The sequence below is a fragment of the Bradyrhizobium sp. JR4.1 genome (genome assembly GCF_040548605.1).
GTDB classification, from domain to species: domain Bacteria; phylum Pseudomonadota; class Alphaproteobacteria; order Rhizobiales; family Xanthobacteraceae; genus Bradyrhizobium; species Bradyrhizobium canariense.
The window spans coordinates 226,631-267,771 of the sequence record NZ_JBEPRY010000008.1; the positions used below are offsets into that span (position 1 = coordinate 226,631).

At 63.2% G+C, this 41,141-nt stretch carries 36 protein-coding genes, 1 tRNA gene and 1 pseudogene; 10 read left to right on the forward strand and 28 right to left on the reverse strand.

The window, feature by feature from the left end; all coding sequences use genetic code 11:
• Positions 1 to 140 precede the first annotated feature (140 nt).
• Positions 141 to 1,298 (forward strand): MFS transporter, encoded by a 1,158-nt coding sequence (locus ABIB90_RS18980; RefSeq protein WP_354163966.1) that lies wholly within the window; start codon positions 141 to 143, stop codon positions 1,296 to 1,298.
• A 31-nt stretch (positions 1,299 to 1,329) separates the two neighbouring features.
• Positions 1,330 to 1,521: a hypothetical protein gene (locus ABIB90_RS18985; protein WP_354163964.1), complete on the forward strand. Its 192-nt coding sequence runs from the start codon at positions 1,330 to 1,332 to the stop codon at positions 1,519 to 1,521.
• 5 nt (positions 1,522 to 1,526) lie between these two features.
• On the opposite strand, the gene ABIB90_RS18990 is transcribed toward ABIB90_RS18985, so the two are convergent.
• The gene (locus ABIB90_RS18990) at positions 1,527 to 2,357 is read right to left on the reverse strand and encodes an N-acyl homoserine lactonase family protein (protein WP_354163962.1); all 831 of its coding nucleotides are present in this window, start codon (positions 2,355 to 2,357) and stop codon (positions 1,527 to 1,529) included.
• A 78-nt stretch (positions 2,358 to 2,435) separates the two neighbouring features.
• On the reverse strand, positions 2,436 to 3,383 hold the full coding sequence (dmeF, locus tag ABIB90_RS18995) for a CDF family Co(II)/Ni(II) efflux transporter DmeF (RefSeq protein ID WP_354163960.1): 948 nt from the start codon (positions 3,381 to 3,383) through the stop codon (positions 2,436 to 2,438).
• A 195-nt stretch (positions 3,384 to 3,578) separates the two neighbouring features.
• On the opposite strand from dmeF, the gene ABIB90_RS19000 reads away from it, so the two are divergent.
• The gene (locus ABIB90_RS19000) at positions 3,579 to 4,397 is read left to right on the forward strand and encodes a chromate resistance protein ChrB domain-containing protein (RefSeq protein ID WP_354163958.1); all 819 of its coding nucleotides are present in this window, start codon (positions 3,579 to 3,581) and stop codon (positions 4,395 to 4,397) included.
• Entirely contained in the window at positions 4,397 to 5,782 is a 1,386-nt protein-coding gene (gene chrA, locus ABIB90_RS19005) for a chromate efflux transporter (protein ID WP_007603408.1), read from the forward strand. Before ABIB90_RS19000 ends, chrA begins: the two co-directional genes overlap by 1 nt.
• Before the next feature lie 107 nt (positions 5,783 to 5,889).
• Here the strand turns inward: chrA and ABIB90_RS19010 are convergent, their stop codons facing one another.
• The 14 genes from ABIB90_RS19010 to rpoZ all read right to left on the reverse strand — a co-directional run bounded on the left by ABIB90_RS19010 (position 5,890) and on the right by rpoZ (position 21,520).
• Positions 5,890 to 6,240, reverse strand: coding sequence for a hypothetical protein (locus ABIB90_RS19010; RefSeq protein WP_007603407.1), 351 nt, complete (start codon positions 6,238 to 6,240; stop codon positions 5,890 to 5,892).
• Positions 6,241 to 7,312: 1,072 nt separating this feature from the next.
• Positions 7,313 to 8,857, reverse strand: a complete 1,545-nt coding sequence (locus ABIB90_RS19015; RefSeq protein ID WP_354163955.1) for a GMC family oxidoreductase — start codon at positions 8,855 to 8,857, stop codon at positions 7,313 to 7,315.
• Positions 8,858 to 8,861: 4 nt separating this feature from the next.
• On the reverse strand, positions 8,862 to 10,412 hold the full coding sequence (locus tag ABIB90_RS19020) for an ABC transporter substrate-binding protein (RefSeq protein WP_354163953.1): 1,551 nt from the start codon (positions 10,410 to 10,412) through the stop codon (positions 8,862 to 8,864).
• A gap of 291 nt (positions 10,413 to 10,703) precedes the next feature.
• Positions 10,704 to 12,962, reverse strand: a complete 2,259-nt coding sequence (parC, locus tag ABIB90_RS19025) for a DNA topoisomerase IV subunit A (RefSeq protein ID WP_354163951.1) — start codon at positions 12,960 to 12,962, stop codon at positions 10,704 to 10,706.
• Between the two features lie 61 nt (positions 12,963 to 13,023).
• A complete protein-coding gene (locus ABIB90_RS19030) occupies positions 13,024 to 13,308 on the reverse strand; it encodes a hypothetical protein (RefSeq protein ID WP_219684707.1) in 285 nt (94 codons plus the stop codon).
• A gap of 99 nt (positions 13,309 to 13,407) precedes the next feature.
• Positions 13,408 to 14,160, reverse strand: a complete 753-nt coding sequence (recO, locus tag ABIB90_RS19035; RefSeq protein ID WP_354163948.1) for a DNA repair protein RecO — start codon at positions 14,158 to 14,160, stop codon at positions 13,408 to 13,410.
• Positions 14,161 to 14,239: 79 nt separating this feature from the next.
• A complete protein-coding gene (locus tag ABIB90_RS19040; protein ID WP_007603399.1) occupies positions 14,240 to 14,620 on the reverse strand; it encodes a hypothetical protein in 381 nt (126 codons plus the stop codon).
• A gap of 21 nt (positions 14,621 to 14,641) precedes the next feature.
• Complete coding sequence (gene era / locus ABIB90_RS19045) at positions 14,642 to 15,568, reverse strand: GTPase Era (protein WP_354163946.1); 927 nt, start codon at positions 15,566 to 15,568, stop codon at positions 14,642 to 14,644.
• Positions 15,558 to 16,409, reverse strand: a complete 852-nt coding sequence (gene rnc, locus ABIB90_RS19050) for a ribonuclease III (protein ID WP_354164308.1) — start codon at positions 16,407 to 16,409, stop codon at positions 15,558 to 15,560. Before rnc ends, era begins: the two co-directional genes overlap by 11 nt.
• On the reverse strand, positions 16,406 to 17,170 hold the full coding sequence (gene lepB / locus ABIB90_RS19055) for a signal peptidase I (RefSeq protein WP_007603395.1): 765 nt from the start codon (positions 17,168 to 17,170) through the stop codon (positions 16,406 to 16,408). The genes rnc and lepB overlap by 4 nt, the downstream gene beginning before the upstream one ends.
• Before the next feature lie 248 nt (positions 17,171 to 17,418).
• Positions 17,419 to 17,838, reverse strand: a complete 420-nt coding sequence (gene acpS / locus ABIB90_RS19060; protein ID WP_007603394.1) for a holo-ACP synthase — start codon at positions 17,836 to 17,838, stop codon at positions 17,419 to 17,421.
• Positions 17,835 to 18,587, reverse strand: coding sequence for a pyridoxine 5'-phosphate synthase (locus ABIB90_RS19065; RefSeq protein WP_007603393.1), 753 nt, complete (start codon positions 18,585 to 18,587; stop codon positions 17,835 to 17,837). Before ABIB90_RS19065 ends, acpS begins: the two co-directional genes overlap by 4 nt.
• 45 nt (positions 18,588 to 18,632) lie before the next feature.
• Positions 18,633 to 20,918, reverse strand: coding sequence for a RelA/SpoT family protein (locus tag ABIB90_RS19070; RefSeq protein WP_219684710.1), 2,286 nt, complete (start codon positions 20,916 to 20,918; stop codon positions 18,633 to 18,635).
• A gap of 209 nt (positions 20,919 to 21,127) precedes the next feature.
• Positions 21,128 to 21,520, reverse strand: coding sequence for a DNA-directed RNA polymerase subunit omega (gene rpoZ / locus ABIB90_RS19075; protein WP_007603391.1), 393 nt, complete (start codon positions 21,518 to 21,520; stop codon positions 21,128 to 21,130).
• Between the two features lie 329 nt (positions 21,521 to 21,849).
• Here rpoZ and ABIB90_RS19080 point away from each other — a divergent pair, with 329 nt between their 5' ends.
• Both ABIB90_RS19080 and ABIB90_RS19085 read left to right on the forward strand, forming a co-directional pair.
• Positions 21,850 to 22,497, forward strand: a complete 648-nt coding sequence (locus ABIB90_RS19080; RefSeq protein WP_007603390.1) for a LabA-like NYN domain-containing protein — start codon at positions 21,850 to 21,852, stop codon at positions 22,495 to 22,497.
• Positions 22,478 to 23,152, forward strand: a complete 675-nt coding sequence (locus ABIB90_RS19085) for a uracil-DNA glycosylase (RefSeq protein WP_007603389.1) — start codon at positions 22,478 to 22,480, stop codon at positions 23,150 to 23,152. Before ABIB90_RS19080 ends, ABIB90_RS19085 begins: the two co-directional genes overlap by 20 nt.
• On the opposite strand, the gene ABIB90_RS19090 is transcribed toward ABIB90_RS19085, so the two are convergent.
• From ABIB90_RS19090 to dapA, 4 genes are read right to left on the reverse strand one after another with little or no spacing between them, the layout of a single operon-like run.
• Complete coding sequence (locus ABIB90_RS19090; RefSeq protein WP_354163941.1) at positions 23,149 to 23,742, reverse strand: peroxiredoxin; 594 nt, start codon at positions 23,740 to 23,742, stop codon at positions 23,149 to 23,151. The genes ABIB90_RS19085 and ABIB90_RS19090 overlap by 4 nt on opposite strands.
• A gap of 4 nt (positions 23,743 to 23,746) precedes the next feature.
• Positions 23,747 to 24,220 carry an SsrA-binding protein SmpB gene (gene smpB, locus ABIB90_RS19095; protein ID WP_027567292.1) on the reverse strand — a complete coding sequence of 158 codons (474 nt, stop codon included), beginning with the start codon at positions 24,218 to 24,220 and terminating at the stop codon, positions 23,747 to 23,749.
• A gap of 59 nt (positions 24,221 to 24,279) precedes the next feature.
• Entirely contained in the window at positions 24,280 to 24,723 is a 444-nt protein-coding gene (mscL, locus tag ABIB90_RS19100) for a large conductance mechanosensitive channel protein MscL (protein WP_354163939.1), read from the reverse strand.
• A gap of 25 nt (positions 24,724 to 24,748) precedes the next feature.
• Positions 24,749 to 25,639: a 4-hydroxy-tetrahydrodipicolinate synthase gene (gene dapA, locus ABIB90_RS19105; protein ID WP_007603384.1), complete on the reverse strand. Its 891-nt coding sequence runs from the start codon at positions 25,637 to 25,639 to the stop codon at positions 24,749 to 24,751.
• A gap of 294 nt (positions 25,640 to 25,933) precedes the next feature.
• On the opposite strand from dapA, the gene ABIB90_RS19110 reads away from it, so the two are divergent.
• The gene (locus ABIB90_RS19110) at positions 25,934 to 28,327 is read left to right on the forward strand and encodes a transglycosylase SLT domain-containing protein (protein ID WP_354201183.1); all 2,394 of its coding nucleotides are present in this window, start codon (positions 25,934 to 25,936) and stop codon (positions 28,325 to 28,327) included.
• A 79-nt stretch (positions 28,328 to 28,406) separates the two neighbouring features.
• A complete protein-coding gene (locus ABIB90_RS19115; protein WP_035994781.1) occupies positions 28,407 to 29,216 on the forward strand; it encodes a YkgJ family cysteine cluster protein in 810 nt (269 codons plus the stop codon).
• A gap of 138 nt (positions 29,217 to 29,354) precedes the next feature.
• On the opposite strand, the gene ABIB90_RS19120 is transcribed toward ABIB90_RS19115, so the two are convergent.
• From ABIB90_RS19120 to ABIB90_RS19140, 5 genes and pseudogenes are all read right to left on the reverse strand, one after another.
• Complete coding sequence (locus ABIB90_RS19120) at positions 29,355 to 31,034, reverse strand: arylsulfatase (protein WP_502916989.1); 1,680 nt, start codon at positions 31,032 to 31,034, stop codon at positions 29,355 to 29,357.
• A 29-nt stretch (positions 31,035 to 31,063) separates the two neighbouring features.
• On the reverse strand, positions 31,064 to 32,050 hold the full coding sequence (locus ABIB90_RS19125; RefSeq protein WP_007603374.1) for a formylglycine-generating enzyme family protein: 987 nt from the start codon (positions 32,048 to 32,050) through the stop codon (positions 31,064 to 31,066).
• A gap of 43 nt (positions 32,051 to 32,093) precedes the next feature.
• Positions 32,094 to 33,074 carry an HAD family hydrolase gene (locus ABIB90_RS19130; protein ID WP_502916988.1) on the reverse strand — a complete coding sequence of 327 codons (981 nt, stop codon included), beginning with the start codon at positions 33,072 to 33,074 and terminating at the stop codon, positions 32,094 to 32,096.
• Between the two features lie 396 nt (positions 33,075 to 33,470).
• Entirely contained in the window at positions 33,471 to 34,586 is a 1,116-nt protein-coding gene (locus ABIB90_RS19135) for a SphA family protein (protein ID WP_502916984.1), read from the reverse strand.
• Positions 34,587 to 34,858: 272 nt separating this feature from the next.
• Positions 34,859 to 35,407, reverse strand: a pseudogene (locus ABIB90_RS19140) (porin); the annotation flags it as partial.
• A gap of 46 nt (positions 35,408 to 35,453) precedes the next feature.
• On the opposite strand from ABIB90_RS19140, the gene ABIB90_RS19145 reads away from it, so the two are divergent.
• Complete coding sequence (locus ABIB90_RS19145; RefSeq protein ID WP_354163934.1) at positions 35,454 to 35,645, forward strand: hypothetical protein; 192 nt, start codon at positions 35,454 to 35,456, stop codon at positions 35,643 to 35,645.
• A gap of 707 nt (positions 35,646 to 36,352) precedes the next feature.
• Here ABIB90_RS19145 and ABIB90_RS19150 read toward each other — a convergent pair.
• The 3 genes from ABIB90_RS19150 to ABIB90_RS19160 all read right to left on the reverse strand — a co-directional run bounded on the left by ABIB90_RS19150 (position 36,353) and on the right by ABIB90_RS19160 (position 40,427).
• On the reverse strand, positions 36,353 to 36,904 hold the full coding sequence (locus tag ABIB90_RS19150; RefSeq protein ID WP_007603365.1) for a recombinase family protein: 552 nt from the start codon (positions 36,902 to 36,904) through the stop codon (positions 36,353 to 36,355).
• Between the two features lie 232 nt (positions 36,905 to 37,136).
• A complete protein-coding gene (locus ABIB90_RS19155; RefSeq protein WP_007603364.1) occupies positions 37,137 to 38,702 on the reverse strand; it encodes a porin in 1,566 nt (521 codons plus the stop codon).
• Between the two features lie 474 nt (positions 38,703 to 39,176).
• Entirely contained in the window at positions 39,177 to 40,427 is a 1,251-nt protein-coding gene (locus ABIB90_RS19160; protein WP_354201181.1) for an O-linked N-acetylglucosamine transferase, SPINDLY family protein, read from the reverse strand.
• A 517-nt stretch (positions 40,428 to 40,944) separates the two neighbouring features.
• Here ABIB90_RS19160 and ABIB90_RS19165 point away from each other — a divergent pair.
• A tRNA-Ser gene (locus tag ABIB90_RS19165) sits at positions 40,945 to 41,037 on the forward strand.
• Positions 41,038 to 41,141: the final 104 nt, after the last annotated feature.

Here is a 41,141-nt window from a genome sequence, read left to right on the forward strand (position 1 = left end):
GGAGCTTGCGGCGCCAAGGCTCCCGCTCGCGGCCAAGGCTCCCACCCGCGGCAGGTCGCATATGTCGCGGACGCTGTTGACGTCCTCCCGCCTCGGGCGCAAATGCGAATGATGACACGGCCGATTAGAAATACGGGGATATGAGCCAGCGCCAGCTTCCGATCATCCTGGCGCTCGGTACCACGCAGACCCTGGCCTGGGCCTCGAGCTACTATCTGCCGGCGCTGCTTGCCGATCCCATGGCGCGCGATCTCGGCATCTCCCCCAACTGGGTCTTTGGCGCGTTCTCGGCCTCGCTGGTGATCTCTGCGCTGCTCGGGCCACGCATCGGGCGACAGATCGATCTGGTCGGCGGCCGGCAGGTCCTCTCGGTGTCGAACCTGACGATCGCCGCCGGTCTCGTTCTGCTCGGCCTCTCGCAATCAGTGGCGGTGATGGCGATGGCCTGGGTCGTGCTCGGCATCGGCATGGCGATGGGGCTCTACGACGCCGCCTTCGCCGCGCTCGGCCGCATCTACGGCACCGAGGCGCGCAGGCCGATCACCGGCATCACGCTGATGGCGGGCTTTGCATCGACCGTCGGCTGGCCGCTCACCGCCTGGGGCCTCGCCCATATCGGCTGGCGCGAGACGTGCTTTGCCTGGGCCGCTGCCAATATCCTGATCGGCCTGCCCCTGAATTTCTTCGTGCTGCCGACGATCAAGGGCGCGAGGCAGGCCGCAGCGACAGCGGCGAAGCCGCATTTGCCGCTCGACCGCACCATGATCCTGCTCGCGTTCGTCTTCGCCGCGGTCTGGACCGTCACCGGCGCGATGGCCGCGCATTTCCCGCGCATCCTGGAGACCACAGGCGCGACGCCGGTCGAGGCGATCGCGGCCGGTGCGCTGATCGGCCCGGCGCAAGTGGCCGCGCGGATTCTGGAGGCGGGATTCCTCAGCCGCTTTCATCCGCTGTGGTCGACGCGGCTCGCCTGCCTCACCCACCCGATCGGCGCGGTGGTCGTGGCGATCTTCGGCGGTGCTGCGGCGAGTGCGTTTGCGCTGTTCCACGGCTCCGGCAACGGCATCCTGACCATCGCGCGCGGCACGCTGCCGCTGTCGATCTTCGGCCCCAAGGATTTCGGCTATCGACTCGGCATCATCGGCGCGCCGGCACGGATGGCGCAGGCCGTGGCGCCGCTGGCCTTCGGCCTGCTCATCGACGTCATGGGGGCGAAGGTGCTGATCGTCTCCTCTGCGCTCAGCCTCTCGGCGCTGGCCGCGCTGTTCATGATCCGCGCACAACCGCGGCCGGATTGACCCGGCGGGAGCTTTCGCGCACAAGCGGAGCATGACCGAAGACACCCGCCCGCCCCGCACATTCAAAGGCCTCCTGCGCTGGGCAACCACGCCGCCGCAGGCCTGGGGTGTCTATCTCCTCGCCATCATCCTGGTCTGGCTGATCTCCTTCTACGCCGGCTCGCTGAAGCCGAAGAAGACGCCAGACGCGAGCCCGCCCGCCGTGACTGCACCGAAAGGCTAGCCGCGTCAGTCGTAAAACTCCGGCGACATCTTCTGGCTGTCGCGCTGGGACTTGTCGTGGTTGATCCAGAGCTGCGCCTTCTCCTTGCCGAGCGTGTCGGCGATCTTCTGCATCGAGGCCGTGCTCTGGTCCTTGTTGGCGTTCATGCTGGGCACACGGCGGTTGTCCCAATTGTCTTTGAAGTGCACCGCATCGCCCGACAGCACCACTGCGCCGGTCTTCGGCAGCTTCACCAGCAGCGATTGGTGTCCAGGCGTATGGCCGGGCGTCGACAGGATGGTCACGCTGCCGTCGCCGAACACGTCCCTGTCGCCCGCAAGCAGTTCGACCGGATGTGACGGCTTGAATCGCGGCTCGTTGTTGGCGCCGGGCCAGTCATACTCGGCCTTCTGCACGTAGAGCGTGGCCTGCGGGAATAGCTCGACATTGCCGGTGTGGTCGGGATGCGTGTGCGAGACCGCCATGATCTTGACGTCACCGGGCTTGAGGCCGAGCTGTTCGAGCTGGGCGGCAAGCGTCTTCGGCCGGCGCCAGGTCACGGCCTTGGGATCGGCGGGCGCAAGGCCGTTCGGCATCGCGGCGACTGCATCGGCGATGCCGGTGTCCCACAGGAACCAGCCCTTGGCGTGCTTGATGAGATAGCAGCTGTCGACGAAGTCCATCGTCTTGCCCTCGTTGAGGCCGGGCGTCCACCGCGAGATGTCGCCGGCGGTGCCCTCGCCGCAATTGAGGACGTAGAGCTTTTCGACACCGGTCTTGTCGGACTGCGCCAGCGCCACATGGCCGGACAGAACGAGTGCAGCGGCGGCGAGAGCGAGCTTGATCTTTGGCGTCATTCGTTCCTCCCTTGCAGCCATTGTCGGCTGTGACCGAGGGTCAACCCCGGCCAGTTCGCAGAATTCCCGCAGAGCGCTTCAGTGCGGGCAGGTCTCGACCTCGACCGTGACGTGGCTCAGCCCCTTCAACCCGGCGAGCCGCTTCTTGTAGACCGCCGGCTGCTTCGGCTTGTCCGAGACCACTGACACCAGCACGGCGCAATGGCCGGGACCGACCTGCCACAGATGCAAATCGGTAACGCGATCATCGCCGATCTCCATGCGCGCCCGGATCACACGCTCGAGCTTCTCGTCGGCGCGCACGTCGAGCAGCACCGCGCCCGATGTCTTGATCAGGCCGAACGCCCAGCTTGCGATAACGGCACTGCCGATCAGGCCGACCGCCGGATCGGCCCAGGCCCATCCCGAATACATGGCGACCACGAGCGCGGCGATCGCCAGGACCGAGGTTGCTGCGTCCGCCATGACGTGGACATAGGCGGCGCGGAGATTGTTGTCGTGATGATGGTGGTGATGATGATCATGGTCATCGTGATCATCATGCGCATGGCCGTGATGGTGGTGACCATGGCTGTCGCGGAGCAGCCAGGCACTGGCGAGATTGACGCACAGACCGAGGGCGGCGACCGCGATGGCCTCGCCATAGACGATCGACACCGGCGTGAACAGCCGCAGCACGCTCTCATAGGCGATCTCGACCGCGATCAGGCCGAGGATGATCGCGCTGGCGAAGGCGGCAAGATCGCCGAATTTGCCGGTGCCGAAGCTGAAGTGCGAGCTCCCCAGATGTCGTCGCGCAAAGCGATACGCGAACGCGGCAATCCCCAGCGCCGCCGCATGCGTGCCCATGTGCCAGCCGTCGGCGAGCAGTGCCATCGACCCGAACAGCGAGCCGGCGACGATCTCGCCGACCATCATGACCAGCGTCAGGACGACGACGAGCCAGGTGCGCCGCTCGTTCTCGTCGTGCTTGTCGCCCAGAAAGGCGTGGTCATGGGTCCATTGTTCGATGGAATGGGAATGCATCGCAAAGTCTCCGAAAGGTCCGGGCCGTTGACCCCTAATATAGGCCTGCGAGTCTTCTGGGCAAAATCGCCGGAATGAGCCGATTGACAGGTAGGTGCCGTTTCGGTGTAATGAAGGCCATGGGGATTTGAGCGATCTCCCCACGAGGCGACATGCCCAAGTATCGCGTCCCGTTTCTTCTTACGAGGGCGCATCATGTCTTCCTACACGACGATATCATCTGAAAAAATGGCACGGCTGATCGGCACGGCGAATGCCCCTGTCCTGATCGACGTGCGCACCGACGAGGATTTTGCCGCCGACCGGCGGCTGATCCCCGGCTCGATCAAGCTCAGCCACGACAATGTTCCCGACTGGGGCGCCAACTTCGCCGGCCGTTCCGCGATCGTCTCGTGCCTGCGCGGCGAAAAGCTCGCGCAGGGCACGGCGGCCTGGCTCAGGCAGCTCGGCGTGCAAGCCGAGACGCTGGAGGGCGGCTTCGAAGGCTGGAAGGCGGCAAAACTGCCGCTGGTCGACACCCGCAAGCTGCCGCCGCGCGACGCCAAGGGGCGAACCGTCTGGGTCACGCGGGCGCGGCCCAAGGTCGACCGCATTGCCTGCCCCTGGCTGATCCGCCGCTTCGTCGACCCTACGGCCGTGTTCCTGTTCGTGGCGCCTTCGGAAGTGGCGGCCGTCGGGCAACGCTTCAACGCAGCCCCCTTTGACATCGAGAACGTGTTTTGGAGCCACCGTGGCGAGCTCTGCACCTTCGACGTGATGATCGAGGAGTTCGGGATTGCCGCGCCGGCGCTGCTCCGGCTGGCAACGCTGGTGCGCGGCGCCGACACCGGGCGGCCCGACCTTGCGCCGGAGGCGCCCGGCCTGCTCGCAGCTTCGCTCGGGCTGTCGCGGATGTATGATGACGACCTCGAACAGCTCGAAGCCGGCATGCTGCTCTACGACGCCTTCTATCGCTGGTGCCGTGACGCTACGTCTGAGACCCACAACTGGCCGACCAACAAGGCGAAGGCTTGATGGATACGCGTACGATCGAAGCAGGAGCTGATGCCGGTCACGGCGTCAGCTTCAGTGAAGCGTTTCGCGTCTGGCTCCGTGTCGCCTGCCTGAGTTTTGGCGGGCCCGCGGGCCAGATCGCGGTCATGCACCGCATCCTGGTCGAGGAGAAGAACTGGATCTCGGAAGCCCGTTTCCTCCACGCGCTCAATTACTGCATGCTGCTGCCGGGCCCGGAAGCGCAGCAGCTCGCGACCTATGTCGGCTGGCTGATGCATCGCACCGCCGGCGGGCTGATGGCTGGCGGTCTGTTCATTCTGCCCGGCATCATCGCCATCATGGGCCTGAGCTACGTCTACGCCGCCTACGGCAATGTCAGCTTCGTGGAGGCGCTGTTCTTCGGCTTGAAAGCCGCCGTGCTCGCCATCGTCGTCGAGGCCGTGGTGCGGGTCGGCAAGCGCGCATTGAAGAACCGCATCATGATCGCGCTCGCCGCGATCGCCTTCGTCGCGATTTTCTTCTTCGCGATCCCCTTCCCGGTCATCATCATCGCCGCCGGCATCATCGGATATATCGGCGCCAAACAGGGCCGTCCGGAATTCGCGCCGGCCGGTCACGGCTCTGCCGGCAGCAGCGCCGTGATCGACAGCATGCTCGGCGACGCTGTGCCCGAACATGTACGCCCCAACACCGCGCGCGCGATTCGCGTCGGCGCGCTCTGGCTTGCGCTCTGGCTGGTGCCGGTGATCGCGCTGTTGCTCGCTGTTGGACAAGACAATGTCTTCAGTCACATCGCGCTGTTCTTCTCGAAGATGGCGCTGGTCACCTTCGGCGGCGCCTACGCAGTGCTGGCCTATGTCGCCCAGCAGGCGGTCGAGCATTATCACTGGCTCAAGCCGCACGAGATGCTCGACGGTCTCGGCATGGCCGAGACCACGCCGGGCCCGCTGATCATGGTGCTTCAGTTCGTGGGCTTCATGGCCGCCTACCGCGACGCCAGCGGCCTGTCGCCGATGCTCGCGGCCACGCTCGGCGGATTGCTCGCGACCTGGGTCACCTTCACGCCCTGCTTCCTCTGGATTTTCGTAGGCGCCCCTTACGTCGAACGGCTGCGCGGCAACAAGGGCCTCGGCGGTGCGCTCAGTGCCATCACCGCTGCCGTCGTCGGCGTGATCCTCAACCTCTCGATCTGGTTCGCGCTGCACACGCTGTTCCGCGACACCGTGCCGGTGCACACCTTCCCGTTTGCCTTCGACATGCCGGTCCTGACCAGCGTCGATATCCCTGCGCTCGTGCTGTCGATCGCGGCCGCAACCGCGATCTTCCGATTCAAGCTGGGGATGTTGACGGTGCTGGCCGGCAGCTGCGCGGCTGGTGTGGCGCTGCGGCTGGCGGGGGTGATTTAGGACGCGGAGTCATTGGTTCGTCGCGTCCGGTTTGCCAATGGAAGGCGTCACTAAGCCGTCAGAGTTGCATGGCGGCTGCTATCGACCACAAGCCGGCATCGCTGCCGCTAACTCCGTGGCCCCGGCTGCGGTGGCGACGGTTTCGTTTCCGGCTGCTGCGATGACGTAGCGGGGGGTTGCTGCTGCTGAGCATTGACCGGCTGCTGATCGCCGCCACCATGCGGGACACACGTCCCAACGTTGCTCAGCAGTCGTTTAGCTTCGACATCGCGAGCTTTCTTGTAGTCCCTGCGCCGGTCGATCCTTGCCGCAGCCATGCGATCCCACGCCTCGAAGGCATCAGCGTAGTGCTGTCGCATTTGCTCTTCAGCGGCGAGACAATCACTGAACTTGTCGAACACAAGATCGGTGTTGACGGGCGAGACGCCGCTTACCAAAACCACCAGCATCCATTTCATAGCTTCTGCCTGCGTTCGCCCCGCTCACGGGAACGACGAGGCCTTGGCAAAGTTCCCAGTGGCTTTGCAAGGCCGCCGGCTGATCCATCGAGGTGGGCAGATGGATCTAGCTACAAACTTCAACAGTTTCGTTGACCGAGCCGAACGACTTCCGCTCTGCCCTCAAACGCTAGCGTCTCTTGGCACACGCCTTGGGCGAAAGCCGTCACCCTCGCCCCCGCATGCCCGTCGGGCAAAACAGCCGACCACTTACGCCACTCTCCCTGTCAAGCCCACCTCGCAAAATATTCCACTTTACCGAAATTCGGATTTGACGTACAAGCGACACACCCTGGCCCGAGACAAGGGGCGGATCGCGATCGTCACGAACCGCGGGCTGGGCAGCGATGGACGCGACGGCGTCGGGCGCGAGCGGCATTGCAGGGCGGCTTCGGCTGTGAGCAATGGCTTTCGTGCCTACGACACGATGCCGAAAGCGTCTTCGCATGGATACGGGTGTGAGCACACGCCAGCACTCGAAGCGACATGCGAGGACGTGCGCGGACGAACAAGTCGTGTGGTCCTGACGCCCGGGGTCTGTGCGTCAAGTCCTGCGGTGATGTGGCGGCCCGACCGGGCACGTGCATCAGTCATCTGCAGGGCGACGGGGGCAATAGTGCATCGCTCCCCGGGGAGAGCACGAAGGACACGTTAAAACCATCGCGCAGGGAAGGCCGGGCGATCCGGCGAACCTGTGGTCCACCCCGTGTGCATTTCTATCGCGCACGGACCTGCGGGTGCCAGCCGGCGCCCGGCCTTCCCTGCGCCCTTGTCTTGAAGGTGGCGCGAAACGGACAAGAAACCTCGGGCACAACATGCCGCGAGACGGCGATGGCGTGTCTGCTGATTGAAATGTGAATTGGAGAGCGACGGCCTCGCCGCTTGCCCCGTCATTGCGAGCGGAGCGAAGCAATCCAGATTGTCTCCCCGGAAAGATTCTGGATGCTTCGCTTCGCTCGCAATGACGAGGAGAGAGCCGACCACCACACCATCACCGTCCTCTGAGGAGGTGGGTGGGTTTGTCATTGTCGCTCTACCGCATCATCATCCGTGCAATCGCTTCCCCAATCACCACCGTCGTGAAGTGGGTGTTGGCCCGGCAATCCGACGGCATGATCGAGGCGTCGGCGACGCGCAGGCCCGCGATACCCTTCACCGTGCCGTCAGGGTTGACCACGCCGTCGGCGTCGTTGACACCAGTCATGCGGCAGCTGCCGGCGGCGTGCTGGATGTCGCCGGTCTCACGGCGCAGCAGCGCGTCGAGCTCGTGATCCGGCAAGGCCGCGGCTTGCTGCAGCGTCAGATCGGTGTCGGCGAGCCGGATCCAATCGGTGATGCCTGATAGCGCCGGCTGGGCGGTGATCACGGCTAGCCGCTTCACCGCATCCATCATGCGCAGCATGTCGCGGGGATCGGCCAGCATGTTCTCCTCGACGACAGGATCGATCGCGGGGTCGGTCGAGGCCAGCTTGAGCGTGCCACGCGAATACGCGTTGAACAGCCCGGCGCCGATGGCCCCCGGCACGCCGATGCCGCGATGATTGAAAGCGATCATGATCATGTCGCGCTTGCCTCCGTCGGCGAGGCCCGACGAATAGGTCACGCAGCAATTGGTGTGGCGGGTGTCGGGATCTGTGGGCCGCAGATTTTCGTGGAGCTGGATCGTGGCGCGAAACAGCGGGTGGTCGAAGAAGTGCCGACCGACCGGCAGGTCGCGCTCGACCGCGATCCCCATCGCCTTCAGCTCATCCGCAGGTCCAATGCCCGAGCGCAGCAGGATTGCCGGACTGTGGATGGCGCCGGCGCACAGCACGATCTGGCGCGCGCTGATCTCGCTGGTGCCCTGCCCCTCGATGTGAACGCGAAGGCCGGTCGCCCGGCCGTCGCTGATCAGCACGCGGTCGACCAGCGCATGCCCGCGAATTTCCAGATTGGCGCGGCCCCGCGCGGGCTCCAGATAACCCTCGTTAGTCGTGATGCGGCGGCTGTCGCGGCTGTTGATGGGATAGCAGGCGACGCCCTCGCCGTCCGGGCCGTTGACGTCGGCGCACCAGGGATGGCCGCTCGCCAGCGCCGCATCGCGCAAGCCGCGATCGATCGGTCCCCATTTGTCCGGCGGCGCGCGATAGACCGGCAGCGGTCCGCCGCGTCCGTGGCCGGCGGCGTCGCCGAATTCCAGATCATCCTCGATCACCGAGAACAACGGCATCACGTCCTTCGCCGACCAGCCGGTGCAGCCATTGGCGGCCCATTCGTCGAACGCAGCGGCGACGCCGCGGATGGCGATCTGGCCGTTCATCATCGACGAGCCGCCGAGCCCCTTGCCGCGCCAGTAGAAGCGCGGCTCCTGGCCGGCCACACGGCGCGTCAGAAGATCCGGCCATTGCCATTTCTCCTGGTACTCGCGCTTGTGGATGATCGGGATGGGATTTGGCGTCATCACTTCCCAGGGCGCCTCGTCGGCGCGCCAGTCCAGACCCGCCTCGAGCAGCAGGACGCGCCGCGCGGGATCTTCCGAGAGCCGTGCCGCACCAGCAGCGCCGGCGGAGCCGCCGCCGACAACAATGACATCGTACATCGCGCTACTTCTCAACGTTCCAGAACACCGGGATGGCCGACGGTATCAGACCGCGCAAGGTCGCGCGAGAGGCGGCCGGCTGGGCGAACTGGCCCCACGGTATTGCGGGTGCCTGATCGTACATGACGGTCTGGATCTCGCCTGCGATCTTCTTGCGATCCTCCTCGGCGGGCGCCTTGGCAAAGGCTTCCATCAGCGGCGTGATGCGCGCATCGCATTGCCATCCCGTGAAGTCGGCGCAGTTGAAGGCGACCATGACGTTGGTCAAGGGCGAGCCGAGGTCGAAGCCGCCGGCGTGAACGCCATAGACGCTCCAGCCCTCCTTCTTGGCGCGGCGCGCCAGCACGCTCGCCCAGTCCATCACCTGGAGATCGACGGTGAAACCGGCCTGCTTCAGCCGCTCGGCCAGCACCTGCGCCGAGACGCGCGGGGCTTCGAGATCGTTGGCCTCCATCACGACAACAGGCTCGCCGGCGTATTTCGTCGCCTTCAGCGCGGCCTTCGCTGCTTCGATCGACGGCTTGGCGGCGGCTTCCGTGCCGGCCTTACTGTCATAGGTGGTGCCGCAAGTGAAGTATGTCGCGCAAGGAGCGGCGTATTTGGCGTCCAGGCCGAGTGCGTCCAGCACCTCGCGCTGATCGACCAGCTTCCACAGCACGCGCCTGATGGCGGGATCGTCGAACGGCTTTGATGCGGCGTTGAGGCGATAGGCGCCCGCGAACATATTGCCGCCAGTGAAATTGACCAGTTTGACCCGTGAGTTCTTCTCCATGGTCGGCAGCAGATCGAACGGCGCGTATTGCATGAAATCGACCTCGCCGGCCTGCAGCGCGGAGGCTGCGGTCGCACCATCCGGAATGACGCGGATCTCGAGCGTGTCGATGTTGACGCGCTTGCCGCCGGCGAGGAAGTCGGCAGGCTCGGGACGCGGCACGTAGTCGGCGAATTTCTTCAGGACCATGCGATCGCCGGTGCGGTGATCTGCCTTGCTGTAGACGAACGGGCCGGAGCCGACGATCTCGGTGATGCGCTGGTCGCCCGGCGTTTTGGCAATGCGCTCGGGCATCATGAAGGCGACCGGACTGACGGGATTGCCGAGCGCGTCGATCACGAGACCCGACGGCTCCTTCAGCGTCAGCACGAAGGTTTTTGCGTCGGTGGGCTCGAGCGAGGCCGTGATTGCGAAGATGCGGCGGCCGAGCGCACTGCGGGTGCCCCAGCGGCGCAGCGAAGCGACGCAATCGGCGGCCGTGACCGGCTGGCCGTCATGCCATTTCAGGCCATCACGCAGCGTGAAGCTGTAGGTCAGGCCATCGGCAGAGACCTTCCAGTCCTGCACCATCTGCGGCTTGATTTCGCCCTTGGAATCCTTCGCGAACAGCGTGTCGAACACCATGTAGCCGAACGTGCGCGTAATGTAGGCTGTGGAGAAATGCGGATCGAGCGTGACGATCTCCGCCTCGAGCACCGCGACGAGATTGCCTGCGGCATGCGCGGGCGGCGCGGTCAGCGCCAAGGCGAACAGCGCCGGAATGAAAGCCCTCAGTTTGGACATGGAATGGATTTGCCTTTTGACGGAGACGTTTTTGTCGCCAGACAAAAAGCAATGTTCATGCCCGGGGGGCCGAAACACGTATGCGCTCACGGCTATCTGCCGCGCGTTTGCGCGCCACACCCTCGCTGTCATCGCCCGGCTTGACCGGGCGACCAGTATTCCAGAGAAAGCTATGATTGAGCCGAGAGGTCGCGGCGTACTGGATGCCCCGCCGGAGCCTGTCATCGGGCTCGCCGAAGGCGAGACCCGGTGGCGGGGCATGACACTGTCGATATGGCGACGGCCCGCGGCCTACCCGATCACCCTGCCGAACTTGTTCGACTTCGGGAATCCCTTCGGCGCGAGGCGGCCAGCGTCACCGCGGTTGCCTTTCCACTCGGCGAGCTCCTTCATGGTCGCGGAGAATTCGCGGCCTGCGGAGTCTTTCCAGGTCAGGCCCGCCTTGGCGTCGAACACGGCGACGTCGGAAAGACCGCCGTCCTTGTATTTCTGCAGGCGCGCACCGCGGCCACGCGGCATCTCCTGCACCTGGTCGAGCGGGAAAAGCAGCATCTTGCGGTTCTCGCCGATGACGGCGACGGTATCGCCGAGCACCTCGGTAACCGTGCGCGCCTCGTTCGGCATGTCGACGTTGAGGACCTGCTTGCCCTTCTTGGTGGTGCCGACGCAATCGTCCTCGTTGACGACGAAGCCCTGGCCCTCGTGGCTCGCGACCAGGAATTTGCGTCCGCCCTTGTTGACGAACAGTGTGACCGGCGCGGCCTCCGGCTCGAGATCGATGAACTGGCGGATCGGCTCGCCGTGACCGCGGCCGCCCGGAAGTTTTGCGACATCGAGCGAGTAGAATTTTCCATTGGTGGCGAACAGCAGCAGCTTCGAGGTCGTTTCCGCGAAGAACGCGAACCCGAGCTTGTCGTCCTGCTTGAAGGCAAGCCCCGAGAGATCCTCGACATGGCCCTTCAAGGTGCGGATCCAGCCCTTGTCCGAGACGACGACGGTCACCGGCTCGCGCTCGACCAAGGCCTCCTCGATGGCGGCGAGATCGTGCTCGGGCGCATCGGCAAAAGTGGTGCGGCGCTTGCCGAGCGGCGTCTTCGGCCCGAACATGTCGCGGACCTTGGCGACCTGCTCACTGACCTTCTTCCACTGCTCGGGCTCGGACGCCAGCAGTCCCTCGATCCCCTTCAGCTCCTTGCGCAGATCCTTGTCCTCGGTGCGGATCTCCATCTCCTCGAGCTTGCGCAGGCTGCGCAGCCGCATGTTGAGGATGGCTTCGGCCTGGACGTCGGTGAGCTTGAACGCCTGGATCAGCGCCGGCTTCGGCTCGTCTTCGTTGCGGATGATCCTGATCACCTCGTCGATGTTCAGATACGCAATCAGCAGGCCGCCAAGAATCTCCAGCCGGCGCTCGATCTCGGCCTTGCGATGGTTGGTGCGGCGGATCAGCACGTCGCGCAGATGGTCAAGCCATTCGCGCAGGCACTCAGCGAGCCCCACCACCTTGGGGACGCGGCCCTTGATCAGCACGTTCAGGTTCAGCGGAATCTTGTTTTCGAGCTCGGTCAGCCGGAACAGCGATTCCATCATCAGCGCGGGATCGACGTTCTTCGACTTCGGCTCGATCACGATGCGGACGTCTTCGGCCGACTCGTCCCTGATGTCGCCGACCAGCGGCAGCTTCTTCTGGTCGAGCAACTCGGCGATCTTCTCGATCAACCGCGACTTCTGCACCAGAAAGGGAATCTCGGTGACGACGACGACCCAGGTGCCGCGCGCGCCCTCTTCCTGCTCCCATCGGGAGCGGACGCGGAACGAGCCGCGGCCGGTGGTGTAGGCTTCAGCGATCGCCTGCTTGGAATCGACGCAGATGCCGCCGGTCGGGAAATCCGGCCCCTTGACCCATTTCAGCAAGGCCTTCGACTTCGCGTCGGGCTTCTCGATCAGATGCAGCGCGGCGTCGCAGAGCTCGGCGGCGTTGTGCGGCGGGATCGAGGTCGCCATGCCGACCGCGATACCTTGCGCACCGTTGGCGAGCAGGTTCGGGAAGCCGCCGGGCAGCACGATCGGCTCTTTCGACTGGCCATCGTAATTGGGACGGAATTCGACCCCGTCCTCATCGATGCCGTCGAGCAGAAGCCGCGCGACGTCGGTCATGCGCGCTTCGGTGTAGCGATAGGCGGCGGGATTATCGCCGTCGATATTGCCGAAATTGCCCTGGCCGTCGACCAGCGGGTAGCGCGAGGAGAAATCCTGAGCGAGACGCACCATGGCGTCGTAGATCGCCTGGTCGCCGTGCGGATGGAACGAGCCCATCACGTCGCCGACGATTTTGGCGGACTTCTTGAAAGCCGTGCCCGGATCGAGCCGGAGCAGGCGCATGCCATAGAGGATGCGCCTATGCACCGGCTTCAGGCCGTCGCGGGCATCGGGCAGTGCGCGGTGCATGATGGTGGAGAGCGCGTACGCGAGATAGCGCTCTTCCAGCGCCTCACGCAGCGGCACCTCGTGAATTTCGGCCGGTTCCTCCGGCGGAATCAATCGTTTTCCCATGCCGCCCGGTTAAACCGTGGAAGCGAATCGGGCAAGGATCGATTGGTTCCCTGTGGGCGGCCTACTGGCCGGCCCAGCCTGCGGTGAAGGTCTGGGTGGGTTGGGCGTTTTTGGCCTGCGTGGTGGCCGGGGTATTGGTCAGGCACCGCCGGGCCGTCTCGATCTCGGCCTCCGTCGCGCCCTTGGACCGGGCCCATGCCTCTGCTGCCACAGCAGAATATTTGGCCACATAGAATCTGACGACGGTACAGGAGGCACGGCGAAAGACGCCCGGCTGCTCACCCGCGAGAGCGTCCGGCGCCAGCGCGATCAGCGCTGCCGATATCACAAGTCCCTTGATCAGCATCAGGATATCCCCGGTTGGAACCCCGGGGGCAAGTCAGGGAAACCCGATTTCGTTCCACGGCGGGCCGACATATTGCGACAATGCAGAGCCGCGTTTGGCTCATGGCCCGGGAATCGCGGCCTTTGCCTGCTGCCGCGTCAACGCGCTGATGAAGCCCGCCCGCGCGTCGGAATGGCCTTGCCCGCGCGGCTCCAGCACGTGGCGCAACAGGAAAAGGCCGGTCAGTCGAAAGCCGTCCTGAAGATCCTCGTCGGTGAGGTCGCCCTGCACCTCGCCCTGGCGCAGGAACGGCGGCAGCCGCAATAGCCGGTCGCGCCACGGTTCGCCCGCCCCGCGCGACACCGCGCCGCCGGATTTGGGCGAGACGTAGATCAGGTCGGTGGTCTCTCCGGTCACCGCGCAGTTTTCCAGCGCCAGCCCGAAGCCGAGTTCGGTGAGCATTGCCAGTTCGAAATGGATCACGTGCACGGCCGCGCTGCCGATGTCGTCGAAATCGTCCAGCGAATGTTCGAGCAGCGCCAGCAGGTTTTCGTGCGGATCGCGCTCCGGCAGCAACCGCGCAATCGAAGCGAGATGGGTGATGCCGTAGACGCCGTGGGATGATCCCAGCAGCGTCGCCGCCCGCAGCTTGAGGCCCTCGACGGCATAGGTGCCGAGATGCTCGTCGAGCCGCGCCCGCCACACCACGCTGAGGCTGTTGCCGGGCTGCAGCAGCGGCCGCATCCGAGAGCCGGCGCCGCCGCGGACGAGACCGAGATGGCGGCCGTGCGCACGGGTCAGCAGCTCGACGATGGCGCTGCTCTCGCCATGCCGCCGCACTCCCAGCACGATGCCTTCGTCGGTCCATTCCATCGGTGAAGTCTAGCGGATTCCGGTCTTCAATCGTAGGGCGGATTGGCGGGATTGCGCCGCCAATCCACCCGACGCGGCCTCACGCGTTGAACCAGCCCTGCGCGTCGCCGCGGAACGAGAAATACAATCCCATCGCCGTCAGCACGCAGGAGACGATCTCGATGGCGCTGTCGAGTTCCATGCCCTTCTCGCCGATGATCTGGCCGAGCGAGATCACCGACAGTACGAGTGCTGCCGCCAGCACCCAGCGCGGCCAGTTCTTGCGCCCGCGCGCGGCCAGCCGGACGAAATAAACCAGCAGCAGGATCATGCCGCCGGCAAGGAGCGACGACGTCATGATCATCTGTTCGGTCATCTCGGCAGTCGGCGTGCGGTCCTGCACCGCCACCGACAAGGCATCCAGCATCAACGATGCATAGAGCAACGCTTCGAAGCGCCGTACGTTGCTGGGTACGCTCATCGCCGACCGATCTTTTCTTGGTTATTCTTTGGGAAATTCCAGGCCCATCTCGCGGTAGCGATCGGGATCGTCGCTCCAGTTCTCGCGCACCTTGACGAACAGGAACAGGTGCACCGGCACGCCCAGGATCTCGCCGATCTCCTTGCGCGAGTCCGCGCCGATCGACTTGATGGTGGCGCCGCCCGCGCCGAGCACGATCTTGCGCTGGCTTTCGCGCTCGACGAAGATCGTCTGCTCGATGCGCACCGACTTGTCCTTGCGCTCCTCCCACTTGTCGGTCTCGACGGTGGACTGGTAGGGCAATTCCTGGTGCAGCTTGCGAAAGATCTTCTCGCGGGTGATCTCGGCCGCAAGCTGCCGCATCGGCGCGTCCGACATCTGGTCTTCGGGATAGAGGAACGGCCCCGGCGGCACGATCTCGGCCAGTGTATGCCTGAGGTCGTCGACACCGTCGCCGGAGATCGCCGCGATCATAAACGTCTGTGCGAAGGCCATGCGCTCGTTGGCGGCCTGCGCCAGCGCCAGCAGCTTCTCGCGCTGGACCAGGTCGACCTTGTTGATGACCAAAATCTTCTCGTGCTTGACGCTGGCGACCTTGGTGAGGATCGCCTCGGCTTCCTCGTCGATGCCGGCCTTGGCATCCAGCAGCACGCACACGAGGTCGGCGTCATGCGCGCCGCTCCAGGCGGTCGAGACCATGGCGCGGTCGAGCCGGCGCTTGGGCAGGAAGATGCCGGGCGTATCGACCAGGATGATCTGCGCGTTGTTCTCGATCACGATGCCGCGGATCAGCGCGCGCGTGGTCTGCACCTTGCGCGAGACGATCGTGACCTTGGCCCCGACCAGCGCATTGACCAGCGTGGATTTGCCGACGTTGGGCGCGCCGATCAGCGCGACGAAACCGCAGCGCGTAGCAGTGGGCGCCTCGCCGCTTGCTTCAACCGTCATTGCCGCCGCCAACGCCTTCACGTTCGATCATCACTGAAGCTGCCACTTTCTCTGCCGCGCGCTTGCTGCCGCCGATGCCTTCCGCCGGAGCGAGTCCCGGAAGATCGACCGCGACGCGGAATTGCGGATCATGATGCGGGCCGGTGCGCTCGACCTCGCGATAAACAGGCGTCGGCAATCCCTTGCCCTGCGCCCATTCCTGGAGAACGGTCTTGGGATCGCGCAACGGACGCCGCGGCTTGTGCATGCGCTCGGTCCAGTTGCGCTTGACGAAGTCGGCCGCCGCCGCGTAGCCGCCGTCGAGGAAGACGGCGCCGATCACGGCCTCGCAGATATCGCCGAGCACGCTCTTGCGCAGGCGCGCGTCGGCGCTGGAGCCGACCGAGCCGAGCTTGATGTCGTCGAGCAGACCGAGCGACTTGGCGACATCGGCGCAGCTCTCCTTGCGCACCAGTTCGGCAAGTCGCTTGGACATCTCGCCTTCGTCGGCGTTCGGGAAGGCGTGATAGAGCATGTCGGAGACGACGAGCCCGAGCACGTGGTCGCCGAGGAATTCCAGCCGCTGATAGCTGTCACCGCGCTTGCGCCCGGACTTCAACGCGGAGACATGCGTGATGCCTTGCATCAAAAGGTTCGGATCGGCAAAGCTGTAGCCGATGCGCGCCTCGAGCCCCGCATTCGCATCCAAGCCCCTGGCCTTGCTGCTCCGCACCCGCTTCTTCTTTGCAGGCGTCTTGTTTTCAGGCGTCTTGCCCTCAAGGCTCTTGGTCGCAGCTTCGCCGTCGGGGCCCGCTTGCGCCTCGGTCGGCAGGGTCGCGATGTCCTTGGCTTCGTCTTTCATCGGACGATTTTGAAGAAGCGATTCCAGCGCACCGCCCACGGCCAGCGCCAGAACATCCATGCATGCTCGCCTTCGGCGATCGAGAAGAAGATCATCTGGGCGCGCCCGATCAAATTCTCCTGCGGCACGTAGCCGACCTGGCCGAGAAAGCGGCTGTCGGTGGAGTTGTCGCGGTTGTCGCCCATCATGAAGAAGTGGCCGGTCGGCACGGTGTAGACGTTGGTGTTGTCGACGTAGCCGTTGTCGGCGCAGTCCAGCGTTTCGTAGGACACGCCGTTCGGCAGCGTTTCCTTCCAGCGCTTCACCCGGGAGACGCCGCTGCCTTCGGCGCCGCAGGGGTCCTCGCCGACAAATTCGCTCATGCGCTGCCGCTCGACCGGCGTGTCGTTGATGTAGAGCAGCCCGTCCCGCATCTGGATGCGGTCGCCGGGCAGGCCGATCACGCGCTTGATGTAGTCGGTGGAATCGTCCTTCGGCAGGCGGAATACGACGATGTCGCCGCGGTTCGGGTCCGAGCCCCAGATCCGCCCCGAGAACAGCGGCGGTGAGAACGGGATCGAATAGTGGCTGTAGCCGTAGGAATATTTCGAGACGAACAGATAGTCGCCGACCAGCAACGTGGCCTTCATCGAGCCGGATGGGATGTTGAACGGCTGAAACAGGAAGGTGCGGATCACCAGCGCGATCAGGAGAGCGTGGATCACGACCCGGATCGTTTCGCCGACGCCGCTCTCAGTTTTCGTTCCTGAAGTCACGCTCATTGCTCTCTCAATTCCGGCGGGCGGTCACAGCGCGCCCTCCTCCCGCGAACAGCCCATCGCTCGCGGCCCAAGGAGATTGTCCTGATTCTGATAATGAGGGCCAATTCCGGCGTAAAGCCGAATTCGCCCAGCCTGATTTGCGTCCGCGGACTTTTAGACGGTTGTCGGAGGCCACGCAATCAAGGATCGCATCAAAACTGCATAAGCATTTGATTTTGAATGCGAATTATAAAATGATCGGTGCCCAATCAGGGTTTGTCCAGCGGCACGGCGGAAATGATGACGAAGGCCTGTGCCAACGGCCAGTCATCGGTGATCGACAGGTCGATCTGCGCCGCGAACCCCTCCGGCGTCAGGGCCTGGAGCCGGGCCAGCGCCCCGCCCGTCAATTGCATGGTTGGCCGCCCTCCCGGCAGGTTGACCACCCCCATGTCGCGCCACCAGACGCCGCGCCTGATGCCGGTGCCGAGCGCCTTGGAACAGGCCTCCTTGGCGGCGAAGCGTTTGGCGTAGGTTGCCACCACCATCTTCTCGTTCTTGGCGCGCCGTTCCGCCTTGGCCCGCTCGGCCGCGGTGAAGATGCGGTCGAGGAAGCGCTCGCCATGGCGGTCGATCACCTTGCCGACACGGGTGATGTCGATCAGGTCGGAGCCGATGCCGATGATCATGCCCGGCTCCGGCCGCGGTCCATCGCCGCGCGCATGCTGCGCACCGTCTCGGCGAGACCGACGAACAGGGCTTCGCCGATCATGTAGTAGCCGATGTTGAGCTCCATGATCTCAGGCAAGCCGGCGATCGTCTCCGCCGTCGCGTAGTCCAGCCCGTGTCCGGCGTGAACCTCCAGCCCCGCTTCGTTCGCCAGCTTCGCCCCTGCCACGATTCGCCGCCATTCGGCCTCGGCCTTGTCGGCGTGACCGTCGACGACGGCGTCGCACCAGGCGCCGGTGTGGATCTCGATCACGGGCGCGCGCAGCCGCGCCGCCATCTCGATCTGGGCGGGATCGGCCGCGATGAACAGCGACACCCGGATGCCGGCATCGTTCAGCCGCGCGATACAAGGCGCCAGCGCATTGTGCTGTCCGACGACGTCGAGCCCGCCTTCGGTCGTCACCTCCTGGCGCCGCTCCGGCACGAGGCACACCGCGTGCGGCCTGGTGGCGAGCGAAATGCGCATCATGTCGTCGGTGGCCGCCATCTCGAAATTGAGCGGCTTGGAGATCTCGGCTTTCAGCCGCGCCATGTCCTCGTCGCGGATGTGCCGGCGATCCTCGCGCAAATGAGCGGTGATGCCGTCGGCGCCGGCCTCGATCGCCAGCAGCGCCGCGCGCACCGGATCGGGATTACGGCCGCCGCGCGCGTTACGCAGGGTCGCGACATGATCGACATTGACGCCGAGGCGGAGCGGAGGTGCAGGCATTTCAGGACTCACGGAATCATAGGGACAGACCGGGACGGAAGGCGTCTATCCATTAACACGTTCGGCGCGGGCGACGACCGCCTTCGCGCGCAGCTGGGCCAGGATCGCGCTCAAATGCTTGAGATCGTAGACTTCGAGATCGATCGTCGTCTCCGTGAAGTCCGGTGAGCGGCGCTGCATGCTGATATTGTCGATGTTGCCGTCGTGCTCGGCGATCACGGTCGCGATCTGCGCCAGCGCGCCGGGCTCGTTGACGTTCTCGACCTTGATACGGGCCGGAAAGCGCTGCGGCGCGGAGTCCTCGATGTCCCAGCGCACGTCGAGCCAACGCTCCGGCTCTTCCTCGAAATCCTTCAGGGCCGGCGCCTGGATCGGGTAGATGGTGATGCCCTCGCCCGGCGTGACGATGCCGACGATGCGGTCACCGGGCACTGCGCCGCCGTTCGGCGCGAACTTCACCGGCAGGTCGGAATTGATGCCGCGGATCGGGATCGCGACCGGGCTGCGCGGCGGTTCGGACGACTTCTCCTTGAGCTTGCCGGCAAGCCCCTTCTTGACGCCGTAGCGCGCGATGCGCTCCTCCTTGTAGTCGGGATACATCGCACGCGCGACGTGGGAGGCCTTGATCTCGCCGCGTCCCACAGCCGCCATGACGTCCTCGATCGAGGTTCGTGCCAGTCGCGGCAGCGCGCCCTTGAGCTTGTCGTCGGCGTATTCGATCTTGGCGCGCTCGAACAGGCGCTCGACGATGCGCCGGCCGAGACCGACATATTGATCGCGCACCGCAGTCCTGGTGGCGCGGCGGATCGCAGCGCGTGCCTTGCCGGTGACCGCGAGCGTTTCCCAGGCCGACGGCGGCGCCGCTTGCGCTTCCGAGGTCAGCACCTCGACCTCGTCGCCGTTCTGGAGCTCCGAGGACAGCGGCGCAAACTGGCCGTTGATCTTGCAGCCCACTGCGCTGTTGCCGACGTCGGTGTGTACGGCATAAGCGAAGTCGATCACGTTGGCATGGCGCGGCAGCGCGATCAGCTTGCCCTTCGGGGTGAAGCAGAACACCTGGTCGTGGAACAGCTCGAGCTTGGTGTGCTCGAGGAATTCCTCGGGGTTGGCGCTCTCCGAGAGAATGCCGATGGTGTGGCGCAACCAGGCGAACGCATTGGACTCGCGCTTGAGGAATTCGGTCGGCGAGCCCACGCCTTCCTTGTAGAACACGTGCGCGGCGATGCCGCGCTCGGCGATTTGGTCCATCGCCTCGGTGCGGATCTGCAACTCGACGCGCTGGTTGCCGGGGCCGATCACGGTGGTGTGGATCGAGCGGTAGTCGTTCTGCTTCGGCGTCGAGATGTAGTCCTTGAACCGGCCGGGCACGACCGGCCAGTTGGTGTGGACGATGCCGAGCGCGCGGTAGCAGGCCTCGATGTCGTTGACGACGACGCGGAAACCGAAGATGTCGGACAATTGCTCGAAGCCGACCGACTTGCGCTCCATCTTGGTCCAGATCGAGAATGGCTTCTTCCGGCGGCCATAGACCCGCGCCCCCAGGCCCCGGTGGCGCAGATTGTTGGAGAGCTGGTCCTCGATTTCGCCGATCAGATTGCGGTTGCGCTCGGCCAGCGCATCGAGCCGCTGCATCACCACCGAATAGGCTTCCGGGTCGAGGGTCCGGAACGACAGGTCCTCCAGCTCCTCGCGCATCTCCTGCATGCCCATGCGTCCGGCCAGCGGCGCATAGATGTCGAGCGTCTCCTCGGCAATGCGCCGTCGCGATTCCGTCGGCACGAAGTCCAGCGTGCGCATGTTGTGCAGGCGATCGGCGAGCTTCACCAGGAGCACGCGGACATCGTCGGCAATGGCCAGCAACAATTTGCGCAGATTCTCGGCCTGCTTGGCCTCCCGCGATACCAGTTCCAGCCGCTTCAGCTTGGTCAGGCCCTCGACCAGCGCGCCGATCTCGGGCCCGAAGATCTGGTCGATCTCGGCCCGCGTCGCTTCGGTGTCCTCGATCGTGTCGTGGAGCAGCGCAGCCACGATGGTGGCGTCGTCGAGCTTCAGGTCGGTGAGAATCGCCGCCACTTCGAGCGGATGGGAGAAGTACGGGTCGCCCGAGGCGCGGGTCTGCGAGCCATGCGCCTTCATGGCGTAAACATAGGCGCGGTTCAGCAGATCTTCGTCGGTGTTGGGATTGTAGGACCTGACGCGCTCGACGAGATCATATTGACGCATCATGCGTGCGCGAGGCTTCGCCGGGCGCGCCACCGGCGCAGTCGGGGCCACAGCAACCGATTCGGTTGCGGCCTGCATCTGCGTTGGTGTGCGGCGTCGATATACCATGCCGTCCTGCCTTCAAACGGACCACGACAGAGCCCGTTGTATACATCTTAGCTCCGATCGCGCGCGTGTCCGATCAATTCAGTGACAGGGACAGGCGCTAACCGACGACGCTATGGTAACCACGAAAACGCAAACAAAAGCAAAGGCCCGAACAACGGTTCGGGCCTTTGATCAGATCACAAAGAAGTCGATGAGCGCGACGGGACGATTTACTCGTCCTCCTCGGGCTGCTCCTCGGGCGGTGCGAGGCCTTCGAGACCCTTCAGGAGCTCTTCTTCCGTCATGCGCTCAACCGCGACTTCGGTATCGTCTGCATCCACGCTTGCACCGGCGGAACCGATCAGCGGCACAGTGTCCGGCTCGGGCTCGTCGACCTCGACGAACTTCTGCAACGAGTGCACCAGCTCCTCGCGGAGGTCCTCCGGCGAAATGGTGGTCTCAGCAATTTCGCGCAAAGACACAACAGGGTTCTTGTCGTTATCGCGATCAACCGTTAGTTGTGAACCAGACGAAATCATGCGGGCACGGTGGGCGGCCAGCAGGACCAGGTCAAACCGGTTGTCGACCTTGTCGATACAATCTTCTACGGTGACGCGAGCCATCGACTGTCGCTCCGTTGTGGGTGGGACGAAATATGTGGATGAATGCCGGTAGTTATAGGTGCCGGGAGGGTTTCGCAAGGCCAATTTGTGATTTGGCCTCGCCAAACGGCTCTGCTACCCCCACATTGGGGCTGGGATGGGTGGTTTCCCGGGCTGCCGGCGACGGCGGCGCCGGGAGTGTGCGAGTTGGCCATAACTATACCTTGATTGCACCGACTTCTCCGGATTTGCGGTTTCGACGGGTTTCGGCGGGACTTTAGAAGTGCGCGGCTTGCTGTCGCCGCGCCAACAAAAAACGATCAATCACGAACTCTACGCGAGCAAACTGAATGTCACCTTCCTCTACCGACAAGATCGCGCTCTTCATCGATGGAGCCAATCTCTACGCGACGGCGAAAACTCTGGGCTTCGACATCGATTACAAGCGCCTGCTGAAGGAGTTTCAGAGCCGCGGGACGCTGCTTAGGGCGTTCTACTACACCGCGATCATCGAGGATCAGGAGTACTCCTCGATCCGGCCGCTGATCGACTGGCTCGACTACAACGGCTACACGGTCGTCACCAAGGCGACCAAGGAGTTCATCGACGCCTCCGGCCGCCGCAAGGTCAAGGGCAACATGGACATCGAGCTCGCCGTGAACGCCATGGAGCTCGCCGAGCACATCGACCAGATGGTGCTGTTCTCGGGTGACGGCGACTTCCGCTCCCTGGTCGAGGCCGTTCAGCGCCGCGGCGTGCGGGTCACCGTGATTTCCACGATCGCCAGCCAGCCGCCGATGATCGCCGACGAGCTGCGCCGCCAGGCCGACGTCTTCACCGACCTCGTCGAGCTGCAGTCCAAGCTCGGCCGCGACCCGTCCGAACGCCCCGCCCCGCGTGACCGCGGCGACCGCGAGGCGCGCCACCACGCTCCGCAGTTCCTCCAGCGCGCAACCACGATGGCGCCGGCGAGGGGCGATGACGACTTCGAGGAGTGAGGCGGCCCGGTCAAGCCGCCAGCCTCTCAGCCTCGTCCCCGACCGTGACTGTCCGCTCTGTCCGCGCCTGGTCGCCTTTCGCGAGGCGAACCGCGCGCGCGAGCCATTGTGGCACAATGCACCGGTTGCGCCTTTCGGCGACATCAAGGCGCGCCTCCTGATCGTCGGCCTTGCGCCGGGGATGCAGGGCGCCAACCGCACCGGCCGTCCCTTCACCGGCGATTATGCCGGCGACCTGCTCTACGCCACGCTGCTCGAATACGGCTTCGCCAAGGGCCAATATCAGGCGCGTCCCGACGACGGCCTGAAGCTGGTCGACTGTCGGATCGCCAATGCGGTGCATTGCGTGCCGCCGCAGAACAAGCCGCTGCCGGTCGAGATCAACACCTGCCGGCAGTTCCTCGCGGCTAATCTCGCAACGATGCCGAACCTGCGCGCGATCGTCGCCCTCGGGCGTATTGCGCACGACACCGTGCTCAAGCCGCTGAACCTGAAGGGATCGCAAGCCCCCTTCGGCCACGGCGCCGTGCATCAGGCCGGCGCTTTCAGGCTCTACGACAGCTATCACTGCTCCCGCTACAACACGAACACCCGCGTGCTGACGCCGGACATGTTCCGCTCCGTGTTCGCGAAGGTGAAGAGCGACCTCGATTAATCCTTAGACGAGCCCTTGGCCGGGTTGGCCTTCAGCCAGTCCAGGACATCGCCGGCGTTCCGGTCGGGCGGAAACACCGGATAGAACACATGCATGATCCTGGCGTCGTCGACGATCAGCGCGAGGCGCTTGATCAGCGTGAGGCCCGCGAGCTCCATGATCGGCAAATTCAGGGCGCGCGTAAGCGCCAGCTTCTCGTCCGAGAGCACCGGGAACGGCAGATGCAGCCGCGAGGCCATCTCGGTCTGGTACGCGTTGCTTTGCGTCGAGAGACCGTACACCTGCGCGGCACCGGCGGCCTTCAGCTCGGCAAACAGATCGCGAAACGCGCAAGTCTGCGGCGTGCAGCCGCGCGCGCCCGGGATCATGTCCCAATCGTCGACCAGCGCGATCTTGCCGGGCTCGCCGGTGCGCGGATAGGCGAACACCACGGTCCGGCCACGCAGTGCCGACAGCGCGACTGACGTGTCGTCGGTGGCGAGCAGGCTGACCGGCGGCAGCGTCATGCCTTTCAGGTGCGCGGCGCTCCCGTCATCCGCGGGTGCGGGAATCCGGGTCCAATCGACCTCGAGCAGGTTTCTCTGAGTCATCCCGCTATCCCCTCGCCCGCATCAGGCGGCCCTTCTCCCGGCTCCAGTCGCGCTTCTTCTCGGACTCGCGCTTGTCGTGCAGCTTCTTGCCCTTTGCAACCGCGAGCTGCAATTTGGCGCGACCCCGCTCGTTGAAGTAAAGCTTGAGCGGGATCAGCGTCATGCCTTCGCGGTCGACCGCGCCCATCAGCTTGTTGATCTGCTTGCGATGCAGCAGCAGTTTTCGCGGCCGCTTGGGCTCGTGATTGAAGCGGTTGCCCTGGAGATATTCCGGAATGGTCGCGTTGATCAGCCAGATCTCGCCGTCCTTGGAATCGGCGTAGGATTCCGCGATCGTGCTCTTGCCGCTGCGGATCGACTTGACCTCGGTGCCGGTCAACGCAATGCCGACCTCGATCGTATCCTCGATCGCATAGTTGAAGCGGGCCTTGCGGTTTTCCGCCATGACTTTGATCGGACGTTCGTTCTTGTCGGCCATGGAAGACAAACCTGATCGAGATGCGCGAGGACGCTAACAGTTTGGATGAAGCCCGCGCGTCAAGACTTCTTGAGGAGATCGCGGATCTCGGTCAGCAGCTCGACCTCGGCCGACGGCTTTGCCGGAGCGGCAGGCTCGGCCTCGTCCTTGCGCTTCAACTTGTTCATGGCACGGATCACCAGGAACAGCACGAAGGCAATGATGATGAAGTTGATCGTCAGCGTGAGGAAGTTGCCCCAAGCCAAGACGGCGCCCTGCTTTTTCGCGTCCGCGAGATTTGCGGCGGTGACCTTGCTCGAAAGCGGCGTGAAGTAGTTCGAGAAGTCTAGACCGCCGGTGGCCGCACCGATGATCGGCATGATCACGTCGCCGACCAGCGATGTCACGATGGCGCCGAAGGCCGCGCCGATGATGACGCCGACCGCGAGATCGACGACGTTGCCCTTCATGGCGAACTCGCGGAACTCCCTGAGCATCCGCGTGCCTCTTTCGTCGATCGCCATGAAAGCTCCCCGATCGGCTAGCGCGTCAGTTGATGAGGCCGGCATGAACCATCGCGCTTCGCACCGCAACGCGGGTCGGCTCGGTGACCGGCACCATCGGCAGCCGCAGCGTCTCGTCCAGCTTGCCGAGCAGCGACAGCGCGTACTTGATCGGCGCCGGATTGCTCTCGATGAAGAGGTTGTTGTGCAGCGGCATCAGCTTGTCGTGCAGCTTCAGCGCGGTGGCATGGTCGCCCTTCGCCCAGGCGGCCTGGAACTCCGAGCACAGCCGCGGCGCGACGTTCGAGGTCACCGAGATGCAGCCATGGCCGCCATGCGCCATGTAACCGAGGATGGTCGCATCCTCGCCCGAGAGCTGGTTGAAATCCTCGCCCATCGCCGCGCGCTGCTGCGAGACGCGGACCATGCTGGCGGTGGCGTCCTTGACCCCGGCGATGTTCTTCAGCTCCCACAGCCGCGCCATGGTGTCGACCGACATGTCGATCACCGAGCGCGGCGGGATGTTGTAGATGATGATCGGAATCCCGATCGCGTCGTTGATCGCCTTGAAGTGCTGGTACATGCCTTCCTGGGTCGGCTTGTTGTAGTAGGGCGTCACGACCAGAACCGCGTTCGCGCCCGCCTTCTCGGCGTGCTGGGCGAGCTCGATCGCCTCCTTGGTCGAGTTGGAGCCGGCGCCGGCGACCACAGGCACGCGGCCTTTCGCTTCCTCGATGCACCATTCGACGACCTTCTTGTGCTCGTCATGGCTCAGCGTCGGGCTCTCGCCGGTGGTGCCGACCGGGACCAGGCCGTTGGTGCCCTCTGAAATCTGCCAGTTGACCAGGGAGCGAAACGCGGCCTCGTCCAGCGAGCCGTTCTTGAACGGCGTGACCAAGGCGGTGAACGATCCCCGGAATTTTGTTTTGGCTGCCATGGACTTCCTCCGTACGCGGCGATCTCGAGCGAGCCGCATTCATATCGGGTCTATCCCGCCGGTAAAAGACCCGCTTCCGTGTGACGCACGGGTTTAGGCCGCGATTTTGCCGCGGTGGTGGTGCAAACCCGGCGAAGGTAAGCGGCTGTTGGTATTTTGTCCGCATATTCAATCAAATACAGCCAGATCTTGTACAGCTAGGTCTTGAGCCAATTGACTGATTCGGGGCGACGAAACGCCGTGATCTCCTTTCCGCGCGCCGCATGGCGATCCACCGGTCTGATCGTGTGCCTGATGGCAGGGCTGTCCGCGGGCTGCGCCGCCTGGGCCAAATCCAATGAGACAACCGCGGAGACCGCCAAGGAAACCGCGAAACCCGCAGCCAAGCCAGCCGCCAAGGACACTGCGAAGGGCGCGTCCAAGGGAACCGGCAAGGAACCTTCGAAGGACGCCGCCAAGGGGGCAAGTAAGGGCGCAAGCAAGGGCGCGACCAGTCCCCCCGCCAAGGATGCCGCGAAGAAGCCTGGCAGGGATGCTGGCAAGAACGCAGGCAAGGAACCTGCGAAGGACAAGCTGAAGCCTGCGGCTGCCGCGCCAAAGTCAACGCCGACCGCTGGCGGCTCTGTCCCGAAAACCGCACCCGCGCCGGCTGCGACGGCCACCGTCAGACCCACCGCTCCGGCCCCCGCCAAGCCCGTCGCGGCTCCTGTCCTGGCTCCGGCGACCCGCCAGCATGCCGCCCCGCGCAAGCCGGTCACACCGGCTGCGGTTGCCGCGACCTCCTCGACGTCGCAAGCCGACAAGGACACGCTGGAGGCCGTGATCGAGCTTGTGCGCAAGCGCAAGGCGGGCGACGCGACCAATGCCGCGGCCACGATCTCGGATCCCGTGGCGCGAAAGCTCGCGGAATGGATCATCCTTCGCAGCGAGGACAATGGCGCAACTGTGGAGCGCTACCGCGCCTTCCTCTCCGCCAATCCGAGCTGGCCGTCGCAGACCTTCCTGCGCCGGCGCCTGGAGGCCGCGATGTGGGACGACAGGCGTGACGACCAGGTCGCGTGGTCGTGGTTCGAGAACGAATCCCCCGTGTCCGCCAAGGGCCGCTTCACGCTTGCCAAGGCAATGCTGGCGCGCGGCGACCGCGCCAACGCCGAACGTCTGGTGCGCGACGCCTGGCGCAGCGACCCGATGTCGGAAGAGACCGAGAACAACGCACTCGACCAGTTCGGCGCGCTGCTGACGCCCGGCGATCAAAAGGCGCGGATGGACACGCTGCTCTATGGCAGCGAGAACGAGGCTGCATTGCGTGCCGCGAAGCGCCTCGGGGCCGGCTATGTCGCACTCGCCAAGGCCCGAATCGCCTCCCTCAAGAAAGCCCCGAACGCACGTGCGTTGCTCGAAGCCGTGCCGCGCGAGCTGCACGGCGATCCCGGCTTCATCTTCAGCAAGATCCAGCTGCTGCGCCGCGAGGAGAAATTTGCGGAAGCCGCCCAGCTCATGCTGTCGGCACCGAAGGATCCGGGCCGTCTCTACAATCTCGACGAATGGTGGATCGAGCGGCGCCTCCTGGCGCGCAAGATGATCGACACCGAGGAATTCCGCAGCGCCTATCTGATCGCGCGCGATGCCGCCCTGCCCTCGCGCGACATCTACAAGACCGAGCAGGAGTTCACCGCCGGCTGGATCGCGCTGCGCTTCCTCAACGATCCCGCGGCCGCGACTCAGCATTTTGCCCGCATCGGGATCGGCAGCGTCAATCCGACCACGCTGGCGCGCGCCGGCTATTGGCAGGGCCGCGCCGCCGAAGCTGCAGGCCGCCAGCAGGAGGCGCGCAACGCCTACGCGCGGGCCGCCGAGCAATCCACCAGCTATTACGGCCAGCTCGCACGTGCCAAGCTCGGCCTGCCGCAGATCGAGCTCAACGCTCAGCCGCGCAGCCGCGGTGCCGAACGGCTGGAGATCGTGCGCGCCGCGCAGCTGCTCTACGAGCTCGACGAGCGCGAGATGGCGATACCGATGCTCGCCGACATGGGCGAGAACGGCGATCCCGAAGCGCTAGCCGGCCTCGGCGAGCTCACCCAGCGCCACAACGACGCGCGCGGCATGCTACTGCTCGGCAAGGCCGCGCTCAATCGCGGGCTGCCGTTCGATTTCTATGCCTATCCCGTCAACGGCATTCCGCAGTTCACGCCGATTGGCCCCGAGGTCGAGCGCAGCATCATCTACGCCATCGCGCGGCAGGAGAGCGCCTTCAATCCCTCGGTCGTCTCGCCGGCGCAGGCCTATGGGCTGATGCAGGTGACGCCGGACGCCGCGCGCTATGTCTGCAAGCGCCACGGCGGGACCTACGATCTGGGGCGTCTGAAGAACGATTCGGCCTACAACGCCACACTCGGCTCGGCCGAGCTCGGTGGGCTGCTCGAGGACTATCGCGGCTCCTACATCATGACCTTTGCCGCCTACAATGCCGGCCGCGGCAGTGTGAAGAAATGGATCGATCGCTACGGCGATCCGCGCGACCCCAAGGTCGATGCCGTCGACTGGGTCGAACTGATCCCGTTCTCCGAGACACGCAATTACGTGCAGCGGATCATGGAGAACCTTCAGGTCTACCGCGCCCGCTTCGGCGGCGGCACGCGGTTGCAAATCGAGGCCGATTTGCGCCGCGGCACCGGTAGCGTGGAATAACTGCGTGTCCCTAACGACTCCGGTGACAAAGCATCCACGCATGCAGCGCAGATAGGGCGCGCAATAATAAGAGACGAAAATGGATCAGACAATGTTGAGCGTCGTCCGTGCGGTACAGGCAGGCGCGACGACGATGAAGGGCGTGATCGACGCCACCGGACTATCTCGTCTCAAAATCGAACGTGCGTTGAATGCCCTAGAGAAGCAGCAGCTCCTGGTTCGAGACGGCCAGGGGTTTAGGTCGACCAGTCTGCCGAAGGCAGCCCGGCAGTGCGGATCGTGCAATGCCTGCTGCGATATCCTCGAGGTGGCCGCCGTCGACAAGCCCGTGAACCAGCTGTGCAGGCATTGGCAGACGGGCACGGGATGCACCATCTACGACCGCCGTCCGCAGATGTGCCGGTCCTTTGTCTGCGCCTGGTTGCAAGGTCACCTCGACGACGACTGGTTTCCAGCGAAATCGGGCATCATCGTGCATTTCAGCCAGGATGCGGTCAACGTCACCGTCGATGACCATTGCCCCGATCGCTGGCGCGAGGAGCCTTATTTCAGCAAGCTCGCCGAATGGTCGCTGAACGGCATCAAGAGAATCGGAAACCGCGGTTACGCGACCCTCGTTGTGTCCGGTGCCGATAAGTTCCTGCTGCTGGGACGGACCATCGTTCCCGAACCGACGCTGTTCGGAACAGCGTTCCTGCCGCTTACGGCCGACACTTTCCGGTTCTGGCGGGCGAAATCGCAGGAGCATTTGCAGCGGCTGCACGAGCGCATCGCCGAGATCGAGCGGATCAGACAGGAATTCGGCTCCTGCGCGATTCCCGACGAACTGGATGACGACCCCTACCCGCCCTATCGGTCGGCTCTTCTGCGCTGGTCGAATCACGCCTGAACTCCCACGCGGTCCACGCGGAGTAATTCGCCGTATGCCGCTCGATGCGCGCCGGTCGCGATCGAAACGTGGCGGCGGGCACGCGCGAAAGACGCCGCCCCGGGAGTTCGGGACGACGTCTTGAGGCTGGAAGCTACGCTACTTGGCGATTGCAGCTTGCGCGGCTGCGATCTTCGCCTTCACGGCATCGAGATTGAAGCTCGCGCCCTTCTGCATGGGCGGAAATTCGATCGCCGTCATCGCCAGCTTCTCAACCTGCTGCTGGACAAAGACAAAGCGCCAGAATTCGTATTTGAACCAGTCGAAGTATTGCTGGGCCCCGTATTTGGTCCCGCTATCGGGCCAGCCGGTGCGCTCGAAAGGATCGAGGCGAAGGTTGGTCAAATAGGGCACGTCAACCTTGCTTTTATCACCCAGCCAGCCTCCGGGCTGGTCGATGAAACGATACTTGTAGTCGTCGATGCGCACGGCCCCCAGCTCGCTTTCGCCGAAATAAAAGATTTCGTGCCGATTTGACGGCCCCTTGCCAGTGATCATGTCCAGCTGGTTGTAACCATCCAGATGGCACTTGTAGGTGCGGTCACCGATGTGTTTACCCTTTTTTAGCTCGTCGACGATGTTGGGATTGCCTGCAGCGGCCAGGAAGGTCGGGAACCAGTCCAGTCCGGACATGATGCCGTTCTCGACCTTGCCGGCCGGCACCTTGCCCGGCCAGCGGATCATCGCCGGCGCGCGGAAGCCGCCCTCCATGATCGTGCCTTTGCTCTGCGCGAATGGCGTCTGTCCGCCATCGGGCCAGGTGAAGACCTCGGTGCCGTTGTCGGTCGTGAATACCACGATGGTGTTGTCATCGACGCCCATATCCTTCAGCTTCTGCATCACGATGCCAACGTCGTCGTCGAGCTGCGCCATGCCGGCTTCATGGATGGACCAACCATTCTTGGAGTTGCGCATCGCCTGGTACTTCGGCGACAGGTGCGTAACGATGTGCATGCGGGTCGGATTGAGCCACAGGAAGAATGGCTTGTTGTCGGCCTTGGCCCTGTCGATGAAATTGAGCGCGAGATCGCGGATTTCATCGTCCACGGTTTCCATCCGCTTGGGATAGAGCGTTCCGGCGTCCTCGATCCTCTGCTTGCCGACCTTGCCCCAGCGCGGATCCACGGTGGCGTCGTCCACATTGGTCGCCCACGAGTGGACCATGTTGCGCGGACCGACTGTGTTCAACAGCTCCTGCGGATAAGCGGGGTGGGCCGGATCTTCCATCGCGTCGAGGTGATACAGGTAGCCAAAGAACTCGTCGAAGCCATGCACCGTCGGTAGAAACTCGTTTTTGTCGCCAAGGTGGTTCTTGCCGAACTGGCCGGTGGCGTAGCCCATACCTTTCAGCGCCGCAGCAATGGTCACGGCCTCCGCCGGCAAGCCGGTGGGAGCGCCGGCCTGGCCGACTGTGGTCATGCCGGTGCGGATCGGCAGCTCGCCGGTGATGAAGTTGGCGCGGCCCGCCGTGCAACTCGCCTCGGCATAGTAATCGGTGAACAGCATGCCTTCGGCGGCGATCTTGTCGAGGTTTGGCGTCCGCCCGGCCATCATCCCGCGGTGGTAGGCGCCGATATTCCAGATGCCGATGTCGTCACCCATGATGACGACGATGTTCGGCCGTTGCCCGGGCGCAGCGGGCGCCGGCGCCGCGGCTGGTTGCTGCGCTTGTGCAGGGCTCGTCAATCCGATGGCCGAAAGCGCCGACGCGGCGGCAAGAGAACTACCACTCAACAAGAGATCGCGGCGTTTCATTCCGCCGTTTGGTCCCGCGCTCATCTCAGGCTTTTTCGGAATCCTATCGTTACTCATGACGCGATCCTCTTCCTGGTGATGCACCTGAAGCCGACATGGCTTGCTGAGGTGTCGATCGGCTCGGCATGACGCGCGGCCGGACGGTAGCGGCGGCAATAGTTAGGCGCGCAAAGATGCGAGCCGCCCTTAAGCACCTTGCGCGGAATTCTGATCTTCGGATTTCGGGGATCGTAGCTCGCATTTTCAAGTCCACCCCGCGGGTTTTGCGGAATGCAGCACGCCTTCGGCGCATCGGCCTCGTGCATCGGCGAGTACCAATCAGAGGTCCATTCCCAGACATTGCCGATCATGTCATACAACTCGTAACCGTTGGTCGAGAAAGCTGTGACCGGCGAGGTGCGCTCGAACCCGTCGGTCGCGAGATTCTCGTGGGGGAAATTACCCTGCCAAATGTTCGCCATATGTTGGCCGCCGGGTTCGAGTTCGTGCCCCCAGGCGAATTCGGCACCGTCCAGTCCTCCACGCGAAGCGAACTCCCATTCAGCCTCGGTCGGTAATTCCTTGCCGGCCCATTTCGCATAGGCTTCGACATCTCGGTAGGCGACGTGCACGACGGGATGGTTCTCGAGCCCGCGCAAGTTACTGTGTGGCCCATAGGGACGACGCCAGTTGGCGCCAAACTTGAACGTCCACCATTCGCCCCAATTGCGCAGGTCCACAGCCTGCTGCGGCGGTGTAAAGACGAGGGATCCGGCCTTGAGCATGCGCGGTAGCGCGCCGGGATAGTCCTTCGCGTCGGGTATCAGTTCCGCGAATGTGACGTAACCAGTGGCGTTGACGAAATCGCGGAATTGGCGATTGGTGATTGGCGTTCGGTCTATCCAAAATCCGTCCACTGTGACGCGGTGGACCGGCGCCTCCTCTGGATAGTGTTGCTCGGATCCCATCCGAAAGGTCCCGCCGGGGATATAGACCATCTCCCGGTCCGCCGTCCCCTCAGCCGTTTGCCCGGAGAAGGATTTCGCTCCTGTGAAATTCATTGCATCACGCCCCGGCTTCACGGATCTCCAATGGATCTCATCCTTAGTCAAAGGCGAAGATCCGCTTCCAGTCATTCTTCATGTCGACCACCGTCCATCGATTCACCGCTGCGGCGTCGAGGGCCGTGTCCAATTTCCCGAAGTGGGATTGGCGGTCGTACGCATATTCGCGCTCGGAATCGGTATGGTGGACGAGCAACCCGAACCGCGCGCCGGGGGCGAGCGTCGCCCATTGGAGCATTTCAAGGTCTCCATCCGAGTTGCCAAATGCGGCGATGGGGCGGCGGCCGATATGTTCATTGATTCCGATCGGCTTGCCGGCCTTGTCGTCAATGAAATTGACCTCAGGCAGCCGGAACAGGACCGGGATACTGTCGCGCATCTCAAACCGGGTCTTGATCGAAGATCCGACCACCTGCTCTGGAGGGATGCCGTAGATGGCATCCGTCCATGGCCGCATGAACTCAACACCGCCGCCTGAAACGATGACAGTCTTGAAACCGTTCGCCCTAAGGTAGGCGAGCAATTCCAACATCGGCTGATACACCAACTCGGTGTAAGGTCGTTTGAAGCGTCTGTCGCGCGCCGTGACAAGCCAGTCCGTAACGATCGTCTCAAACTCTGCCGTGGACATACCGGCGTGGGTGACCGCGACAAGTTCGGCAACGCCCTTTTCGCCGGAAGCAGCGAGTGCATTCAGGTCGCCATCCAGCACCGCCGCGAAGGGCTGTTTGCCCTTCCATTCCGGGTGCATCGGAGCCATGCCTTTCACGCGATCGAGCACAAAGGCAAGCTGCACATACATCGGTTGTTCGATCCACAGCGTGCCGTCATTGTCGAAGGTTGCGATCCGCTGTTGGGGCGGCACGAAAAATGGACCGCCCTGGTCCGTGACGCGCCTAACGAAGTCGACGATAGATGTCTTCGCCGAACCGTCATTCCAGGAAGGCAACGGATCGCGCTGAGCTTGTGCCAGCGCCGATCTCGAGTGCAACGAGGCGGAAAGCAGCGGAAGCACAGCCAGCGAAGTAAGAATGGCGCGCCGATCCAGCGGAAAAGATTCACTGATTGACTTCACACGCGTCTCCAACTGCTCTGCAAACGGCTTAGAAAGGCACGACCATTCGGAGCGAGAAGAATCTCGTTCTGCCGAGATTGGTTTGAAACCGCGACCAGCTTGATACGAGCATGTGCGACGCATCCAGTTTCGGTTAGTCGGTTCTTTGATGGTAAGGCCTACAGAAACGGAGCGGCATACTTCCGGGTTTGATTTAGATCAAACGATGGTCGCCGTAGGCGAAGGTGCCGGATCATGATCCCAATCGCGCCCGGCGAGACAACGAGGGCCGTCTGTCGCGTGCCCATTGCTAAGTCTTTGCACGCGATCGCTATTCGAGAGCCGGTAAACCCGCGGGTGATCCTAATATTTTCTGACGATCGGCTTTGTTGTCGGAGGCGCTCCGGGCGCGGGCGGCGAGATGGAGAAGGTGACCCAGGTATTCCAGCCCGATGGCCGGTTTTCGGCAGCGAATTCTCCATAGGCCTTGAAATTCAGATAGCCCTGCATGTCGCCAACCGGAAATAAGAAACCGATTTGCGGGCCGATGCCAACCACCTGGGACTGGAAGCAGCCGACACGGTCACCTGAACCGCTGTCACAGCCGAGCCCCTTGTAGACATAGCCCACAAGGCCAACCATGACCTGCTTCGACAGGAATTGCGATGCGCCCCAGTCGAAGTGCATGTCGACGCCGTTCTGATACTGCGTGGCAGTATTTTTGAAATTGTAGGTGAAGCCGAGCACGCTGGAGAATTCGTGGCCGGTCTGCGGATTGAAATAGGTGTAGCCACCGCCGGCATCAATCGCGCCGTGCCCAATGCCTATATTCGACAAGCGATCGGACTGGTAAGCGCCAGCCGGGATGTCACCGGTGACATAGGTCATGTAGTTGTGGACGCCAGCGTTCCATTTCAATTGGAACATCGGCGCCAGATCCCCAAAGCCCCAAGTGGTGTCGCTGATGGCGTCGGACCGCGCGAACGGAACGCTGCCGAACGGCGGCACCGTGGCCACGCCTGACAAGGTCCCCGCGAGGCTGGTGCCGACGACGCCATAGGCTGCCAGGAGAGACACTGACGCCTGGCCGCCGAGCACCGGCGTCGCAAATACATAGCTCGGGAGCACAAAGCCAAGATCGCCGGTGGCGTTGACATGCAAATTCAGATTTGCGTTGACGGTAAGGTTGGCCGGAATCCTGCCGAGTGTGAATTCACGCGCCCGCGCGACGTCGGCGCCGGCGGATATGGAGGTGTGGTAGTAGATGTTTGCCAGTGACCAACCCGGCTGCTGCGGGGTGGCCGCGAGGCTTCCAAAGAGGCCGGGGACCCAGAAACTGATGCCGTTTTCGTCGGCAAAGGCAGCCTGAGCAGAAAGCAATAGAGTCGACGTCAGGAAGGCTGCAGAAACAACTCTGCGTCGATGTGCTGGGATTGAGCGCTCGCTTTTCGCAGCAGCAAGCTCGGTTCTCGCCGTCACATTGTGGCTCCAAAACTGGTCGCCTGTGAGTAGAATTGTACGCCAATGGACTGCTCAATCAAGTGGCAAGTTCAGCCATCACCGAATGGCCGAAAAACAGATGAATGGTGTGACGAAAGAGCCATAGCGCAAAAGGATGTGGCGGAGCCGAGCGGACGATCCGCATGCAGCCTCTGGCAGACAGCAAGCCCCCTCGCACCACCAAGCATCATCTAAAACAAAAGCCCCGGCGGTTTCCCGCCGGGGCTCTCTGTTAGGTCGTTAGACCGTACTTACCAGTTGCGCTGAGCGCGGAGGAGCAGAACGACCGAGTCCTGATCCTTGAGCTCGTAGGTCGCGACCGGCTTGGCGGGGATCGCCACGACAGCGGCCGGGGTCACGATGCCAGCGTACTTCTGGTCGAGGTGGGTCCAGGCAACGTCAGCCGAGAACGTCAGGTTCTTGACCGGGGTCCAGCGGGTGATGAGACCCACCTGGCCGATCGCGAAGTCCGGGTTACACGAGGTCACGCCGGCAAACCCACCACCGATGATGCCACCACCAGCACCACCAGCGCCGCAGAGCGTGGTCTTAGCCAAGCTGCCGAACTGGGCCTGAGCGTAGGCACCGTAGATCGCGGTGTTCCAGTATGGATCCCAGTTATGGGTGTAGGCACCGCGGAAGCCCCAGGTCTTGATCGTTTCCTGCTGGCTGCCCGTGACGTACACGGTGTCGGGAGCCGAGGCGATGCCGAGGCTGCCGTAGGCAACGTTCGAGCCGCCCCACATCGTGTAGGAGCTACCCGCGAGGTTCTGGAAGTTGTAGCGGGTCGCACCGTCGGTGTTCCCTCAATTCCAAGAGGTCAGCGGAAGTCCCCCTGTGAAAGCAATGGCGCTGTTCGAGGCCTGGACGAAAGCTGTGCAGCCGGCTGAAGGCACGGTCTACCGATGGACCACTGTGTTCAAGGAAGCTGACCGACATTTTCCCGATGTCAGGAACATCAGCTTCGACAAGGCCAAGACATGGATGAATGGGCTAATCAATGAAGAGCGATCATCATCGCCACCATGCAAGAGCTGATGACTAAGGGCGTTCCCAGCATGCCGGTCCACGACAGCTTGATTGTCCAAGCCAGCAAGGAAGCCTTGGCCGCCGATACCCTGTCACGCCAATTCCGCGCCCATACCGGGGTGGTTCCAAAGCTAAGTGTAAGCAGGCCAGGCTTCTGATGCAGCCAACATAGGCTTCAGCTAACTATCTATTATTACTAGCTATAATTTGCTGGTATTGGCTATGGTGTATCTACCCCTGTTACCCCAGCGCAGGACCCTACCATATCGTGGAACGAATGTTTGGGGCCAAGCGGCCCGTATATGTGCAATAGGCCGCTGTACTAGCTTCGGGTGGATAAGGGGCATCCCTGCAAATGCCCCTGTGGGACTCTAGGAAGCCCGTGGGCGCCTTTGACGCTATGCCCAGGAAGACCGGCGGCTCGCTGTAGCGCCCACCAGAGGACTCCGCTGAATCTCCTAGGGGCATCGGCGCCAGAGTGCCCCTGCGGGGCGCCTGTTCCCATTGAGCCCCGGCCTGTTGGGTCCGACCCGGTACTTCTGGCAAAGCACGCCGCTCATGTCAGCCGAGCACAGGCCAAGGGCTTTAGCCCGAGCTTTTTGAAGGCGGGGCCCCGGCAACGATGGCCTAGGGCCCCAGCGGGAGCCGGAGTCCCTTAGCTGCCGATTAGCTAGGCGGCAGCGCTAGCGAGGGAGCCGATGATCTTCCGCATGGGCTCAGCCCTCTTTGCCTTCCAGAGCGCGATAGACCGACGCACGGCCTATGCCAAGCTCCTTCGCGATGGCTGACGGCCCTTTGCCTTCCTCGTGCATTGCCTTCACCTTCGCAACATCCACCGAGGGCTTGCGACCCTTGTAGACCCCACGGGCCTTAGCGTCCGCTATGCCTTCCAGTTGGCGCTCGCGCCGTAGGTTGGTCTCAAACTCAGCGAATACACCGAGCATGTCGAGGAAGCATTTCCCCGCCGCTGTGCTCGTATCGATGGGCTGCTCTGTGGCTCGCAGGGAACCCCCACGGGCCTTCACCGTGCGCACGATGTCCTGAAGATCACCGATGCTGCGCGCGAGGCGGTCAATGCGCGTCACCATCAGCACGTCCCCAGCGCGAAGGAAATCGAGCACGGTGCGAAGCTCCTCCCGCCCAGCGGTGCTGGTGCCGCTGCGCTTCTCAGAGCGGATCAGGTCGCAGCCTGCCGCGCGCAATGCGTTCTCTTGGAGGTCGAGGTGTTGATCGGTGGTGCTCACGCGGGCGTACCCGATGATGGTCATTCGCCAGTCCTGTCTCATTAGGGCTTTAGACCATGAGACATTGATGTTTCGAAATTAAAATGTCAACCCTATTGAGACGGTATTTGTGTCTCAGGTGAATGTCTCGGGAGGGTAGGCCCATACGATCCGCTGTCGAGCTCTCGGACCGCTATTGCTCCTGAGGCGCCAAATGCAAAAAACCCCCGGCAGTTTCCTGCCGAGGGCTCTTGGAGGTTAGGTCGTTAGACCGAACTTACCAGTTGCGCTGAGCGCGCAGGAGCATAACGACCGAGTCTTGGTCCCTCAGCTCATAGGTCGCGATTGGCTTGGCCGCGACGCCGTTGATAGCCGTGGTGGTCACGACGCCAGCATACTTCTGGTCAAGGCGGGTCCAGGAGACGTCCGCCGAGAACGTCAGGTTCTTGACGGGCGTCCAGCGGGTGATGAGACCCACCGTGCCAAGCGCAAAGTCCGGATTGCAGGACGTCACGCCGGCAACACCCGAGATGATGCCCGCGGGTCCGCAGAGGAAGGTCTTCGCACCGCTGCCGAACTGAGCCTGAGCGTACGAACCGTAGATCGCCGTGTTCCAGTACGCATCCCAGTTATGGGTGTACGCACCACGGAAGCCCCAAGTCTTGATGGTTTCCTGCTGACCGCCCGTGACGAACACGGTGTCCGGAGCATTCGCCGCGCCCACGCTGGCGTAGGCAACGTTTGAGCTACCGTAAAGCGCGAACGAGCTACCCGCGAGGTTCTGGAAGTTGTAGCGGGTCGCACCGTCGGTGTAGACGCCCTGGATGTTGATCACGTCACCCGCACCGGTCGGGATGTTCTTGATCGACAGAGCGAGCTGAACCGCCCAACCCCACTTGTCATCGGGATGACCGGTGGGTTCGGTCGCGCCGTAGTAGGCAACGTGGTTGTCATGCGCAGCCACCGACGCCTGGAAGAGACCCCAAGCCTGGTCGACACGGACCATACCCACGAGGTTCGGCGAACGCGAGCCACCGATGGCATTCGAACCATAAGCGGCGCCAGTCACGCCGGCGAGGCCCGCCGCACCGCTCAAGTTGAGGTTGCCGGCTTGCATGTAAGCCGTCGGATCTTCCGCCGAGAACGCCGCCGTGACGCCCTGGCCGAAGTCAGCAGTGTAGCTGAATTGGTTGATACCGGTGACCGTGCCGCTACCGCCGGCGAGACCGTCGAAGTTGTTGCCGGGATAGTTGGTCCAGGGCGCGTCGAACTGCGACACGGCCTTACCCATCGTGAAGCCAGCGAACTGGATGAAGGCGTAGTACACGCCGAGCGAACCGCCCGAGGTGCCGCCGTCGGTCGGGTTGATCGACGAGCCAACGAGGGCCGGCGCTGCACCCGAGGTGTTGAGGGCCAGCGTGCTGCTGTAGGCGGTCGTGCCAGTCGCGCTGCCGGTGCCGTTGTAGTTACCGGTCGTCCACGAGAACACGCCGTCGAAGAAGGTACGGACAACGCCGTATTCAGTCGCGGTGCGGGTGTCGATGTTCAGGTCTTCACGAGCGCGCGCCGTGTAGTAGTTCGTCAGGCGGTTACGCGCGCCGTTGTTACCGGTGGTCTGCCAGTTGATGTCGCTGTTCGTGTTCAGCGCGACTTCAGCGCGCAGATAACCACCCAGCTTGATGCAGGTGTCGGTGCCCGGGATGTAGTAGAAACCCGCGCCGTAGAGCGAACAGATCTTCACGTACTCGACCGCTTTGGCCTTTACGGGAAGATCAGCCGCTTGTGCCCCACCAACGGCGAGCAAAGCTGCCGCGGAACCGAGCAAAAGGCCCTTGAACTTCATGTTAAACCTCCAAGTTGAAGCCCCGTACAATTCCTCGTACAAAGCCGTTTGAGCTACCCGCGAAAAGACGTTGGAAATCAACGCATCCTCGTATCGATGGTCTACTTAAGCGAACCACCTAAGACGGGACGACCTCGGGATGCCCCCCTCCGTCGCTCAGTCACAATTACCGAACGCCCTTGCACACACAACAACAGAACGCTTCAGAACCGGCCGATGCAGCGTGTTTTCCGACGGGTGTTGCACAAATAACACGCAGATGTGATCAGAGCGACCTTGTAACACCTTGAATTTGCTGGATTTTTTCAATGGGTTTCATTTGGCGTCCAAAGTTCCGGCACGGGCCCCACATGAGCGGAGATGCTCCGTTGTGGGGCAGAGGCGTCCGAATCGTGGAATCAACCAGGGACCCGGCACGGACCAAACCCTCGGGAACTGGCTGCCCTGATTAGTAGGCGGCCGCGACGGCCGTCCTCATCCGCGCGCTTGAATGTCGATATGATCCGGCGGCAAGCCGGCCTGATGTCGTTGATACATAGCCTCGTAAGCCGTCTCGAGCCGCCTGGCGTAGAGCGCCGCACCAAACAGTGATGCGGTCAGGTGGTTCCCTTGCAGCCGTCCGCGAATATCCGCCAGCTTCTGTTTATCGAGCGCCAGCTCGATCGCGAGCGCTTCATAATCCGCAGGCGTTGTTGTGATCAGCTCAGGTAGGCCGACAGCGCTCAGCAAGCTCGCGGCCACGCGGCCGGCGAAACTATTCCCGATATGGGTCACCACCGGCAGACCGGCCCACAACGCATCGCTGGCCGTCGTATGTGCGTTGTAGGGCAGCGTGTCGAGGAAGAGGTCTGCGAGGCGATGGCGCGCCAGATGTTCGGATGAAGACGCAACGCGCCTTGCAAACACCAGTCGATCCGGGTCGACGCCCCGGCCCTTGGCCTCCTTCCGCAGATTCGATTTTGCGATCTCGCCCACGTCGGACAGCCACAAGACCGACTGATCCACGCTCTTCAAGATCTTCATCCAGGAGCCAAAGACAGCCGGATTGATCTTGTAGGCGTTGTTGAAGCAGCAAAACACCGTCCATTCCTGCCGCAAATCGTGATCGGCCCGATTGGGCGCAGCATCGTCGATCGTCGCGACGTGATTATCACGCGGCATGAAGCTGCCGGGCAGACGAACGACCTTCTCGTCGAAGAACTGGCTGTTTTGATCTGGCAGCACGATTGGATCGGCAATGATGTAGTGGAAGAGCTCCCTGCTCCCCAGCGTTCCCGCGAAGCCAAGATAGTTGACGACGATCGGAGCCGGGCTGGACGCAAACAACGACAGCCTGGCATTGTGCGTATGGCCAGCAAGATCGACAAGAATATCGATCTGCGCATCGTCGATCGCTTTCAGGACTTCACGGTCGAGCTTGTGCTCGCAATCGACAAAGCGATGAAATGACTTTTCGAGCCGCCTGCGCAGATCGCTGTTGTCGTCAGGACCGATTGAAAACGCGTAGGTCTCGAAGCGGTCGGCATCGTGATTCTCGAAGATCTCGGCAGTGAGATACCCGACCGGATGCTTGCGAAAATCAGGTGAAACATATCCGACCCGGATCTTGTCGTGGCGACGGACTTCACCCCCTGACCTCGTTTTGGAGACATGCGGGAGCTTTGCCCTGACCCAGGTCCTGGCGCAGCCGAGCTGATCATCGGGAGAATCCGTCAGGGACAGCAAAGCAAAGGGAGAGCTATTGGCCTTCCCGAGCCGTATTGCTGCCGTCACCCGCCAAGTCCATTCCTCCCTCGGGACGTCAGGTCAATCATATCATCGGCCCCGACATTGCAAGATGAGACCATAGCGGCGTCGCGCGGCCGTCGAGGGATGAGCGAGCGTTCCAGCCCGGCCTTCGCTGATTACGGCGACGCCTGGCGCGGCGGAGCGGCTCCTGGGCCGGCGAGCGAGTTATCCCGACTAAACTAATAAGAGCGCCTGTCCCGCAACCTGACACGGGACCCTGTCGCCAATCGGAGAGCGATCACCGCTCCATAGCTGGGGGCGAATCGCGGAAAGATTCAACCAAATCAATCGCTTGCAGGTCGATCACTTGAGAGAATCGGTCGGTGACAAAGGCAATTGTCCCCCGCTCAAGCCCACCCGCCGCTTGGTTTCGGAATTCGCTGGGAATATTCGAGCAAAAACACACGCTTCCAAATTGACCAGCCCAAGTAATTAGATGCATAAGGCTCGCACCGGAGAGGTGGCCGAGTGGCTGAAGGCAACGCTTTGCTAAAGCGTCATACGGTCTCAAGCTGTATCGAGGGTTCGAATCCCTCCCTCTCCGCCACCCCGCGGCTGTCCAGACCGGAGACATAGGTAACAGGTCGTACCTAAGACATGGGTGACAACCTCGTGCCGAACGGGTTGTCGAGGGGTATCAAAGTCGTTTAC

Excerpts from the sequence above, each read along its gene's own strand:
- acpS (WP_007603394.1), bottom strand. The coding sequence starts at position 17,838 with ATGATCATCGGCATCGGCTCCGACCTGATCGACATCACCCGTGTCGGC.
- chrA (WP_007603408.1), top strand. The coding sequence starts at position 4,397 with ATGGATACGCGTACGATCGAAGCAGGAGCTGATGCCGGTCACGGCGTC.
- ABIB90_RS19145 (WP_354163934.1), top strand. The coding sequence starts at position 35,454 with ATGGCGCTGTTCGAGGCCTGGACGAAAGCTGTGCAGCCGGCTGAAGGC.
- ABIB90_RS18985 (WP_354163964.1), top strand. The coding sequence starts at position 1,330 with ATGACCGAAGACACCCGCCCGCCCCGCACATTCAAAGGCCTCCTGCGC.
- ABIB90_RS19115 (WP_035994781.1), top strand. The coding sequence starts at position 28,407 with ATGGATCAGACAATGTTGAGCGTCGTCCGTGCGGTACAGGCAGGCGCG.
- ABIB90_RS19125 (WP_007603374.1), bottom strand. The coding sequence starts at position 32,050 with ATGAATTTCACAGGAGCGAAATCCTTCTCCGGGCAAACGGCTGAGGGG.
- ABIB90_RS18980 (WP_354163966.1), top strand. The coding sequence starts at position 141 with ATGAGCCAGCGCCAGCTTCCGATCATCCTGGCGCTCGGTACCACGCAG.
- ABIB90_RS19080 (WP_007603390.1), top strand. The coding sequence starts at position 21,850 with ATGTCACCTTCCTCTACCGACAAGATCGCGCTCTTCATCGATGGAGCC.
- era (WP_354163946.1), bottom strand. The coding sequence starts at position 15,568 with ATGACGGTTGAAGCAAGCGGCGAGGCGCCCACTGCTACGCGCTGCGGT.
- mscL (WP_354163939.1), bottom strand. The coding sequence starts at position 24,723 with ATGGCGATCGACGAAAGAGGCACGCGGATGCTCAGGGAGTTCCGCGAG.
- ABIB90_RS19065 (WP_007603393.1), bottom strand. The coding sequence starts at position 18,587 with ATGCCTGCACCTCCGCTCCGCCTCGGCGTCAATGTCGATCATGTCGCG.
- recO (WP_354163948.1), bottom strand. The coding sequence starts at position 14,160 with ATGGAATGGACCGACGAAGGCATCGTGCTGGGAGTGCGGCGGCATGGC.
- dapA (WP_007603384.1), bottom strand. The coding sequence starts at position 25,639 with ATGGCAGCCAAAACAAAATTCCGGGGATCGTTCACCGCCTTGGTCACG.
- lepB (WP_007603395.1), bottom strand. The coding sequence starts at position 17,170 with ATGAGCGTGACTTCAGGAACGAAAACTGAGAGCGGCGTCGGCGAAACG.
- ABIB90_RS19070 (WP_219684710.1), bottom strand. The coding sequence starts at position 20,918 with ATGGTATATCGACGCCGCACACCAACGCAGATGCAGGCCGCAACCGAA.
- rnc (WP_354164308.1), bottom strand. The coding sequence starts at position 16,409 with ATGAAAGACGAAGCCAAGGACATCGCGACCCTGCCGACCGAGGCGCAA.
- ABIB90_RS19015 (WP_354163955.1), bottom strand. The coding sequence starts at position 8,857 with ATGTACGATGTCATTGTTGTCGGCGGCGGCTCCGCCGGCGCTGCTGGT.
- parC (WP_354163951.1), bottom strand. The coding sequence starts at position 12,962 with ATGGGAAAACGATTGATTCCGCCGGAGGAACCGGCCGAAATTCACGAG.
- ABIB90_RS19085 (WP_007603389.1), top strand. The coding sequence starts at position 22,478 with ATGACGACTTCGAGGAGTGAGGCGGCCCGGTCAAGCCGCCAGCCTCTC.
- dmeF (WP_354163960.1), bottom strand. The coding sequence starts at position 3,383 with ATGCATTCCCATTCCATCGAACAATGGACCCATGACCACGCCTTTCTG.
- ABIB90_RS19030 (WP_219684707.1), bottom strand. The coding sequence starts at position 13,308 with ATGCTGATCAAGGGACTTGTGATATCGGCAGCGCTGATCGCGCTGGCG.
- ABIB90_RS19090 (WP_354163941.1), bottom strand. The coding sequence starts at position 23,742 with ATGACTCAGAGAAACCTGCTCGAGGTCGATTGGACCCGGATTCCCGCA.
- ABIB90_RS19150 (WP_007603365.1), bottom strand. The coding sequence starts at position 36,904 with ATGACCATCATCGGGTACGCCCGCGTGAGCACCACCGATCAACACCTC.
- ABIB90_RS18990 (WP_354163962.1), bottom strand. The coding sequence starts at position 2,357 with ATGACGCCAAAGATCAAGCTCGCTCTCGCCGCCGCTGCACTCGTTCTG.
- ABIB90_RS19040 (WP_007603399.1), bottom strand. The coding sequence starts at position 14,620 with ATGAGCGTACCCAGCAACGTACGGCGCTTCGAAGCGTTGCTCTATGCA.
- ABIB90_RS19000 (WP_354163958.1), top strand. The coding sequence starts at position 3,579 with ATGTCTTCCTACACGACGATATCATCTGAAAAAATGGCACGGCTGATC.
- ABIB90_RS19110 (WP_354201183.1), top strand. The coding sequence starts at position 25,934 with ATGGCAGGGCTGTCCGCGGGCTGCGCCGCCTGGGCCAAATCCAATGAG.
- rpoZ (WP_007603391.1), bottom strand. The coding sequence starts at position 21,520 with ATGGCTCGCGTCACCGTAGAAGATTGTATCGACAAGGTCGACAACCGG.
- ABIB90_RS19010 (WP_007603407.1), bottom strand. The coding sequence starts at position 6,240 with ATGAAATGGATGCTGGTGGTTTTGGTAAGCGGCGTCTCGCCCGTCAAC.
- ABIB90_RS19120 (WP_502916989.1), bottom strand. The coding sequence starts at position 31,034 with ATGAGCGCGGGACCAAACGGCGGAATGAAACGCCGCGATCTCTTGTTG.
- ABIB90_RS19020 (WP_354163953.1), bottom strand. The coding sequence starts at position 10,412 with ATGTCCAAACTGAGGGCTTTCATTCCGGCGCTGTTCGCCTTGGCGCTG.
- ABIB90_RS19155 (WP_007603364.1), bottom strand. The coding sequence starts at position 38,702 with ATGAAGTTCAAGGGCCTTTTGCTCGGTTCCGCGGCAGCTTTGCTCGCC.
- smpB (WP_027567292.1), bottom strand. The coding sequence starts at position 24,220 with ATGGCCGACAAGAACGAACGTCCGATCAAAGTCATGGCGGAAAACCGC.